A 47,805-nucleotide genomic window follows, 5' to 3' on the forward strand; every position below is an offset into this window, starting at 1 on the left:
GCGATGCCATTCCTTCATTCTTTAATTGATTGACCTGTTCCACCGTGGTGTTCAGCGTCTTCACCAGATGCTGATCTGCTTCTATTAGCTGTCCCAGCTCGTTGATGTTGTTGGCTCCCGCCTCAGTGTCCCGAGCCTGATCAGCTGCACCATTGGCAATTTCTTCAATGGTTCGGGCCACTTCTTCTGAAGCCATTGCCGATTGGGTGCTGGTATCTTTTAATGACTGGGCTGAGTTGGCCACCTGGTTTGTTGCTGCCCCAATTTCAGACATGGTTGTCTGCAACTGGCGGGTAACTGCATCAAATGCACCAGCCAGTTGACCAATTTCATCTTGTCGCTGCAGAATGTCTCTCGGTACTTCTTCTGTCAAATTAAGCTCCCCTACCAGTGCCGCATGTTCTGCCAGACGACGAATGGGAGATGCCAGCCTGCCGGCAAAAAGAAATGTGAGAACTGCCGCCGCCAACAGGATGACAGCCGCTCCCGACAAGAGGATCAGCAGCATTCTGGTAACAAACACATTGATCATGGAAGCAACTTCATCCTCTGAAACTCCCAGAAAGAGAATGCCAATGATTTGTCCGCTGGTATCAGTAATGGGTTCGTAGGCAGTCAGATAGTTTCTTCCCAGAATACCAGCTTCTCCCAGATAGCGCTGACCTGCCGATACAGGCTGATAGGCTGCGCTCTCTTTTCCAAGATATGTGCCTGTTACCCGTTCCCCCTGCTCATTGCGGATGGTGGTGGCAATGCGTTTGTAATCATCATCTTCTCTGACAAATATAGTGGCGGCAAGTCCCAAATCTTTTTCAAGGGTATCCACAAAGCTGTTTCCCTCCAGCTGCATACCCTCTTGAGTCATCAGCTGGTTTCCAGTAAGTGAAAGATTTCCCAGATAGTGCTGTTGATAGACCAACGATGCATTGATGTCTCCTTCAAGTTTTTCCCGCAACAGGGAACGCCCCAGTGCTTCGTTGCTCCCTTTGGATAAAAGATATGATCCTACACTCATTGTGGCTACTGTCATCAACAGAATTACCAATACCAGTGCCACCATTTGACCTTTCATGCTTTTTTTCATATGCCATGTCACTCCCCTTTTATGAACGGTGCCATTTCATCAAAATGAAACATTATCTATTTAACACTTGTATAAGTATTATCGGCCATTCTGCTTCTCATCAACATGATTTGTCAATGGTAACTTTTATTCCAAGTCAAATATTGTCATTTTCTCACCCGGACTGATTTTCCTCTTTTCAAGTTAATTATCTGTTATCCTGAGTGCTTTCATTCATTTGCACTGAATGGTCCTGTTAATGAAAGAAATGTTCTTGGTAGTCATCTTATTACAATACGTAAAAAAATCCGCCTTTTGGGGGCGGATTTGAGGTTCAAGTAAACTTAATCAGGTGATAATGATTTTTTTAACATATGGAGATGTCATCAAACTGAGGCAGCCACCATAAGTTGGTAAAAATGTCAGATAGCTGCCAATCTGTAATAAATCAGAGCAATCTTCCACGTCAAGTATCAAATGGTCACTGCTGGCTCCCAGAATCTGAATGCCCTTTTGCAGGGGGCATATCTCGTCAGGATGAATATCCTGACGACCCAGTGCACAAATGGCCCTCATGCGATTGCCCCGGTCTTCAAATACCGGCCGGTTGCCAAAAGCATCCAGCCCTATGATCCCTTCGGGGATTGAGGGCTTGCGGCGCAGTTCCACAATTTCCGTCAGCAGAAGAAAAGCGTCCTGTTGAAGCCCCGGTATCGGCTCATCATTCAGCCCAATACCCATTGCAAGGGATGACCCTAATCTCAGCTGGTTGATTTCCACCGGTATTTCGCCGGTTTCCAGCAGGCTTAACGTGCCGCCGTTGCCACCGGACAACACAGGCAAGTGTCTTTTCAGCAGCTTTTCCAGTTCTGTTTTGATGTTCACCAGTTGCGTCAGGTTTTTCCGGCTGGGGCGTACACCGCCATAGCAGGTGAGGTTGGTGCCAATACCCGTCAGTTGTACTCCAGGAAGCCCATCCATCATGGATGCCGCTTCCTGGATTTCTTTCATTGCATAGAGCCCCTCACGCAAATCCCCCACATCAACCATCAAAATCAGCTGAATCGATTTATCAAGAGCCTTCGCCTGGTTTGAAAGCGCTTTGGCTGTCTCAGGTTCAGAGATCAACACCATGTCCGCTGTCTGCACAACCGTTGCCGCTTCGCTGATCATGGGAATGCGGAGCAGCATCTTAGGAAGAGAAAAACCGGAAAGGCGCTTCAAATTATCGATGCGGGAATCTGCCAGCAAGTCAACGCCTCCAGCCACATAAGCGGTGGCAATCTCCGGGTTTCCTCCAAAAAGCTTGGTGACCCCCGCCACCTGGATTCCCTGCTGGTGGCACCGTTCCACAGTTGTCCGGGTATTGGTTTCAATTTTATTAAGATCAATTCTGATTTCGGGATATGCCAAGCCATTTCCTCCCTTGTGTTGTGGCGCGCCCATCCCCGCGGCCATGCTCCCTTTTTTCTGACAGTCTGAATGATAAAGGCCGCCATGTTCACCTTTTAAATGATGGTATCCAACACACAGCTGAAAGTAACACAGCTCCCGGTTCCCACCTTGCTGGAAGCCTGAATGCTGCCTCCCATAAGCTCCACCAGTCCTTTGGATATGGCCAGCCCCAATCCGGTACCGCCATAAACCCGGTTATCTGAACTGTCGGACTGCACAAACCGTTCAAAAATGGCTTCCAGTTGATCCGGCGGAATACCAATACCGGTGTCAGAAATGGATACTATCAACTTCACGCTGTGCTGCTTCTCACCAGGTTCCACCGAAGCTTCCAGGCGGACCGATCCACTGGTGGTAAATTTCACAGCATTTCCCACCAGATTGGCAGTGATCTGACGAAGCCTGAAAGCGTCTCCCACCAGATACTCAGGAATCAATGGGTCGATATGACTTTTCAATATCAGGCCTTTTTCTGTTGCTGTTCCCTGGAAGAGTCCCAGCGCATCAGAAAACAGTTGGCGCACGTAGAAAGGTTTATTCGACAATTGGACTTTGTGGGCTTCAATCCGTGAAAAATCAAGGATATCATTCAGAACCGCCAGCAATGCCCCTGAAGATCTTTTGGTAAGCGCCAGCAATTCCTCCTGTTCTTCATTGAGATCTGTTGTTTCAAGTAATTGAAGCATTCCCATAAACCCATTCATGGGCGTTCTGATTTCATGAGACATATTGGCAAGAAACTGACTTTTGGCCACATTGGCGGCTTCTGCTTCTTTTTTTGCCTTTTCCAGTTCGGCCATGGCTCTTTTTTTATCCGTCACATCCTGTATGGTGACAATCACACCTGCCAGCTTCCCTGCTTCATCCATCATGGGACTGAAGGATTGATATGACCAGATATCCTCGCCGGTATGAGGATGTCTGAAATGAAGTTCCACATCACTGATGCGAACCCGTTCCAAAGCCCGGCGAAGATATACCATCACACCATTTTCAAGCGTTTCCGGAAAAACCGTCCAGGGATGCTTTCCCAAAACCTCGTGAGCACTGACCGCGGTTTGTTCCTCCATATAGGGATTATACACCCGGTAGCGCAGTTCGGTATCGTAGACGATAATCCCTTCATTCACATACTGAATAATCTGCCGGTTAAAGGCCAGCGCTTCTTCCAGTGATTTTTCATTCCTTTTAACATCTGTCACATCCTGAAAGAGAGTAATGAATTCCCCCTGAGCAGGTGAATATACGGTCATGTGAAGCCATCGTTCCAAGGCCACAGAGTATTCGGTAAATTCATGGCTTCTCCCTGAAAGCGCCACCTGGCCAAAGGTTTTAATCCAGTCAAACCGTCTGCGAGATTCTCTGGGAAAAACGTCGCTTTCCAGCTTACCAACGACAGCATCGGCCCGAAGCCCTGTCATGGTTTCATAGGCTGGATTGACTTCGAGAAAACGGTAATCCACAGGCTGTCCCTTTTCATCGCAAATAATGTGGTGCCTGGCATACCCCATGGGCAGATGTTCAATGATGGAGTGATTTAAATCGACATACATGCTGCCTCCCCCGCTTTCCCAGAATATTTCCCATATCTGTTGTGTCTGGTGATGACTTTTTCACGATTCATTCGATCTATCGACTCCGGCATTAGCCAGCACACGTCCAACGCCCTGGCTGAACAGCACGACCTGGCGCTCCGAGGCCAGTTCCTGCCCTTTGGGCATGGCCAGCACGAAGTTCCCCATCAGCTGGCCGTTGTGAAGAAAGCTCATGCTGTAAATGTTGCCGATTCCCAGCATTTTTTCAATGGTAAAACCAATGAACTCTGGAATATGATAGGACGAAGCTTCGTGGATAGAATCCAGACGGAGCAGCCGGCCATTTTGAAGTTCTTCATAAACGCCTTCTGCCAGAATCCATTCATGGCCAATCATTGGATGCCCCAGCTGGTGAATCACTGCTTCCACTTTCTGGGGTATGCCTTCGATGCCCCGGGTCACCAGCGACATTTTTGCAGGACTATATTCCGAAAGTACCAGAAACAGGGCCCCTGTCAATCGCTTTAAATCCCGCGCCAAACAGAACCACTGAAAGTTTTCAGGTTCCCAGTTTGTATAGTATTCAAGCACCTGATTCAATTCTGCGTCTGTCGCGGAGGTTGTCAGGTTGATTTGGTGCCACTTGACAGCATCATGATTGGATTCAACGTGTGCCATGGCGAAAACCTTCGCTTTCTCCGGTTTCCATGCTCAAAAAGTGGACAACTATTTTTCTTCAGGAGTCTCCAGTGTTCTAAACAAACGCGATAGATATCGGTGCATGTCAGCCACCAAGTCATACTCACCGTCATGCAGTGCCCAGTGGTAGACCACCCCTCTGGCTGCAATAAAAAGATAATCCACCATTTCCTCCGGCGACAGATCTGCGGCCAGTTCCCCGGTTTGCTGCCCCCGGGTGATGATTTCTGCCAGATACACCTGCAGGTATCGTCCTTTTACCCGAAACAGATTGTTCTGAACCTCATAAAGCTTTTTGACAAATCCCAGCCCCTGATCCACTGTATAGTGAGCGTAAGCATCAAAGTAGGTGAGTATTTGGGCGCGAATCCCAGATGCCGCGAGTTCAGTGATCTGCGGTGTCACCGTTTCCCTGAAATAATCATCAATGTCTGTGAAAATCTTTTCCAGCACTGCATACTTTGTCGGAAAGTAGTAATAGTATGTTCCCACAGAAATACCTGCTTCACGACAAATATCTGTCACTGTGATTTCCTGAAATCCCTTCTGCTCAAATAGACGTGTGGCTGTTTCAAGGATTTTCTTCTTTGTTTCAATCGCTTGCTTTTGCCGGTTTGTCAAATCCTTTCCCATCAAATCTCTCCAGTCTTATGGGTTCTGTTTCCGTTTTTTCTCAGTTATTGCAGCAAGAAACTTTTTTTAACCTTCATTTTCTCGGCTATTATGGTTCATTATATCAATTCATTCAGACAATGAAAAGTAGTGGCAGTCACCCGATTATCAGATCTTTGACACGGTATCTCTCAGTTGCATCCATCTTAGTTCATTAGACAACCTCAATGTGTCGCTTTTGATGACATTTCTTTTAACTCATGTTTAGTCTGTTGACAATGTCTTAACAATATCGTAGAATGGTCTAGGTCATTGAGTACATTCAGTGACTACATTCTAAAAAGTCTGAAAGGGGTAATTTGATGAATCGCTTGACACATTTGAAGAAAGGTTTGGCTTTGTTGCTTGCATTAATCATGGTTTTGGGACTGGCAGCCTGCCAGCCAACTGCCACGGAAGCACCGGAGGCACCAGTGGACGAATCTGCTGATGCATTGTTCCAGGCAGGTACCTACACAGCGACTGTTGACGGACACAACGGTGATCTCACTGTTGAAGTCACTGTCACCGCTGACGAGATTGTCAGCATTGAAACAACCGACCACAAAGAGAGTGCCGGCATCACTGATCTTGTTTTCGAAAGAATTCCTGCTGCGATTCTCTCCCAGCAAAACCTGGCAGTTGACGCTGTTTCCGGCGCAACCGTTACCAGTGACGCTCTGATTGCAGCTATTATCAATGCATTAGAGCAGGCCGGCGCAGATATTGCTGCCCTGCAAAGCGGTGCTGGCAGTGCTGCAGCTGCTGGTGAAGCCATTTCCTACGATGCTGATGTCGTGGTCATTGGTGGTGGTGGTGCTGGTCTGGCCGCGGCTGTCACTGCACATCAAAATGGTGCCAGTGTTATTATCATCGAAAAAATGCCCCGCCTGGGTGGTAACACCATTCTTTCCGGTGGTGCTTTCAACGCTGTTGATCCTGGCAGACAGGTGCCTCAGGGAATCGAAGATTCCATTGACAAGCATTTTCAGCAAACCTTCGACGGCGGCGACCAGGTGGGTAATCCTGAACTGGTTCGTGTGCTGGTGGAAAATGCCTACCCGGCCATCGAATGGCTGGAAAGCCTGGGCATGAAGTTCAATGACGAGGTGTTTACGGTTCTCGGCGGCCTGTGGCCCCGTGCACACAAACCTTCCACACCACTGGGCACCGGCTTCATCGACACTTATTCCAATTACATCAATGCTAACGACGGTATTGAAGTACTGCTGGATACTGAAGCCACCGAACTGATTGTGGAAAACGGTCGTGTCACCGGTGTTATCGCCAAGCATTTCAACGATGATGTGACACTGAACGCCTCCAAAGGTGTTGTCATGGCTTCCGGCGGATTTGGCGTGAACTCAGAAATGCGTGACCGCTTCAACGAAGACTGGCCCGCACTGACCAACCTGAAAAGCACCAATCATCCCGGTGCCACCGGCGATGGGCTTGTTATGGCTGAAGCCATCGGAGCCAGCCTCATCGGCATGCATAACATTCAGCTGCTTCCATTGGGCGACCCCAATAGCGGAAGTCTCAGCGGCAACATTGAACACGGTGTTGAAAACCGTATTTTCGTGAACAAAGAAGGGAATCGTTTTGTTGATGAGGGTGCCCGGCGCGATGTGATGACCCTGGCCCTGATGGAGCAAACAGATGCCTACCTGTATATCGTACTGGATAGCAGTGATTATCCGGATCCCGACACCACCACTAATAACTTCAACGAAACCATTAATGAACTGATTGATCAGGGACGTGCCTTCAAAGGCGACACCCTGGAAGAACTGGCAGCCGCCATTAACGTGGATCCTGCCAACCTGGTTCAGGCAGTTGAATCCTTCAATGAAGCTGTTGAAAACGGCGGTCCCGACGAATTTGGCCGCACCCTTTTTGCCAGAAAAATTGAACAGGCACCTTTCTATGCAGGTCCCCGCGTACCCACCGTTCACCATACCATGGGTGGTATTGAAATCAACACCCTGGCACAGGTACTGGATACCGACGGCAATGTGATTCCCGGTTTCTATGCTGCCGGAGAAGTCACTGGCGGCATTCACGGTGCCAACCGACTTGGCGGCAACGCCCTGGCTGATATTGCCGTCTTTGGCAGAATCGCCGGTGAAAACATTGCCAACGAGCAGTAATCACCATTTTGCTTAGATCCTCCTTTCTTATATTTCGGTAAGATAACAGCACAAAACCGGAAGCCGCCGCAAGGCACTTCCGGTTTTGTGCTGTTGTTGATTATACTGATGGATTCACTGGCCGGATCGGTTCACCGGCATGGCATAATCGTATATTTTCCATGAGTCCTCATTCTCACGGTGCCCCACCAGGAAATTGCGAAGGTATCGCCCGGTGCCCCACTGGGGACCACCGGTATCATCGGAAAGCACCTGTTCATAATCCACATTGATCACTTCAAAGTCGACCAGCTGGTAGTCTTTTACCAGATCCATCACACCGTCATAGTAATAGTCATTGCAGGCTCCATTGGCCAGCAACCCCTCATTGTATTCTTTGGCACTCAGGGTATCCACATGGTACAGTGTGACCGCTTTCATGTAACGGCCTTCATCCAGTGCCAGCTTCCGTTCATTTTCGATACTGATGGCGTGTGGCTCAATATCAGCCAGGAGGGTATATTTTTCGTCAAAGTCAAAGGTGATGGAGCTGATGAAGTCACGCACCACCACTTCTTCTGCAACCGATTTGGGTGGTCGAACCAGTTCCAGTTCCCGGTCTTCTACTTCCACCCGATGTGGCCCTTCGTACTGGTATTCATTTTGGTATTCTTTTGAAATATGAGCCACCGGTGGTGATTTTAAAGCCGTTTCAATGGCTTGAAGAATCACCTTACTGCTGTTGGTGGCTCCCGACACCAGATCCACCTGGGTGGTTTGGAATGCCATGACCTGACCAGGAATCACATTGGCCGCTTCTCCACGATCATGCTGATGACTAAACTCCAAACCAGTAATACGGTGGTTTTCCACCGTTACCCGAGCGGTGGCGGAGATCCATGTGATGGTTTTCTCCCCTTCATAAATACCGTCTTCCAGGGTTTTTAAGTCAACACCCGTCAGCTCAATGGCCGCCACTTCCTGGCGATACTGACGAAGCTGGAACCACCGTTCCCCCCAGATGACACCCGATGCCAGAAGTACCATCAGCAGAATACCAATGATAAGCCCCCTTTTTTTCTTGAGTTTGGAAACATTTATCGTTTTCATTCAACCTACCCTTTCTGCCTGGCAAGCCATTAAGCACCTGCCGTCTGTCGTTGCCGCAGCTTTCGGGAATAAAACAGGAAGATGGGCAGGGGGATTGCGATCCAGCCCAGGCTTTTAACAAGGGAATTTTTGGCCCGCACTACCTGCCGCTCTGTTTCGGCAATGACCATGGCATCGTACTTTTCCCGAATTTCTTCCTCACTCAGCTGAACCACCGCTTCACCGTCTTCTTTCAGTTCCCGTTCGATTCCCCACCGTCGGTAATCTTCATAGCTCTGGTAGTAGGGAGCCGGCGCCACAATGTCTGCCACTGCCATAAACGCCGCCACACTGCCGCCGATGGTCATCATTAATGTTGCAAACAAGACCACATAGATGTACACATTTCGAATCATGTCTTCGCCTCCCTGATGTGAACCGCTTCTCGCACCGGCAATTACCAGTACGACAATCGCCAACAGTGCCAGTGGAATCAGTAAAGAAATTGCCATCTGCTTTCGCCTCCTTTATGTTGACAATGATACAGACGGTTCACCGAAAGATTTGTTTCACGGAAGGAACTCGGCTGCAGCTGCTTTCAGTTTCTTGATTTCTTCCTGATGCGCCGGAAGCTCATTGGGCGTTTCCAGATTAAAGGGCAAATGCCGCAGGCGGGGATGGGTCATCACCTTCACCAGTGCCTCCAGTCCCAGACTCCCTTCACCAATGGTGGCGTGACGGTCTTTTCTGGAGTTAAATGGCACCAGACTGTCGTTGAGATGAAAGGCCTTCAGTCGCTCCAGGCCCATGAGACTGTCTGCATGATCCAGCACCTTATCCAGATCAGTGACAATATCGTACCCGGCTGAGTAGAGGTGACAGCTATCCAGGCAGATGCCCAGCCGCCGGTTGTTTTTCACCCCGTCAATGATCATCTTCAGTTCTTCGAAGGCACTTCCCACTTCAGACCCTTTTCCCGACATGCCTTCCAACAGTATCCAGTTATCTGTTTCTGGCGTCAACAGTTCATTGAGGGCTTCCACGATCAGGGCGATACCAGTTTCTGCCCCCTGCCCCACGTGAGAACCGGGATGAAAAACATACACGCTTTCCGGTAACTGTTTCAGACGTTCCAAATCATCCTGGAAAATCATTCGGGAAAAGGCCCGGGTTTCCGGTTTGTCGGAGCACAGATTCATGGTATAGGCCCCATGGGCAACCAACGGCCCAAACCGGTGGATATTCATGATTTTTTGCAGCTGCTCCACATCTGTTTTATCAATCGCCTTCGCTTTCCCGCCCCGGGGATTTCGGGTGAAGAACTGGAAGGTGCTGGCACCTATGGAAACCGCATCCAACCCGGCCTGGTAAAACCCTTTTGAAATGGAAAGGTGACATCCGATGGTGATCATAGTACTCCTCCTGCCAGTATACTTACTGTCTCCACGTATATTCGATGCTACTCTAAATACGTTCTTTGATGAAGGTGCCTTCGTCCAGATCCTGGAATGCCTGATCCAGTTCTTCTCTGGTATTCATGACGATGGGGCCTCCCCAGGCTATGGGTTCATTGAGCCGCGGGCCCGAAAGAAGAATGAATCGCAACGGTTTCTCACCTGTGGTGACTTTCATCTGTCTGCCGTTCTCAAAAAGCAGGGTATTCCTGGCACCTGTGATTTCGCCGGAATCCGGATCAAAACACCCTTCCCCTGAAAAAATATAGGTGTAAAGGGTGTTATCGGGCTCTGTATCCAACACCCAGGTGCTTTGTGGAGGCATGGTCACATCAATGAACCGGGGCTTGATGTATCTGCCTTCAAAGGCTCCGCTGGTTCCCCGGTAATCACCGGCAATGACACGCACGTCACATCCCTGGTCTTCCAACAGGGGTACGTTTTTTGACAGAATATCCCCATAGGCGGGAGTGGTCATTTTGTCCTTTGCCGGGAGATTCAGCCAGATCTGCACTCCCACCATGCGCCCCGGCGGCTGGGGCATTTCCTGATGAATAATACCACTGCCGGCAGTCATCCACTGACAGTCCCCATCATAAATGTTGCCTTTGTTTCCCAGACTGTCGCCGTGTTCCACGTTTCCTTCCAGCAAATAGGTAATGGTTTCAATCCCCCGGTGGGGATGCCAGGGAAACCCTTTCACATACTCCTCCGGCTTATCATTGTCAAAGGCATCCATCATCAAAAACGGATCAAAGTCAGAAGCATCCCGGTTGCTGAAAACCCGCACCAGCTTCACGCCGGCGCCATCACTGGCATCTCTTCCCCTGACCACTCTTTTAACACTGCGATATGAATTCATTTCAGCGCCTCCCTCAGGCTTTTGTTAATTTTAACTTTCGCACATTCTTTCTGTTTCATACCCGTTGTCCCTAATTTTAACCTGGCTCTCAACAGTGTCATCTGCCATAAAGCATTATTATAAAACAAAACCTCTGTTTCCCGCAGGAACAGAGGCTTAAAAGGCTTTTTCATGGTGAACGTCTACAACATCAGTCAGTTGCCGCGTTCGTCTCTTCCGGTTAATAAAGCTACCCCACAAAAATCATCACCAGTCGGACAAACAGGTTGACGCAGGCAATAATTAAATCTGACAGCCAACCGGCTGCCTCCGACGTCGAATCGGTCGCGGCACTTACCGGGTTCATCGTTAACATCATGCTCACTGTTGTGATCAACATACCGACGGATAGGCGCTTCACCCTATTGCATTTCATCTTCATTCTCCTTTTCTTTCCCGTATATCACCAGACTTCTATTTCATTCTATCATACTTGTGGCAGTCTAAACAAAAACTAAACTCATTTTTCCTGTTTTGCCTGAAAGTGGGCTATTTTATCCCGCAGCGACTTGCTGGGTGTTTCTCCCAAATCCTGGAAGAAAAGCTCTTTCACATACTGGTAATGCGCCCTGACTGCCGGCCAGTTATCTTGCATGATGAATATATCCATGAGTTTTTCATGGTTCTTTTCCTCATAGGGATCTACCTGAAGGAGGCAACGAAGGATTTGTGCCGCTTCCTTCAGTTCTTTCTTTTCAAGCAGATCGTCAATGAGGCCCCGAAGTGCTTCCAGGTATTCCTGTTCGTAACGGGTGCGCTTTTCTTCTGCCCAGGGGTAATCATCTTCCTCGCAATAGGCTCCCTGGTAAATAGCCGCAATTCGTTTGTTGCGATCCAACTGGTTTTCTGTGGTTCCCATCAACTGCTTTTGCTGCTCAAATGCTGCCTCATCACTGTCAACCAGATCCATTCGAAGTCGATAGGCACCATTCAAACGTTCAAAACAGTTGGCCAGATTTCTTTCTTTCAGCGACTCCCGCAGGTAGTAACTGGTGGCGTGAAAGTTTTTCACTGCCCGATCCAAGTCCATTTCCGGCCAAAGAGTGTCCAAAATCACGTCCCGGGACACTGGCTTTCCCTGATGATGGTGTAAAAAAGCCAGCAGTTCTCTGGCCTTCGCCGTTCGCCAATTGAAATATACCGGTGAATCTTCACCGGTATGGCACCGAAACCGACCGAAGCTGCGAATGGATAAAACCGGCGGCGTCTCAGGAGGTTTGTGTGCTTCGCGTCTCAGCCGGATCAGTTCCAGCTGGCGTGCCACTTCATCAAGTGAAACAGGTTTCAGCAGGTATCCAATGGCGTGGGCCCGATAAGCTTCCAGTGCGTAGTGGTCATGGGCTGTCACCATCACCACATCCAGCATCGGATTCACCTCCTGCAATTTTTCTGTCAGTTCCAGCCCGTTCATCCCGGGCATTTCAATATCGATAAACGCTACGGCGGCTCCATCAATGACTGCGTTTTTCAGCGCTGCCTCCGGATTCGTGTATGCCGCCGCCAGCGTGACCATTCCCGTTTTGGCCAATAATCCGCTGAAACGCTTAACAGACATGGGTTCATCATCCACGATAATGACTCTTAGCATCTGCTCACTCCTCACTGTCTTGGAATCAGAAAACGAATGCAGGTGCCTTTTTCTGGTTGACTGCTCACCTGCAGCCCCTGCCCATAAAGACGGTTTAACCGGGTTTGAATGTTGCAGAGCCCTACACTTTTTCCGCAAAGTGACTGATTCATGGCCTGGTGCAAGACTCGGATGTCAGCACCGACACCATTGTCGCTGACTTCCACCAAATAACCCGACTCCTGTGCCATCACCTTGACCGACACTTCTCCTCCTTCCCGCCGGGGACAGATCCCATGCCGAATGGCATTTTCAACCAGCGGCTGAATCACCAGAGGGGGGAGTCGCAGGCAGACCGATTCTTCAATTTGGTATGTCACTGCCACCTGGGGAAACCGGGCCTGTTCAATTTCTGCGTAGGCTTTTGTCAATTGCAGCTCTTGCTCCAGGGTGATGGTTTGCTGTAAATTATCGAAGGCAAGGCTGCCTCTGAGATAGGTGGAGAGGGATAAAATCAGCCTGCCGGCTTTTTCACTTTCCACTTCACAATAGGCGGCGATGGTGTTCAGTGCATTATAAAGGAAGTGAGGCTTGATCTGCGCTTGAAGAAACGCAATTTCTGCCGCCATGGCTTTTTCCACCGATTTTTTCAAGTGCAGCAATGTTTCAACCCGAGCCAGTAATTCCGATTCTTCAAATGGCTTGTGTAAAAAGTCGTTGCCTCCCACTTTAAAACCCTGATTCAACTCTGTCTCGCCATAACGAGCCGTTAAAAAAATCACCGGAAGTTCAAAAGAAGTGAATCTTTCCCGGATTTTCTGGCAAAGCTCATACCCATTCATGAGAGGCATCATAATATCAATAATGCACAGATCTGGTATTTCCGGGCCTTTCAAAAGCTCCAGCGCCCGGTGACCGCTTTCAGCTGCCACAACACTCATTTTTCTCAAAGCCAGTATGTTCATAAGCGACTGCCGGTTCACCGGTTCGTCGTCCACCACCAGCACTGTAAATTCACCCTGTTGGATGAGGTTTGTTTCAGAACCGATCAGGGGTTCCACGTAGAAGTCGGTCATGTTCTCCTGCCCTGTCAAAGCAGCATGATCAACTGCCTGCTCCAACCGTTCCTGCGATCCCTGCAGTCGTGCCAATGGCAGCGTAAAGGTGAAGGTGGTCCCTTGACCTACCGCAGAACGCACCTGAATCGTGCCGCCGTGAAGTTCCACCAGTTGACGGGTAATGGGCAGCCCCAGCCCGGCCCCGGTATATTCTCTCTCCGGTGAGAACCCTGCCTGCTCATAGTATTCAAACAGATTGTCCTGTCGTTCTTCTGGAATTCCAATGCCTGTATCTGCCACCGTAAGCTTTACCATGTCGTCCTGCTGTTCGCCGGAAACGGTGATACTTCCCTTCTCAGTGTAGCGGAGAGCATTGCCTATGAGATTGAAGAAGATCTGGCTCAAACGATTTTCATCTGCCAGTACCATTCGGCTGTGGGGGGATATCTGATTCACCAGCTGAATTCCCCGGTGTTCTGCCTGATGACGAAAAAGGTCCATTACCAGGCGAATACTGCTGTGAAGGTCAACGGGCCGTAAATGGAGCCGAAGATCATGGTGCCGAATGCGTGAAAAATCCAGAATATCATTCACCAGCGCCGCCAGCCGCCGGGCGCTGAGACGTACCAGCATTAAGTTCTGTCTCTGATCAGGTGTCATGGGGCCGCCGATCCCTTTCAAAAGGGATTCCACAATGCTGATGATTCCATTAAGGGGTGTTCGCAGTTCGTGGGATGTGTTGGCCAGAAACTCATCTTTCAACTTGTCCAGTCGACGGTTCTTTTCTTCTGCTTCACGACGTTCAGTGATATCTGTGACAAAACATTCCAGGGCGCTCACCCTGCCAATGTCATCCAAAATTACCCGCCCCTGTTCCCAGACCCACTTTGTCTCACCTTCAGCGGTAACAATGGGGTATTCGCTGCGAAAAGCCTTTTTTTCCCGCATCATCTGAAGCCATTTTTCCCAGAGTTTTTCCCGGTACTCCGGCAGAATAATTCCCCTGGGTAAAATCAGCTCCTTCAACGACTGATTGGTTCCTTTCAGCATATGAGCGGGATAACCCGTCAGATCAAAACATCCTTCTGAAATGTAGGTCATCTGCCACATATCCTGAAGGTATTCGCATCGGTATGCCATTCCCGGCAGGTTGGACAAGAACACTGATTTGCTGTGTTCGCTGATTTTCAGTGCTTCAATGGCTTCTTGCTGGGCCGTGACATCCCGGTGGGTTCCAATGGCTCGCATCGGCTCACCTGTTTCCGACCATTCTACAGGTTTTCCAATGGAAGAAAACCACCGGAAAGTGCCATCCCGGCACCGCATCCGAAAAAGGACACTGAACTGCGGCGCTTTCCCTGTCGAAAAGCACTGAAACTGTTCCACTATTTTCTCCCGGTCATCTGCATGCACAAAGGTGAGAAAGCCGTTGAGGCTGAGGTCTACTTCATGACGCTGGTATCCCAAACGTTCCAGCCAGTTATCGGTGACATCAGTATCATCCGACTTGAGATCCCAATCCCAAACACCGTCGCCGCTGTTTTCCAGGGCAATCTGAAACCGTTCTTCACTGGCCTTCAACTCCCGGGCTGCCTGTTGTTTTTCCGTGATATCCTCCACAATGGCCACCACTTCCCAACTGCCCTTTTGTGGTTCGCCGGTCGGGGCAAAAAGAACCCGCAAGAAGCGTTTCTTTCCACCTGCCACCGAGGTATATTCACCTTCGAAAGAAGCCATATTGCCAGCCAGTGCCTGTCGGACCGCCGACACGTATGCATCATTCTCCAGGGTAAGGGCGTTGATGCCCAACACCTTTTCCCTTGGTGCTCCCACAATGACTCCCAGCTGATCATTGCAGTCTGTCACCACACCCTGGCGGTTTAGATGGAACATCCCCAGAGGTGCATGCTGAAACATCAGCCGGTATTTATTCAGTTCTTCCTTCAACTGATGGATTTGCTGTGATGCATTCACCTGGAAGCTCCTTCCTAACAAGACCACCTATTTTTCCGACTCTTTTGATAGTGATGTCTCCATTATACCAGACGCCGCCAACTGTGAAACCATGAAAAAACAGCCAGAATTAGATTTTGGCTGTTCAGACTTTATCAAACACATTCTTCGATGCTCCCTTGCTTTATAGTGCACTCTCGTCACAGGAATGGTAAAGGGCCTCCAGCGCCACCTTTATTTCTCTTTTTTCTCCCTCAGCAGCTGCGGTTGTTTCATCCACATACTCGCCCACGCCTTCTTTCACATCACCTTCGTAAAGCACCACATTGTTGAGAATAGCCGCTGCTTCAACGCCCCTCAGCCGGGCAACTGTCAGCAGTGCTGCTGTTTCCATATCTGAGCCCAACACGCCCTTCCGGTTCCATTGAGCCATAAGGGCTGCCTCTTCATCAATGTAGAAGGAATCATGGCTGCGTACCAGACCACTGTGCCATGGAACAGACAGCTTACGGCAGGCATCTTCCAAAGCCATTGTCAGCCGGGGAGAGGCCACTGCCGGGTATGCTTCCGGCACGTACATGCGAGAGGCACCGTCTTCCCGCACGGCCCCCTGGGCGATGATCAGATCACCAATGGCAATTCCCGGCTGAACGGCACCTGCGCTGCCGATGCGAATCATGGTACGCACACCGCAAGCCGCCAGCTCTTCTACGGCAATGGCAGCAGAGGCACCACCAATGCCGGTGGAGGTCACTGTCACAGGCATCCCCCGGTAGGTGCCTGTAATAGTGCGAAACTCCCGGTTAAAAGCGATCTCTTTCCATTCATCCAGAAAATCTGCCACCCGCAATACCCGGGCCGGATCTCCCGGCAGAAGCACCTGGGGTGCCACCTGGTCTGGCTGGCAAAGAATATGGGGTTGTTTCATTGAGTTGGCCTCCTTCATTATTAATCTTGTTGCCAGATGGTTTCTCCAAACTAAACATTTCCATAAGTTTTTCGAGTGGTGCTGGTTTGCAAAAATGGTAACCTTGATACAAATCGATCATAAAACCCTCAATCATTTCCAGTTGCTCTTTTTTCTCAACACCTTCAACCACAACCCGGATACCAAAGCTGTTAAACAACTCTGCTGTTTTTTTCATGATGGCATATGTCTTCGGGTTTTGAAAATCATCAATGAATGATTTGTCAAATTTGACTTCATCAATTTCATGTTCAGATATGCGAAACAGTGAAGAGTACCCTGCACCAAAATCATCAATTGATAACTGAAAACCCATTTTTCTGAGGGTGCTCAAAGTAAACTTCACTTTTTCGATATCGTTGAAAAGACTTGTTTCAGTAATTTCGAACACGATTCTTTGAGCCTCTAAAGCATGCAACTTTTTCTTAGCTGTCACATACTCAATAAACGCATCTTCCACCAGTTGATCAGCAGACAGATTAATCGCAACGGTTCGCCCAGAAAAGAAAGCATGTTCTGAAACATCCCTGAAAACAGTATCAATCACCTGCCATGTAATGGGCCCCATGAGCCCTTTTTTCTCAGCCAGTGGAATGAACTCATTGGGAGCAATACATGTTGTCCCATCCTTCCATCGGATAAGGGCTTCAAAAGAGTTGATTTCAAGCTTTTTACTGTCATACTGTGGTTGGTAGAATACCTGGAAACGTTTCTTTTCAATGGCCTCCATCAGCTTTATCTCCAACGAAGTGGCGAATCTTTCTTTCTCATGATCATCTGAATGATAATGGTAGATTGACGTGCTGGTATTTCTGGCCATTGACGATGCCGTTTCCAAAGCTCCATACAAGTCAGTACAGCAGTTTTCTGATGATGAGATCTCCTCCTTGGTTAAATAATACAATCCCATATAGGTTCTGATGGCCACCCCCTGAAATTTCATTGATTCAATGGTTGATTGAGTGGCCATGGCAAGATGGGTTGCTTCTTCAATACAATTCGTTTTGAAAATAATGATAAACTTGTCGGAATAGTATCTATAAACGGTTGTGTTGGTGGTATTAATCTCTATTAAAATCCTTGCCAGTTCCTGTAAAATCTGGTTTCCCCGGGCAAAGCCCAGGAGTTTGTTATAACTCATAAAGTCCCGAATATTTAACAGTCCCACATAACAGTTGTCGCCATTTTCCAAAACGGCCTCTTCAAATGCAATTCTGTTGGGAATTCCCACCACTGCATCTTGATAGATGGCTTCTTTAAGTTTCCTGTTTTTACTTTTAATGGTTTGTTCCTGTTCTGTCAGCACACACATTTTGTGATTCAACTCTTCGTGATAATGCGAGATGTAAAATACAAAAAAACCCAGCATAACAAAGGTAAGCAGCCCCATGTTAAAGGTGTTGAAAAACAGGGGTTCAAAGTAATAGGAAAGTACCACTGCAGCAACAACGGAGGTGCTGGCAATGAAAAGAAAGTACAGGCCCACATTATGCCTCATTCTATACTTAAAGAAGCCCTTATGCAAAAAACTGCCGGCTGCTACCAAAAAAACAACGGTGGATATATAGTACAGCATGTCAAAACGATGCACCGGAATCACCGCAACAAACCCTGCCGCACCTGCAAACAGTTCTTTTCTTCTGCTGTAGAAATAAGAATGTTTTCGGTGATTAATGAGAACAACGGAAGAAACCACAACCGTCACCAGGATGGCCATCGAGATATTCACCTGATATCTTGGCGAACTGTGAAAACCAAGAAAGGCATTAAGAAGAATCCCTTTCATGAGTGCAGCGGCTGAAATCAGAACAGAAAAAGACGCCACCCCTATGATTTTGGGGATGAAATCATTGGCTGATTGACTGTCTTCAAAGATTTGTAAAGATATGTACATATACATACTGATTGAAATAAGGATTGCCGCTATCAATAAGTATTGGAAATGTAACAGCAATTTTCATCCTCCTACCGGCTCACTCCTGCATTCGCCCAGTATTATTCAGATTGTATTTTAAATATGTGTTGAGACAAATGTTAGATTCATTGAGGTCTTTGGAAGAATAAGTCTTTGATCTCAGGAAAAGGAAAATGCCCTGTTGAAGGGTTTGGCAAACACGCTCATTGAAGCATCTCTGATTGCCTCAGAATAGTGATGTTTCTGTTTTTACTAACCTATATTGTAACACAGACTATGGTGTTTTTATCAAAAACTTCAACTTCACCCGCTTCTTTTTTCTCTTCCTGTTTTGCGACAGCTAAACACGTTCATTAACCCTTGCCACAATGAATCAACATACTCAACCCCATCATGGCACCACCAAAAAAGACACCCGATCAACAGCGCTTCATGCAACAGTCGCCGTTGATCGAGTGATTTGGACTACTCATTCAAATTCTACTCATTCAAATTACGCTTTACACTTCTTCATCTGCCGCCCAGGTTTCTTTCCAGGCTCCGGTGGTTTCAGGTTTCTTTTCTTCCTGTTTGACTACCGGAGGTTCAGTCCATTTGGTGAGTAAGTGACTCAGCTCCATGGGGATGGGAAACAGGATGGTGTTGCTTTCCTGGTTGGCTGATTCACTGATGGTACGCAGCATCCGCAGTGTCATGGCACCGTTGACACGGGTGAGGATTTCAGTAGCTTCCGCAATCTTCTTCGCCGCCTGTTTTTCACCATCTGCCTGAATGACCACTGCCCGGCGATCCCGCTCTGCTTCAGCCTGACGGGCAATGGCTCGCTGCATTTCCACGGGAATGATGACATCTCTTATTTCCACTGCAGTGACTTTAATACCCCAGGGATCTGTGGCAGAGTCAACTATTTCCTGGATGCGCCGGTTCAGCCGGTCACGCTCCGAAAGCAGTTCATCCAGATCTGCCTGCCCCACCACGCTGCGCATGGTTGTCTGGGCAAACTGGCTGGTGGCTTCATGATACTTTTCCACATTGATGACAGCTTTATCCGGCTCGGTCACCCGGTAGTAAAGCACTGCGTTCACCTTGCAGGTCACATTATCTTTTGTGATGACTTCCTGGGGCGGTACGTTATCCACCACGATACGAAGGGGCACACGAATCACTTTGTCGATGAAGGGGATAACGAGAATAAGGCCAGGCCCTTTCACCGCCACCAGTCGACCCAGTCGAAAAAGCACACCTCTTTCGTATTCCGGAAAAACTTTCACCGCCATTTTCAACAATGCTGCCAGTGCCACGAAAACACCCGCCAGGGGCACCAGGTTTTCTATCCATCGAAATAACATGGTAACGCCTCCTCTTCACAACCCGTCAATGAATTCCAGTTTCTTCCAAGTGTTCCATTTGTTTCTGAAGGAAAATCTTCATTTTACTTCATTCTCTTCTGTTGCCGTCGCTTCTGCATCCATCTCAGGCGCAACATCCGCCATTTTTGCTATTGAATCATTCGCCAAGACCTCTGCCGGCTCCACCAGGCACACCAGCTGTTGTCGTTCCAGCACCCGTACCCGGGTACCTTCAGGCAACAACTCATTGTTCCGGGTTTTCGCCTTCCACAGCTCGCCTCTGATTTGAATCATTCCTTCCGGCTGCAGTGGCGTAACGGCCACACCCGTTTCCTGGGAAAATTCCTGGTTCCCCATTTTCACCGGCAGCCGCCGCAGGCGCATAAGGCCTCCCAGCAGCACCACAAGGAAGACGGCTCCCACAGCACCAACGCCAATGGCCATTAGCCGGAACTGTGCCAGCCACCGCCGGGCCACCAGCGGTTCCACGGGAAGATACAGAATTCCCAGTACCAGGCTGATGACACCGCCTGTTCCCAGCACACCATAAGTGGGGGTAAGGGCTTCAGCCACCAACAATCCCAGCCCCAGAAAAATAAGCAGCATGGCAAAAAGATTAATCTCAAACATGCCCAACCCGAAAAGGGCCAGTACCAGTGCGATGGCTCCCATCACCTCTGGCACAAAAGTGCCCGGATTGCCGAAACCAATGATAAGGCCATACACTCCCAACAGCAGTAAGATAAAGGTGATCTGAGGGTTGCTGATGAGGTGGGTCATCTTTTCTGTCAGTGATTTTTCAATCGATTCCACCACTGCACCGGCAGTGTTCAGCATCACGGTTTCTCCGGCAATAGTGACTGTCATGCCGTCTGTTTCTTCCAACAGATTGACAAGGCTCACCGCCGTCAGATCAATCACCCCTTCTTCCAGTGCTTCCCGTGTACTCAGGGTCAGGTTTTCTGTGACAAACCGCTCAGCCACATCCCCGGGGCGATCACGGGATTCTGCGATGCTGCGAATATGACCGGCAAGGAACAACACGGTTTTATCGTCGGCAGTTTGCGTGCCTTCCTCCCCGGGACTGAGGGTCACCGGCATGGCTGCACCAGTGGTGGAACCCGGCGTCATGGCGGCCACGTCACCTCCCAGGAGGATAAAGGCTCCTGCTGAGGCAGCAATGGCTCCCTGGGGTGACACATAGGTGATCACCGGCACCCGGGATTCTGCCATGAGGCTGACGATATCCAGCGTGGCATCCACCAGACCACCGGGAGTGTTGAGCAAAATCACAAGTGCATCTGCCTGCCGGTCTTCCGCCTCCTGTATGCCCCGCCTGATTTGTGCCGTGGTGCCGGCGGTAATCATGTCATCCACCTGTATGGTGAGCACCACAGGAACCTCCGACTGGGCCCGAACAGCCTGTACCGGAAACAGGAGCAACAAGGCCAACAGCCACAATGGCAGCCATTGGCGAAACTTCCGCCTTTTTGCTCTGTCAGTCATATTTCTTTTACTCTTGCCTTTATGTTGTTCATGCCTGAGACAATGCATCAGTGGCATGTGCTTCACCTACTTTCTTCAACCAGAAATGTATGGGCATCACTGATTGGTCAATACCCACGCATCTTCAACAACGCCCTTACCGGTATTTCAACAATTTCCAATACTTCTTTCCTGTCGTCCTCTTTTTTCATGCCGTTCTCACTTCTCTTCACTTCTTTTCATGCGCTTATTCTTTTGATACCCTTTCAGGAGCAAGAATCCCTTTTGCGGCAGAAGTCTTTGGATAAGTAATCAGGTACAATACCGGGAGAATCACCAGTGTCAGAAATGTGGAACCAAGCAACCCGGCCATGAGGGCAATGGCCAGTGGTGTGAAGAGATCACTGCCGGAAAGAATCAGGGGCAGCAGACCCATCACAGTGGTGATGGTGGTGAGGAGAATGGGTCTGAGGCGAAGGGCCACTGCCTGACGGCAGGCCGTCGGCGGATCATACCCCTGGCGCACCTCATACTGAATGTAATCCAGCAAAATAATGGCGTTATTCACCACGATGCCAAAGAGGCTCACCATTCCCAGCAGGGCCGTGAAAGAAAGGGGTTGCTGAAAGAGCCACAGTCCCATAAGCGAACCAATGGTGGCAAAGGGGATGGTCAGCAGAATCAACAGCGGCAGCCGCAAATTTCCAAACTGCAGCACCAGGATGACAAAAACGATCATCACTGCAAAAACCCCTGATACTCCCACTTCACCAAAATATTTGGCAATTTCTTCTTTTTCGCCGGCAAAGGTCATGCGCACCCCGGGAGCAGGCTGGTTCTCTGCCATTGCCTGAAGTTGATCCTGAATGTTGACGGCGTTATAGCCCGAAACCACATCACTCATGACGGTGATGGTTTCCTGGCTGTTGTACTTCAGTACACTGGCAGGCTGAGAAACTGCCTCCATGACAGCCACCTGTTTCAGGGGCGTTTTTTCGCCGGTCACAGGTGACAGAATGCCCATATTTTCAATGGCTTCCCGGCTGTTGGCCGTGCTGGTGAGAAAAAGCACCGTTTCCTGCCCATCCAGGGTAACAGTGGCCACTGCCTGTCCCATGATGGCCAGGCTCAGCTCGCGGGCCAGCTGATAGCGGGTGATGCCCAACCTCATGGCCACATCATCAACAGGTTGAATACGGTATTCATAGCGGGCAGGGGCATCATCATCCCGCACATTCAGGGTGCCGGGAATTTCTTCCAGCCATCGCCGCAGTTGCCGGGATGCCTGCTGCCGCTCTTCAAGGGTGCCGCCGCTGATGCGCACCAATACCGGAGCAGCAATGGGATCAGCCTGTTCCAAAAGCTTCACAGTTGCCTGCCCTTCCACCAGCTGTCGGTCCATCTCCCGTTGAAGGTCATCGGTGAACTGGGACAGTCGCCGGTAACGGCCGCTGTCTTTCAGATTCACCCGAAACACGATCTGGGCTGTATCCCGGGCCTGCAGGGGAATGGGGAGAGTGTTGTAAAACTTGGGAAAACCGTCACCCACGGCAACGCTGTACTGGGTGACTTCAGGCCAGGCGGCCAGGAGAGAAGCAGCATCTTCTGCCAGTCGGGAAGTGGCTTCAATTCCCTGATCGTTCTCGGTTTTTATGTCAATGTAAACCAGATCGGTATCTGCCTTGGGAAAAAACTGGAGTCCCAGCTGCAAACCCATGATGGCTGCGGTGATAACCAGCACCCCCAACACCATCAGACTGGCCCGGGGCCGTCGAATACCGGTTTCCACCAACCGGTGGATGCGCTGACGGGCTCTGTTCTTCTCTGGTGATGGAATCCGGGACCTGAAAAAGCGGGCAGCAGCCACAGGAATGAAGAAAACCGACACCAGATAGGAGGCAGCCAGGGCCATGATCACAATTTGAGGCACACTTCGAATGAAGTCACCGGCCAGTGAATCCAGCATCAACAGGGGCAAAAAGGCTCCGATGGTGGTCAGGGTGGAGGTAAACACAGGAACTGCCACATCCCGGGCACCGCCAGCCCCCGCCTCAGTGGCAGACTGACCTTCATCCAGGCGCACCTGAATGGCATCAGACACCACAATGGCATTGTCCACCAACATACCCAGCGCAATAATCAGGGCTGCAATGGAAATCTGATGAACAGGTATTTTCAACAGGTACATGAACAGCAGCGTCATGAAGATGGACAGGGGAATGGCGCAGGAAACCACCAGCGCATTACGAATTCCCATGCCTATAAAAATCACCAGGGACACAAACAGGATTCCCTGAAGCAGATTCAGGGCAAAGCCATTGACTTTTTCGGCAATATCATCGGGTTGGAAGAGAAGAAAAGACAGTGCCGCTCCCTGAGGCAGTCGGTTTTCAAAGGCGGCCAGTTCTTGCTGCACCCGGCGGCCTGTAAACAGAACGTTGCTGCCTTCTGTGAAATAACCGGTGATCAATACTGCCGTTTCATCCTGGTGCCAGATTCTGGGTTCTTCCGGCTTTGTCCGTCGGCGAATGGCTGCCAGCTGGCCCAGACGCAAAGTGGCCCCTGACTGTGAAGAGGCCAGCAAGACCAGCTGCTCCACTTCTGCCTGGCTGGTCATCCCCTGGGCCAGATTCACGCGCACCTGATCTCCCTGAAACTGGGGCTGCATTTCACCCAGGGGAATGGCAGCCGTCTGGGCATGAATCAGGTCATTGATCTGGCTCATGGTTAAGGGCAGTGGCAAAAGCGCTTCGGCATCCACCCGAATTTCCAGATGGGAAGCCTGCTCACCCGTGAGACTGATGCGGGTCAACCCGGCGATGCCTTCCATGGATGTTTTGATTTCTGATGCCAGAGAGCCCAACTCTGCCATGGTCAAGTCAGGGCCGGTGACCGCCAGAATAAAACCGGCGGTTTCATCCAGCTTGGTGTTGATTTCTATGGCGAAAGCTTCATCGGGCAAGTCTTTTTGCAAATCGCTCATCCGATTGCGCAAATCCACCCAGGCATTGTCCACACTGGTACCGTATTCCAGTTCCAGCACCACCACCGACAGGCCATGTACCGATCTGGAATTGGAACGAAGATGGCCGGTAACAGCCTCCACCTCTTCTTCAATTTTTCGGGTGACCAGCCGTTCCACGTCCTCCGGCAGCGCTCCGGGATAGACAGTGGTCACCAAAGCCATGGGCGGGGCAATTTCAGGATATTCCTGTTTGGGAGACATGTAAAAACTGAGAGCTCCCGCCAGCACCACCATGCCCGCCAGCAGGAATACCACCAGCGGATGTCTCAGAACACTTTGGATCAACCGGGTCATGGCCGATCACCCGCCGCTTCCCAAATAACCCTGTCACCGGAAGACAACCGGGACATGCCGGCAATGACCAGCAGCTGGCCCGGTTCCACCCCTGTGATCATTAAACGGGTGCCTGATGACTGTACCACGTTCACCGGCATCTGGACCGCCACTTCACTCTCCACCACATAGACATAATCTTGGTCACCGGCAACAACACTGCTCATGGGTACCCAGATGCCTGTCACCGGGTTGGTTTCCACCGCGACAGACACCACGGTTCCCGGCAGGTGCCCCGCTTCCTGATAACTGATGTCGATGGGATAGGTACGGGTCAGCGGATCGGGAAGGGTGCTGATGAGGCTGATTTCCCCTGCCCATTCCAGGTCACGGGACACCATCACCGCCGGGTTTCCTGGTTGAAGCAGTGCCAGCTCCCCAGCAGTGGCACTCACCTGTACCTTGGGGATATCGCTGCGAAGGGTGAGCAGCGGTGTGCCCGCCACATAGGTTTCTCCTGCCTCATAATGAAGAGCGGTGATAATCCCCCGGGTTTGGGGCTGTAACACCGCGCGCTTCATCTGGGTTTCAAAATGAGTCACCTCTGCGGCGGCCGCATCACGGAGGGCGGCGAGACCATCAATTTCTTCCTTCCGTGCCCCTGAACGCAACCTGGTCAGTTGTTGCTCCACCTGTTGAAATGAAGCAGCTGCAAGAGCCGCCTCCAATCTGGCTGCATCCAGCTCCAGCTGAGAAACAGCGCCTGCTTCAAAGAGAGCCTCGCTGCGCCCCAGTTGAGCCTGGGCAAAGACAGTGGCTTCCTCTGCTTTCAGCACTTCCAGTTCAGCCTGCAGCAGCTCTTCTTCAAGGGCACCTGCCAAAGCCAGGTCCAGTTGGCTTTGCGCTGATCGCAACTGTGCCCTGGCGCCTTCCAGTGCGATGCGGTAGTCTGTATCATCCAGCTTTCCTAAAAGTGTATCGGCTTCCACAGGCATTTCTTTGGCCACATGAAATGCCTCAATGCGTCCCGAAACCGGAAAACTGATTTGTCGAAGTTCCTGCGCCACTACTTCTCCAGTGAAATGGAGGGTCAGTGGGGCAGTTTCCTGGCGGAGTTCCATCACCGTCACCCGGCGATCCACTCTTTCCGGAGGAGATTCCGGCTGGCTGCAGGCACTGGTTGTCAGAAGAGTAAGGATCAGGAGACACAAGCCTATACCCTGGCTCCAATGCTTTTTCATGGTTGGTTGCTTACCAAAGGGTATCCCTTTTCTTCTTTTCCCACTGGTAGTATTGCTGCCTTCACAACGCCAAACGGCTGTGACAACCTTGTTCTGCTCTTGATGATATTCATCTGATTTTTGCTGTTTCAGGCATTTCATCAGCCAGACCTCCTCGGGTTTTCAGACGGGGTGTTCAATGATATCATACCCACTGACTGTCACTGTAAAGATGGAATTGATCAGGAAGAGTAAAAAGAAGGACAAAAAGGAAAATCCCGTGCCTTGAGGCACAGGATTGAAATGATTCATGGATCCATATTAGTGTTGCATAAATGGCTGTCTTGTTTTTATGCCAACCAGGCTCGGAACATCCAAACGGCTTTTTCATACTGGGCCAAAGCGCCCACCATCATATCGACGGAAACCTGATCGTCAGCTTCTTCAGCAACTTTGATACCGGCTCGCAGGTCTTTGATCACTGCCGTAAAATCTGCCATCACTTCTTTGACCAGCTTCTCACCGTCAATTTTCTCGCTGGCGGCTTCTTTCAGTGTTGCCAGTTCCAGATACTCTTTCATGGAAGCTGCCGGACGGTGTCCCAGCATGAGAATACGCTCGGCCACTGCATCAATCTCTTCAGCAACCCCGTCATACAGCTCTTCCAGTTTGGCATGAAGGGCAAAGAACTGTTTGCCTTCAACGTTCCAGTGGTAGTTGTGAAGTTTTGTGTAAAGGACATGCAGGTTGGCCAGATAGGTGTTCATCTCTTTTGTCACTGCTTCTCTGCCTTTTGCTTCCAAACCAATGTTGATTTCTGTCATCTTGTGTTTCCTCCTTTTAAGATCAATGGGTTGATGGGTATGATTTAAGTTGTAATGATTACAACTTTGTTTCTGTTGTTATTATACCACACCCACTTCCCTTTAATCAAGGATTATCCACCTTTTTTTAAAATATTTTTGGTGGGTTCGGGGGGAGAAAGGGTTCTTTATTCGCCTGCTTTTTCGGTTTTCTGACGGAAGTAAGCAACAGCACTGCGTACGTGCATTTCCACCCCCAGAGGGAGCGCGCGCTCATCCAGCTTAAAGGATGGGTGATGGTGCGGCAGGTCTGTCTGTTGCTCTGCATCGGCGATTCCGATGAAATAGAAAGCGCTAGGTACCCGGCGGGCGAAGGACGCAAAATCTTCCCCCAGCATGACTGCCAGATCATGCGTCATCACCATGGGCTCTCCTGCTGCAGCCATGGCCGCCTGTTCCACCAGTGCAGCCATGGCACTGTCATTTTCCAGCAGTTCATTGCCGCATTTAAACGTTACTTTCCCCCGGGTGCCATTCAATGCGCATACCTGGTGCACCAACTGTTCAAACCGCTCCCGCACCTGTTCATCCTCTCCATGGAGGCAACGGATAGACCCGGATAAAGTAACTTCATCGGGAATGATAATGGGGGAAGTGCCGGCATTGATCTGGCAAAAAGTGATGAGGGTGGGTTTCAGCACATTTCTTTCCCGCGTCTGAATAGCCTGAACGGCGTTCATTAACTGGTTGGCGGCATAAATGGGGTCTTTTGACAGATGAGGTGCTCCGCCATGGCCGCCCTTGCCTTCAATGGTAATCCAAAAATAGTAGCTGGATGCCATGAGGGGTCCGGGAATAATTCCCACCGTGCCGGAGGGCAGCGGTGACCAGAGGTGGAGCCCCATGGCAGCGGTAACCCGTGGGTTTTCCATGACTCCCTGTTCAACGAGAATCTCTGCCCCGGCATCTTCCTCGTTGGGCTGAAAGACAAATTTGATGGTTCCCGCCAGCTTTTCCCGGTGCCGGGCCAGTATTTTAGCTGCCACCAGCAGCATAGCCGTGTGACCGTCATGCCCACAGGCATGCATTTTCCCATCAACAACCGATCGAAAGGACACTTCTGCCGTTTCCTGAATGGGCAGGGCGTCCATATCTGCCCGCAGCATCAGCACCGGCTCCGGCTGGGTACCGGCGAGGATACCCACCACTCCCGTTTCAGCCACCCGGTGGGTGTCAATTCCACAGTCTTTCAGGTACTTTTCCACAATACCTGCTGTGCGATGCTCCTCAAAACCCAGTTCCGGATACTGGTGAAAGTCCCGGCGAAGGTGAATGAGTTCCTGTTCAAGTTCGCTGATCTCCGCTTTCATTGTTTCTGTCCATTTCAATGATTCCAACGATTCCAATGATTTCACCCCCTGTTGTCAGTTTGATGACCGGTTGGCGACTCGTGCTGCCAGCTGTTCCGCCAGATGCTGAGCCCGTGCCACCACCTGGCTTTCATCCACTGTCAGCAACTGCCGGTTTTCCATCACCAGCTGCCCGTCAATGATAACCATTTCCACTTCATGACCCCGGGCTGCATAGACCAGGTTGGGCACCAGATTGGACACTGGGGCCGTGATCACAGGAGCAAGCCCCGGTTCTCTGGTATTGATCACAATAAGATCTGCTTTTTTGCCGGGTTCAAGTGATCCGATTTCATCTGCCAGGCCAATGGCTCTGGCTCCTTCGATGGTGGCCATGCGCAGCACTTTTTCCGCCGGCATGACGGTGGGGTCTTTGGCTTTGATTTTATTAAAAACGGCTGCTGCCTTCATTTCATTGAACATATTGTTACAGTTGTTCCCCGGTGCATTGTCGGAACCGAGCCCGGCGATGCCTCCGGCTTCAAGAAAGGCCATCACCGGGGGCACCATGCCGTCGATGATGCCAATACTGCCAGGGCAGTGGATCATGGCTGCGCCCTTTTTTGCCATCAGGGCAGCTTCTTCATCGGTGGCTTCTGTCAGATGAACGGCCACCAGCTGTTCATCCAGGTATCCAATACTGTCCAGCCAGGGAATTGTTCTTTGCCCATACCGACGCTCCATTTGGTTGATCTCCCTGTCTCCCTGGGCCACATGCATGTGAATGCGGGTTTTATAGGTGCGTGCCAGTGATTTTATTTCCAGCAGCAGTGATTCAGTGACCATATCTGGTCCCTGGGGACCCAGCATAACGGTGATGCGCCCGTCTGCCTTGCCGTGCCATTCTTCCAGCATCTGAAGGGTTTCTTCCAGTTTCTGTCGGCCGGTGGATTCATCAAGGGGATACATCTCATTTACCTTCAAACGGTGAAGACCGGGCGGCAGCTGGTTTACTGTTGCCGTCAGCCTTCCCCGGGCACCGGTGGTTCGGTAATTTTCCGCAATCAGTGGCATGGGATTGTCAAAATCAGAGAAGGTGGTGGTGCCGGCCTTCAGTCCCTCCACAATATTCAGCATGGAACCGGCCACTGCCTCTGCTTCATTTATTTCACTGAAATACGGGCCCACACCCTTTTGAAGCCAGTGGTGAGTATCCTGTGCCACGCCCCGGTAAAGGGCCATGCTGGTATGAATGTGGGCATCCACCAGCCCGGGCATCACCGCTTTTCCGGCAACGTCGTGCACCACCCGGGCACTGTAACGTTCCATCAGCTCCTGGGTGGTGCCCACTGCCAGAATACGATTACCCTCGATGGCAACTGCACCATCCGGCAGCAAGCCTCCCTTTTCATCTGTCATGGTGAGCAGTGTGGCGTGAACAATGAGACGGTCAATCATCTGCATTCCTCCTGTTCTTGTGTATGAGGGCTTCTGAGATGAACTAATGATTTCATCATATCATATTGTCGTTTTTCAGACATCAGATTCCCTTTTATAAAAAAAAGCATAAACCCCGGCAATCCGGAATTTATGCTTTTCATGTTCTTGATGCATTCCGTCAGGGTGTGATCCCTTAAACGGTCACTTACCCTGTCTTAATAAGACTTGAATGGCTGGCCTGGTGCCCAGAACAGATTCGTGCTTTGAATCTGATCAGTGACAGGTTCTTTGCCCAGCACGGTGGCATTATAGTGCCGCAGCAGCTCAAAGAATTTGGGGCAAAGAGGAATCAGCGCAATCAGGTTGACGTACACCGGAATGGCCACGGTTATATCGGCAAAGAGCCATACTGTACCTGTGGGCATTCCCACCCAGTTGGCGTAGAAAACAAGCGCCACACCAGGAACAGGATAACCATATTTCAAAACACCCAGAATAAACTTGGCGAAGGCGGACTCTCTTCCAAACCCGTGAAGCAGGATGGTTTCATAGTAGGCGTACCAGCCTGTCAGGGTGGTGAAACCAAAGAGCACAACCCCAATGGTAACCAGTACTACCCCCCAGTAACCAATGCCTTCTTCAAAAGCGTTCAGTGTGAGACTGGCGCCGGCCAGCCCTGTATCATAGGCACCGGTCATGACAATAACCAGTGCTGTGATGGTGCACACCACAATGGTATCCAGAAATACTTCAAAAATCCCCCACATACCCTGTTTGATGGGATGATCAACTTTTGATGTGGCATGGGCCATTGGTGCAGAACCCCAGCCAGCTTCATTACTGTAAACACCCCGGGCAACCCCCATGCGAATGGCCATCATGAAGGTGGCGCCTGCGAAGCCGCCCACTGCTGCCATGGGCTGGAAGGCATGTGCAAAAATAAGGCTAACCGCTGCAGGAAGCTGTCCAATATTGGTAATAATAATGAACAGACCGCCGATAATGTAAAATGCGGCCATAAAAGGCACTATATAGGAGGAGAAACGCCCAATGCGGGAAATACCGCCCAGGATAACCGCATACATGAAAATACCAACACCGGCAGCCGCCATGCTGTGGCTGACGCCGAAGGTGGTGGAAATCGATTCAGATACGGTAAAAGTCTGCATCGTCAGTACCCAGGAGGAAAGGATCCCCACGCCAAAGATCGCTGCCAGGGGCTTCCAGAAGGGAAGTCCCAACTGGCCATGCCAGCCTTTATCCAGGTAGTAGGTGGGTCCACCATAGGTGTCTCCATTTTCAAACTCCTGCCGATAGTGGACTGCTAAAGCAACCTCCACCATTTTAGTCATCAGTCCGACAAGACCGGTCACCCACATCCAGAAAACAGCTCCCACGCCCCCAATGGCGATGGCACTGGCCACGCCGCCGATGTTACCGACACCAATGGCACCGGATGTCGCCACGCAAAAAGCTTCGAACGATGTGAGAATCCCGCTGCCTTCGCCGCGTTTACGGGTCAGGTTGCCCCAGACATACTTAAAGGAATGACCAAAGTACCTGAACTGCCAGAATCCGCTTCGAATGGTGAAGTATGCCCCGAGACCCAGCACCAGCACCAGCATGGCAGGACCCCATAACCAACCGACTAACTTGTCCAGAAATGCATCCATCAACTTTCCTCCTTTATTGTTCTCGTACTTGATTGCCGACTTTGCAGGAGATGGCACTTTTTCCAGAAATGCAGGTGTTCATAAGATTCTAAAATAGCTTGACAACGTTCTGGTCATTCTTAATAGTCGGTTTTCGAAAGCTCATCTCCCAATGAATGTCTTAATTTCACCTCCTTGTGTTGATTTATGGTATGCCACCCCATTCACCGGTAATACCGGGATGGCTTCCCTGCAAATGAATCGATGCGATTGGTGGAACATATCGAATCTTACTACTTATTGATATATTTCATATTTTCAGTTTATTCTATTTATGAATTTTATAGTATGTTGTCCTTCTTGTCAAATGTTTCAGAAGGATTTTCTGATTTTGTCATTATTGTTCAATTGCCCCGCACAACTTTACAGAAACAGGAGACTGATCACCAGAGCAAATGGAGCAAATTTCGATGCACCACTCGTCCACCGCCTACTATCACAAGCTGTTTTCGATCAAAAATAATAAACCTGAAACCGCAGGCACCCATTCTTGATAGAATGATCTGCCCGTGATTTCAGGTTCGGGTGTCGGCTTTCCTTATTAATAGTGGTCAGATCCAGGCAGTACCCCTTACACTTTCGGCAAGATTCCATCTGTTTCCGTTAAGGCAACCACTTCAAAAGGCAGCGTCAGGATAAAAACGGTTCCGTGAGGTTCACGCCTGTTAACCATAATGGTGCCATTCATCAGTTCTGCCAGGCGTTTCACAATAGATAAGCCCAGGCCGGTTCCCCCGTATCTTTTGGATAACGTCATATCAACCTGCATAAAGGGATGAAATATTTGAGGATACTGGTCTTCCTCAATACCTATGCCGCTGTCTTCAATCTCAAAGGTGATCTGATGCGTGGAGGCATTGGTTTTGTCAAGGCAAATTCTCACTGCCACATGTCCCTCTTCCGTAAATTTAACAGCGTTGTTCAGCAAATTTCCCAGTATCTGAGTCAGTTTGTCTTTATCACCAGTGACCCATTCCGGTAGATGCGCATCTGCCGACACTGAGAGCATCAACCCTTTCGTCTCTGCCTGATGCCGGTACAGGCCTGCAATTCTGTCCACTGCCTTCATTAAATGAAACGTGCTTTTCCGAAGGCTCATTTTATCTGACTCGATTTTGGAAATATCCAGCACATCACTGATCACATGGAGAAGCGTTCGTGCCGCTTCATGAACATACGTAATGTACTCTGTCTGCTCTTCGTCCAGGTCAGTCATTTGCAACAGCTGAATGAAGCCGATCATCCCATTCATGGGAGTTCTGATTTCATGGCTCATGTTGGCAAGAAAGATGGTCTTGGCACTATTGGCCGATTCTGCATTTTCTTTGGCCACACGCAGGGCATCCTCCATTTTTTTGCGTTCTGTGATATTGGTCAGGGTTGAAATGCTGTAGCGTTCCTCGTCTCCCGGAAGTACCACCACCTTGTTTCGGCAGTAAAAAACAGCTTTTTCCTCCCCATCCCTTTGATTCACCACTTCGCCTTCCCAGAACCCTTTTTCAAAGGTTTCCTTCATAATTGACCTGCGGTTTTGCTGATCATCACGATCCAGCACCAATCCTTCCTGTTGATAAAAAATAGCGGTGGATTTGCCTACAAAGTCTTCTTTCGACAATCCATAGGTGCGGCACTGAATATCATTCACATAATGAATGATTCCCGCTTCGTCACTGACAGTCACATGGTCTGCCACCTGATCAAGAATTGCCGCCTGAAACTCCAGTTGTTTTTTGATGTTTCGGTTTTCTGTCACATCCCTGATGATGGTCAGCACTCTGTCACCTTCGAGGGGAACAATTCTGGCTTCAAAATGTTCCGGTTCCTCCTTCACGTGCAGGGTATAGTCATACACCACCAGCCGCTGCTCTGCCGATGCTTCTTGGAAGGCGCAAATGGCACCTTCGGCCACCTCTCTGGGAAATGTGCTGATGAGATTTTTTCCAATGAGCTGCCGCAAGGGTACCAACAGCTTGTTTTCATCCTGGGTGTAAGATTCCAGATAATTCCCATTGATATCAAAAACAAACAGCAAATCGGGATGCGCCTGTATAACGGCATTTTCACGGTTTTTTCGATCTGTTTCATCCATCAGGTAGATTAACAGATGTCGCTTGGGGTCATTTTGAGGTTTCATAACAACACGGCACCACCGCTGTGTCAATGGGAACCAGCCTTCTGTCTCCATCTCTTCCCATCGCTGCCAGGCACCTTGCAATAAATGAACCCAGATTTGCTCTTCTCCCAGCGAATCAACAAAAATGCCGATGTTGGTCTGATCGAAAGATTGCCGCCATCCGGTTAAACGGATGAACGCTTCATTATAATCAATCACACCTTCATTCCACACACTCAGTTCATCGGTACTGTCAAGTGATTCACCCAAGGCACAGGCGATGATCCCCATGGGAGAATGATGGAACAGTTGGTGATAATTCAAGACACTCGCTTTCATGGCAGCCTCCTGCTCTCTTTTATCAAGTTTCTTAACTACGATAACTCTACTATTCATCTAAGAATATCAGAAAGGACAACCATCTGTCCATTGTCGTCATAATAATCCCCTTCACTCTGTCGGTTTTGTGAGTCAGCGGCACTAAAAAGCAGCAATCGCAATGATTGCTGCTCTTTTAGTGCTTCGTTTGTTCATATCATTTTACTGGGTTTGAAGCGAGGGCTGTTCTCCACGGAACCAGCCTCCCATTTTACCTGCGCCATTCCTGAAACCGCCAAGTCTCATGCGACCGCCTCCCTGACAAGCGCCACCACCAAAGCCATCAAATCCATTCTCCAGATGAGCGGCTTCCATGGTTTCCAAACGTTCCATCTGCCACGCTGCCTGTTCTTCGGTAATGAGTCCTTCGTTGAGGGCTTCTTCAATACGCTCCTGCCGCCATTCAATCATGTCGAAAAACCACTGGGGGGTCTCCACTGTTTCTGCATAGACCATGGCACCCAGGGCTGCCACCAATAAGAGAGTCATCACCATCAGCCATCTTTTTTTCATCACTGTTTCCTCCTTCATTCATCTTTTAGAACTGTTCGTTGAGATGCATTCATTTTACATCTCAAATGTGATGAAAGTATGATGGAGGGGTTTCTGTTTAAATAATGCCAAATGACCTGAAGGCAAAAACAAAGGCAGTCATGGTGAGTACCGACAGGGCTGTTGTCATCATGATAATGCTGGAGGCCAGTTCTTTATCCCCGCCCATTGCCGCCGTCATAATGTAAGAGGTTGTGGCCGTGGGAACTCCAAAGAGGATATACACCAGAATGACATCGCTCCCTGTGTATCCCAGCATCACCGCCAGAGAAACTGTCACCAGTGGCAATAGTACCAGTTTAACCCCACTGGCCACCAATGCCGGCTGTAAATTTTTAAGAGCAGCACCCATCTGAAAGGAAGCTCCGATGGCGATCAGGGCCAGTGGACTTGTCAGGGCATTAAAGTAGTTCATGGTGCGGGTGGCGACCAGGGGAAGCGGCAACGACAGGGCCGAGGCCACAAAACCCGCACCAATGGCAATGATCAGCGGATTTCGAAGAATGCCTGCCACCAGGTGGCGTACCTGGTGCCGTCGGTTGCCTTTGTCTTGACCGGCATTGGCCAGCGCGAGGATCATCACTGCAAGAGCATTATACAGCGGAATAATAAAGGCGATGGCAATGGGAGCTTTTGGCCCGATACTGCCGGTAATATTTTCCAGCAACGAGAACCCAATATATAGAAAGTTTCCCCGAAAGCCACCATGAACAAAAGCTCCCAACTTTTGCGGCTCACGAATAATGAAACGCCCTATGAGCCAGATGCAGGGAATGCTGATGATGGTGGCCAGCACCAAAAACAGCACCAGCCCTGTATCAAATGCCTCTGTGAAGGTGGTTCCGGCCACATCCTGAAACAGTTTGATGGGAAGTGCCACATAGAACACCAGCGTATTGGCTGTTTGAATGAAAGTGTCATTGAGTATTTGCTTCCTTTTTAATCCCCATCCCATCAGCATCACCAGAAAAATCGGCAATGCGGTATTAATGCTGAAAATCAGATTATCAAGCATGGTTGTCTCCTTTTTGCAAGCGGCGATGCCTGTCAGTGTGATATATTGATGTCTAAAGTTCCTGCCTGAACTCCTGTCCAAACTTTTTACCAGTTTATTATATCAGTTTCTTTTCTTTCCGGCCATCGGTCATCTTACTACAGTCTGTGCATATGTCAGTCTGTATAAATCAATTTCGACATTTGCGTCGTAAACAATATGAACAAAAGAAACAATATTGATAAAACCTTAACAATCTCCTCTTCCTCTGTCATACTAATGAAGCAATATGCTGTTATTGCCAAAGAAAAAACCTAACAAAAGGGGGATTTATTTATGTTGAAGAAACAAAGAAAAGGCATGTCATTTTTATTGGCCATCTTGCTGATGATGACACTCCTGTCAGGATGCGGTGGTTCACAACCTGCGGCGCCAGAGGCCCCGGAAGAGCCAACCGAGGTGGAAGCACCTGCAGAAACTGAAGCAGGTTCAGCAGACCTGACCACTGATGTGGTCATCATTGGTGCTGGCGGCGCGGGCCTGGCAGCTGCCATCGAAGCTCATGACGCCGGCAAAGAAGTCATCGTGGTGGAGCAAATGCCCATTATCGGCGGCAACACCCTGCGAGCCACCGGCGGTTTAAACGCAGCCGGCACTTCTTCCCAGGAAGCCGCAGGCATTGAAGATGATGCCGATACCCATTATGAAGACACCATGAAGGGCGGTTATGAACTGAATGATCCTGCCCTGGTGCGCATTCTGGCTGATGAGGCCGGCCCCGCAGTGGAGTGGCTCATCGAACTTGGTGCCGACTTATCTGATGTTGGACGTTTGGGTGGTTCTTCCAATAACCGCTCTCACCGACCCACCGGTGGTGCCCCTGTTGGCGCCCATCTGGTGGAAGTACTGCGAACATCAGTGGAAAATCGTGGTATCGAAATCAAAATCAACACAAAAGCTGTTGAAATTATGAAAGAAGGCAATGCCGTCACCGGTATTATAGTGGAAGATAACAAAGGTGACACTTATCAGATTTCAGCTAATTCTGTCATTGTTGCCACTGGCGGGTTTGGTGCCAACGGCGACATGTTTGCCGACTATGACGCTGCTCTCACTGGCTTTGGATCCACCAACCACCCCGGCGCAGATGGTGTGGCTATTCTAATGGCTCAGGCTGCCGGTGCTGCCCTGATCGACATGGAGCAAATTCAGACGCACCCAACTGTGGTGCCTGAAAACGGCTACATGATCACAGAAGCAGTACGTGGCAATGGTGCCATTCTTATCAACCGAAACGGTGAACGTTTTACAAATGAGATCGGTACCCGTGATGTGGTTTCTGAGGCCATGCTGGCCCAGGAAGGTGCCACTGGATTCCTCTTCTTTGATGAAGGCATTCGCGAAAGCCTCAGCGCCATCGAGGGCTATATTCGCCAGGGCTTTGTGGTGGAAGCCGAGAGTCTTGAGGAAATGGCTGAACTGATGGATATGGACGCCGCAGTTTTGACCGCCACCTTGGAAACCTACAATGCTGCTGTTGCTTCCGGAAATGACGAAGCTTTCGGTCGTGACGATATGCCACGATCTCTGGAAACAGCCGGCTACTACCTCATTGAAGTAGGCCCTGCTGTTCACCATACCATGGGAGGCATTCATATTTCACCCCAGGCAGAAGTACTTGATGAAAGCGGCAGCCCCATTCCCGGATTCTTTGCAGCTGGTGAAGTCACAGGCGGTGTTCATGGCGGCAACCGTTTGGGCGGTAATGCACTGGCCGACCTGATGGTCTTTGGACGTATCGCAGGGAAATCTGCAGCCAAGTAGATTCTTACTGTTGCCACATTTCTCTCAGCTTTTCACATCATAGTGCAGCTCAAATGAACTTAACTTTATTTAACAGGAAGGGACCTTTCGGCATTCGCCGAAGGTCCCTTCCTGTTTTGTCATCACACCATGATTCGCCGCCATCAGATCTTCTGCCATTTTCCAGAAAGCCGCCTGCCTGCAGGTGATAATCGCCCGGGGCCGCGGTGTTTCTTTAACTTCTTTTTCAACCCACCATGGCGAAAAAAACGCTGCCGTTCACCGCTGGTAATGATCAGGGAAAAAATAATCAACAAGACAGCCATACTGACACCCACCATGTCAATCATCACATCCACGGGGCTGGCCACCCGGTCAGGAACAAATGACTGGCGGTATTCGTCCAGCACCGCCAGCACAAATCCACCCATGAAGGAAAGTACTATTGAAAGCGTGGCACTGGCAATATACTGGTACAGCAGGAAGAACAATGCCAGGGTAATGAGGAAAAAGACACCCACATGGGCCAGCTTCCGCAGAAAAAACTCAATGACCACCGGGTTTTCCCGTACATAAGACAAGAAGTCCTGCGTCACAGTGTCAAGATGCCCCAGTTCCCCGAAATTCAATGGAATTCGTGCCGCCAGCCAGTCTGCAAGCCGGATGAAAGTCATGTCCATTCCTGCTGCCAGCTGATTCAAATGACGAAGCACCGGCAGCACCCGCAGCCCCGGTATTGAAGAGGCCGTGTATAGGAAAGCTATTAATCCCACTACTGCCAGCCAGGCTGTTTTTCGCATCTGACTTCACCTCTGTTCTTTCACTAATCTTCCATCAGTATATCACTTGATTGCCAAAACAAAAAGAAACCAATTTCGCCTTGAGGATACCATGGCAAAATTGGTTCTATATGGTTCTATACGGAAGGTTGTTGATGGTTGAATGAGATTGAGCCGAAGATGTGTTACTGTTCCACTATATGCCTATTCAACGAGCGCGCCACTGAATGCCCTTTGATAGATTGCCTTGATATCTTCCACCGATGGTTTCACCGGATTGGTCAGGGTACAGGGGTCGTTGAGAGCATTCTGGCTCATGCGATCCAGGACATGTTGGAAGTCTTCATCAGAGATGCTCACTTCCGCTACTTCTTTAAAGCTGGTAGGAATACCCACACTTCTGTTTAATTCCTGAAGGGCCTGAGATAGATCGGCAACTCCCAATTGTCTTTCCACCTCTTGATATTTTGTGCTTCCCGCTTTATTAAAGGCAATAATATAAGGCATTAGAATGGCATTGGCCATTCCATGGGTGACACCAAACTCACCACCAACCTTGTGAGCCATACTGTGAACAATTCCCAGAGAGCAATTGGTAAAGGCCATGCCTGCAATGGCAGAGGCATTATGCATGGCTTCCCGGGCTGCCATATTATCCCCATTGTCCACTGCTGTCGGCAGGTGCGCAAACACCAATCGAATGGCTTCCATGGCCAGTGAATCTGTGTAGCTGGTGGCCGCAGTCGATGCGATGGCTTCCACCGCATGGGCCATGACATCCATGCCTGTGTTGGCGGTGATATGAGGTGGCATTTTGGCAGGCAGATTGGCGTCAAGAATGGCAATGTCCGGAGTCATTTGATAGGACACCAGCGGATATTTGATGTGGTTCTCCCGATCTGTGATCACCGAAAATGCAGTAATTTCAGATGCAGTGCCGCTGGTGGAGGGTATGGCAACAAAGCGTGCCTTTGTTCGGAGCTCTGGAAACTTTCCTGCCACAAGATCTTCGAACTTAGTATCAGGGTATTCATAGTACACCCACATAATCTTGGCGGCATCCAATGCTGATCCACCGCCAATGGCAATAATCCAGTCCGGTTGAAAATCAGCCATTGCTTTCCCGCCCCGAATGACGGTTTCAATGGATGGATCAGGCTCAACGCCATCAATCACAGCCACCTCCATCCCTGCCTCCATGAGATACTGCTGTGCCTGGTGAAGAAATCCATGGCGCTTCATCGACTCGCCGCCGGTGACCAGAACTGCTTTTTCCCCCTTCAGTTTTCCCAGATAAGATAAAGATCCTGCGTTAAAAACAATATCTGCTGGAACACGAAACCACTGCATACCCATCAAATCGCCTCCTGTTTGTATATTCATTCATATACGGTGACTTTCAACAGTGCTGATTGATACTGTTATTGTGAAATCATCGTCAATATGATATGATGACATATATTTATTGCTTACTGTGACAAATGCTTATGTTTCAGGATTTAAGTATAACTTGTCACCATTTCCATTACTATCAAATAGCGCTTAAAAAGTGTTCTATTCTTGAAATATTGTTATTTTTTTAACTTGTACGAAGGGAGAGCTTGGTGTGCTTCATTCTTTTCATGAATATCTCGAGACCATTGATGGGCTGGAAACCGAATATGTGAAGCTTCTCAGCTATGACTTACCCTCCTCGTTTTGCGATCACTACCGCTCCCATGCTTACACCCGCCTATGCACCATTCTTTCCGGCGAAAAGAAAGTCACGCTGAACAAATCAGATTCCTTCACCTATGGAACAAGCCAGCACCTGCTTTTACCGCCCCATTCACAGGTGCTCATGGAAATTGACCAACCCACCCAGGCTCTTGTTTTCGAACTCAACCAAGATGTGATTCAACGGGTTCTCCAACGCACTCGCCTGGCGGATACCGTCTGCGAAACTCTTTCCACATCATCATTTAAATCATATGCTTTGGGTTTTAATCGGGTTGAAATCAACGCGGAAATTCAACAGTTGCATTCTATTTCAGTCAGCAGTAATCCCAACAAGGCTTTTTTGATGGATCTATCTGCTCAAAAACTGGTTTATGAGCTGATCAAAGATTGTGCTGCGCGTTCAATCCTTCAAATGCAATACCCTTCACGTTTACAGGAAATCATTCAGTACATTGATGTCCATCTTCATGAACACATGACGTTGGAAGAAATCGCCAAGGACTGTCACATGTCGCCTTCCAACCTGTCCCATCTTTTTAAAAAGCATACCACTCTCCGTCCAATGGCATTTGTCAGAGCACGAAGAATGGCATTGGCAGCTACATACCTTCAACATCACTCTGTGACAGAAGTTTCTTTGATGCTGGGTTATGATAATCTCTCCCATTTTATACGTCTCTTCCGCGAGTGTTACCAGGAAACACCCAAGCAGTTTCAGCTTCGACATCAAAGTGGCACTGATTCGCTGAACAAGTAAAAGAAAAAGCGTTCAGACAACCACCGGAACGCTTTTTCTTTTACTTATCATTCAGCCGATTCTTCCAGTAAACACGTGTCTGACCGAGTATCTTCCAGAATCAGATGCAGAATTCGATGAAGATTTTTGGCATCTTCCTGATCCAGATGCAGGCAGGAAACTACCCGCCGGGGCACCTCTGCCGCTTTATCTTTCATTTTCTTTCCTTCTTCGGTGAGGTGAATCACCACCACCCGTTCATCTTCCAGGCTGCGGACTCGCCGCACCAATCCCTGATTTTCCATCTTTTTCAGCAACGGTGTCAGCGTGCCTGAGTCAAGAAAAAGACGTTCCCCCAGCTCTTTGACACTGATATGATCGGTTTCCCAGAGTACCATGAGAGTGATGTACTGGGTATAAGTCAATCCCAGGGGATCCAGCACCGGCTTGTACAGCCGGATAACCTGCCGGGAGCAGGCATAGAGAGGGAAACACAACTGCTTATCCAGTTTCAGAAAATCATCGTTCATGTTTTTCACCCGCCACTTTCATTCTGTTAGGCCTATACACCCATAGTCCGCTTGTTCTTATTCTCGACAACGTCAAGATTCATCAATGGATTAAGCTTTTTTAAGTAATTCGGATTTCAGTAGCACCTTTCAGTTCCATGACAAGCTTGTCACTGTCAAAACGCTGTTTCCAGTTTTGAACAATTCAATTGTATGCTGCTATTTTAGATTGCTGAGTTGCATTTGTCAACTCTTTTCTGTCATCAACTAAAACCTCTGTGGACACGTTTCTACTTCCCGTTCCGCCAGAGGTTATATTTTTCAGGGAACGCTCCTTGAAGAACGTTCCCTGATTTTACAATTAAATTCAAATGTTTAAAGCTGGCAATGCTCAGACTTAGTTTCCGGCTGCTGCATTTAATCCGGCAATGCGTCCAAATACAAAGATATCGGTAATGGCGTTGCCTCCCAGTCGGTTCCCGCCATGAATACCACCGGTGACTTCTCCTGCTGCCCACAGCCCGGGAATCACCTCTCCATTTCCATTCAACACACGTGTGTCGGTGTCAATGACCACCCCACCCATGGTATGATGCAATGAAGCTTTTCTTGGAGAAATGGTAATACCCACATCGTCGTTGGCATCAACATAATCAAGGTCAATGGCCCCGGCGATGACCGCCTTATCAAAATCATCGTCATGCTGAGCGGCGACATAACTATTGTACTGCTCAATGGTTGCCCGCAGCTGTTCTTCCGTAAATGCGGGTGCAACCCCTGCTGCAGGCGTTTTGGTGGCTTCAGCCAGTTCGGCCAGAGTCTTGCCATACCAGATGTGTCCGCCTTCAACCATACCGGCAACCCGTTCATTGTAGTCGGTTCCCTGCAAAAGTTCATTAGGATTGCCCACATTTCCTCTGCCGGCATAGATGATATAGAAAATCCCATTTTCCAATGCCAGCGATGCTTTCGCCAGCACATCGCGTTCCGCATATTCATCCACAAATCGTTTTCCGCTGCTGTCAATCCAGATCTGTTCGGCTGCATCGGCCCATATTCCGTCTGTCATGGTGCCTTTAACAGGTGAGGAAGAAGGCATCATCTGGGCGATTTCCATGCCCGTTACATCAGCACCGATTGTCTGTGCCATAACAATGCCATCGCCTCTGTTGGTTCCCATATTGGTGGACAATGTTCTGTCTGAAAGATCTTCACCCCAGTACTTATCGTACTCCTTCACCATTACCGGGTTGGCACAATATCCGCCGGTGGCCAATACAACACCCTTCGATGTATTAATGGTGATCTGGGTTCCGTCAACCACGTTTTCCGCTTTGGCACCGATCACCCTGCCGGATGCATCTGTCAAAAGCTCGATGCCGCTGGTTTCGGTGAATACAGTAACCCCGTTATCAATGGCCACCTTTTCAAGTTGAGGAATTCGTTGGGCGCCTGACATAAAGGTATGGGTTCTCGGCCACATGGCTCCCAGCACTGTACCTGTTCCTACAGTTGTTCCATACTGGGCATCAAGGCCGTAAGAAGCCTCCAGTCCCGCTTCTCCCATCCATACGAAGGCATCGAGGGCGTTGGCAGCAAGCTGTCTGGCCAGTACCACATTGGGAGCAATCCAGCTGCCATCAGTCAACTCACGCAGACCGCCTGTGTACATATTCCACATATGTAACGCCACCGAGTCGAATCCGGGCATATCAACACCAGCTGCTTTACCGGCATTCCTTGAATAAAATGCGTTAATTTCACCTTTAAGTTCGGTTAAAACAGCTTCCCATTCAGGATACACATCAAATTTCAACTTTGGATCAGTGGGATTCAGGGCAAGGTAGCCATCCAAAGCATCTTTTTGGGCTCTTGATAATATCATCAGGTTCTCCTGTGCTTCAGGGTCAACTGCATTATAAGCCGCACCGGCCATTAAGGTGTTTCCCCCCAGTACCGATCCTTTTTCAATCAGAATGACCTCTGCGCCCTGTTGAGCCGCATTAATGGCTGCCGACAAGCCGGCACCGCCGCCGCCGATCACCAGTACATCCGTTTCCCAGGTTTCTGGAGCTCCCGGAGTAGCCGCCACCCGATTCTGTCTAAGTGCATCGACATCCAACCCAGCTGTTTTTGCAGCTTCTGTGACAGCACTGATAATACCATAGCTTGTCAATGTGGCGCCTGTGACGACATCAACGGAAAGACTCTGATGTTCGATGATTTGTGCCGGTATCCGTTCGTTGGCAACACTCACAACAGTGATGGTTTCAGAGTTTGCCAGATACTCAATGCCTGTAATTCGGCTGTCTTCCACAGTGATTTCAACGGTGATGGGCCCCTGCATTCCTGCCGCAGTGCCCTCAAAAGTGCCGTTGATCACTTCAGCAACCTCTTCTGAAGGCGCTTCCTCTGCAGGTGCAGCAGGTTGTTCTGCGGTGCATCCAACAAACAGTGTTGCCATCATCAGTAGGCATAGTAAAATCGCAATCGTTTTCTTCATTATGTTGCCTCCTTGACTCATTTTGTCCGGCGAAAACCTGGTCGATGATATTTCACTCCCAAGGCTTCACCTTCTTCTCTCTGGCCTTTCATTAAGTCGGTCATCCTCTCCGGAACACCTTTGCCATGGTATCTGCCAGGCATTCCTTAACCCATTCAGCATTTAACAAGCCTGAAAGAAAGCGGCATTCATTGATGGTATTAACACCCCCCTTTGCATGACAATTTTTTTGGTGCATGATGATAGCCACTACCTGTTGGCAAACATGTATCCCGTTTTTCGAACTGTGATAATGTACTCCGGCTTTGACGGATCTGTTTCAATCTTTTTTCGCAGATTTCTGATATGCACAAACACGGTTCTCACGTCTCCATTGCTGGGTTTATACCAAATATGCTGATACAGCTCTTCAGCATTGAGCGCGTTGCCTTTATTCATCATCATATGTTTTAACAGCTCGTATTCCGTTGGTGACAGATAGATCTTCTCATCTTTCTTCAACGCCGTATGATCTGCAAAATCCAGCGTTAATTCTCCGATGGTGATGCAACTCATTTCCTGTGTGTGGGGCTGTTGCATGCGGCGCAGATTGGCTTCAATGTGAGCCAGCAGGACCGGGCTTCGAAAAGGCTTTGTCAGGTAGCTGTCTCCTCCCATATTCAAGGCTTCCATAATGGATTCATCATCATCCCGACAGCTGATAAAAATGATGGGGCAGTAGACATGGCGCCGCAACTGCGCACAGAGTGAAATGCCATCTGTGTCCGGCAGCATAATATCCAGCAAAATGATGTCGAAGCTTTCCGTTCTGGTTTTCTCCAGTGCATCTTTCGCAGTGTGCACTTTTTCAACCAAATAATTGCCTTTTTGAGTCAGATAAAAGTTTAGAATGTCACAGATTTCCAGGTCATCTTCCACAATCAGAATCTTATAGATGGCTTCTCCCTCCCATCTTAGGTATAATTGAATCAGTTTTTATTCTTTATTTGCTTTCTCAGGAGGACACGACATGAAATTAAAAAGGCGGGTATCACTTCTATTGACTCTGGCCTTCAGCCTGTTGCTTCTTGTATCAATGATACGCATCAATCAACATTCTTCCCTGCTGAAAGCCACTGCAGGCCAGCTTCACGTGGAACTCGGCCAATTTGCAAAAGGAACCCATCAATTGGCCGGTGAGTGGCTGATGTATGACGGCCTTCACGCACCAGATGAACTGGCTGCTTTGGATTACACCGTTACCGGTGATATGCGCTATAACTCTAGCATGGCCGGGAATACGTACGCCTTTTACATGCAGGTGAACGACCCGGAGTCGCTTCATTTCATCATCTCTTCCACCTACTATTTTCATTTGTGGATTAATCATCAGCCGGTATTATCTGAAGATGGCAGCAATCGTTTGAAGACCCACGATGCTTTTTCGCTGGAAGACTATGCGGGAAACACCCCAGGGTATTCCTTTGTCTTGCAGGTATATTCACCTTCTGACCTGCGGGGCAGTTATTTCAGTTTGTTGCTGGGTACGAAAGATCAAATCAGATTTGTCCACGATCGATGGATTGTTCTCGAATCTTTTGCTCTGGGTATCTATGCCATGATCATCTTGAATTCATTTGTTCTATACGCCCTTAAAAGAAGTGAACACTACCTGCTGTTGCTGCCCCTGTCTTCATTACTGGCCTTTTGGGGTTCGTTAACGGTGCTGCAGTATCCTGTTTTCCACCAGCTGATCCCCCAGGGTGTCTTCATGTATATCTTTTTCACGCTGTTAATGCACCCCAGTATTCTCAATTTCGAACTCACTCGCCAGCTGATCCCTGATGCGCTGCCGCCTAAAACTCAATGGTTCTTTTACGCCCTCTATGCAGTGTCTCTCAGTGTTTTCTTTTTTGTTGGCAACATCCCTGTGATACTGCAAAACTATGCGTCTGTTCTCAATTGGTTTTTGATTCTTGTTCAAGGCTGGATGATTTTACACAGCTATAGGCGCAATCGCCCGGAAGCTCCCATCCTGTTTGTGGGTCTTTGTATCCTCATTGTCAGTCGATTGTTTTTTTTCGGTATTCAGGAGGGTCTGATTCCCCACGGAATGGTGGATATCGAGCTGCAACCCAGAAGATATGCCTACATCATCTACATTGTTTGTTTTTCCATTGCCATCAACGGTATTTTTGCACGAAAGTTCAGCAAAGCCGACTCACTGGCCATCCAATTGGAGAAAACCAACCAAAACCTGAAACGGCTTGTTGACGAGAAAACCGCCGATCTGACGAAATCATACAATCAAATTGTCAATCTTCAGGATACCAGGAAGGTGTTTCTTTCTGAAGTGGCCCACAATCTCCGCAGCCCTCTGTTTGCCTTGATTGGATACGTTGACATGCTCCAGGCTGATCTGGCAGACCCTTCGCCTAAAACTGAGCAATACCTTCGGCAAATCAATGAACGCATCGATTATATTCAGAAGATGGCTGAAGAACTGTTCCTTGTTGCCCGATTAGAGGAAGATCAGGTTCCCTTTAATATGATTTTTTTTGATCTGTCATTGTTACTGCAGCGTGTATTGGAAAACCACGGCGGCCCTGCAAAACAAAGGCAAATTGCCCTTTCAGTTGAAAATCTTCCCGAAAAAACACTCTGTTATGGTGATCAGTTCCGTCTTCAACAGGCCATCGAAAATATCGTGAGTAATGCACTGCAGCATACTGACGAAGGTGGCCGCGTCACCATCTCACTCTTTCAGCGAGACAACGGTACGTTGCATCTGAAAATATGTGACACGGGATCAGGCATTACCCCTGAAGCATTGCCCCATATTTTTAACCGGTACTATACCCATACTGCTTCTCCCGCTACGTCTAAAAAGTCAACGGGTCTGGGCCTGACCATTGCTCAAAAAATCATTCAAATGCATCAGGGAAGCATTGAAGTTGACAGCCGCGTCGGTGAAGGCTCTGAATTTATCATCATTTTACCTGATGTGAAGTAGATGGAACGGTCCCTTGCTAATCTGACGGTTCATTACTTATAATCATGTACTTTCATGTTAATTCTATCACATGCGACAACTTCCCAAGTTAAAGATTTGTTTAATATTTCACGAACTAATGAACGAGTGCCTCTGTTTCTGAATAAAAAAAGGCGCTATAGACAAGATAATAATGGGTATCATACGCATGTATTAAACCTAAAACAATGTATGCAAATGAAGGGGGTTATCAGCATTATGAGTGAAATTCTCAAGTATGTGATTATAGGTAACGGCATAGCAGGATTATCTGCTGCAGAGGAAATTCGAAAAAGAGATGAAAAAGGTACCATCACGATGGTTACTTCAGAGAATATTTTGACTTACTATCGGGTTAAGTTATCTCATTATATTGGCACAGCCTTCGATGATAAACAAATGTTGGTACATGATGAAAAGTGGTATCAAGACCGAAACATTGATGTCATTTTAAATCAGATCGCAGAAGAAATAAAGGTAAAAGAAAACCGCATAAGATTGGATAACGGAACAGAATTAACCTATGATCGATTATTATTGGCAAACGGAAGCAGGCCCTTTGTGCCTCCGGTTAATGGCAGGTACAAGGGCGGTATCTTTGCATTAAGAACAATAAAAGATTTGAAATATATGCAACAATATTTTTCCATTTGTAATGACATCACCATCATTGGAGGAGGATTATTAGGGCTGGAAGCAGCTTGGGCTATAAAATCATCAGGTAAAAATGTCAATGTTATTGAATTTTTTCCTTATTTGCTACCAAAACAACTGGATGAACCATTATCTGCTAAACTTCTTCAAAAATTAGAAGGTAAGGGGTTGAACTTTTACCTTGGGTCGGCTGTCGAAGAAATTACTGGAGATACAGAAGCAGATGGAATTAAAATGAAAGATGGATCTGAGTTTAAAACGGATGCTGTCATATTTTCTTCTGGGGTTAGATCCAGCTTGGATTTAGTGCAGGATACAGGAATCGCATTTGATATAGGCGTTAAAGTGAATAAATATTTAAGAACCAACATTGACAACATTTATGCAGCAGGCGATATTGCAGAAGTTGATGGTGTCGTGTTGGGGTTATGGAGTACTGCCATGGCCCAAGGAAAAGCTGCAGGCCAAAACATGGCAGGAGACCTTGTAGAATACAAACTTGCACAACCTTTTACCATGCTGACGATTGCAGGAATTAATGTGTTTTCTGCTGGCAACATTCAAGAATATGATATGACATTGGAACATACAGAGGAAAAAAAGGAGCATTATTATAAAATATATCTGACAAATCATAAAATAACAGGCGGCATTCTCATGGGAGATACCTCTCATGCGCCTAAATTCAAAAAGGCTATTAATGATAATATCAATGTCGAACAGCTTATGGAAAAGGGGATGGGTTGTTGGGAGATCATCAACAGCTTTTAGATTGCGATTAGAAATGTACCTCGATCGTAAAACTTGAGATACAGACCAATCATTGTGGGAATTAAAATAGCCCCAGGGATATCCTGAGAAGGATGTGCTGTAGATTTACACAAAAGTTCTACACTGGCCATTCCTCCAACATCTTCCAATTACTTGCTCCATTTTTTTGTGTGACACAATAGTTTTACACGG

At 48.8% G+C, this 47,805-nt stretch carries 35 protein-coding genes (1 of these 35 running past the window's edge); 5 read left to right on the forward strand and 30 right to left on the reverse strand.

The annotated features are described in order from the left end of the window. The 5 genes from QOL74_RS12145 to QOL74_RS12165 all read right to left on the reverse strand — a co-directional run. Window positions 1-1,084, reverse strand: partial view of a methyl-accepting chemotaxis protein gene (locus QOL74_RS12145; protein ID WP_283409756.1) — the 5' portion only. The gene continues 653 nt to the left of window position 1, outside the view; only the first 1,084 of its 1,737 coding nucleotides appear in the window; the start codon lies at window positions 1,082-1,084; its stop codon lies off the left edge, out of view. A gap of 327 nt (window positions 1,085-1,411) precedes the next feature. Next, window positions 1,412-2,476 (reverse strand): alanine/ornithine racemase family PLP-dependent enzyme, encoded by a 1,065-nt coding sequence (locus QOL74_RS12150; RefSeq protein WP_283409757.1) that lies wholly within the window; start codon window positions 2,474-2,476, stop codon window positions 1,412-1,414. A 95-nt stretch (window positions 2,477-2,571) separates the two neighbouring features. Further along, complete coding sequence (locus tag QOL74_RS12155; RefSeq protein ID WP_283409758.1) at window positions 2,572-4,071, reverse strand: PAS domain-containing sensor histidine kinase; 1,500 nt, start codon at window positions 4,069-4,071, stop codon at window positions 2,572-2,574. Window positions 4,072-4,131: 60 nt separating this feature from the next. Further along, a complete protein-coding gene (locus tag QOL74_RS12160) occupies window positions 4,132-4,731 on the reverse strand; it encodes a hypothetical protein (RefSeq protein ID WP_283409759.1) in 600 nt (199 codons plus the stop codon). A gap of 48 nt (window positions 4,732-4,779) precedes the next feature. Next, a complete protein-coding gene (locus QOL74_RS12165; protein ID WP_283409760.1) occupies window positions 4,780-5,385 on the reverse strand; it encodes a TetR/AcrR family transcriptional regulator in 606 nt (201 codons plus the stop codon). 341 nt (window positions 5,386-5,726) lie between these two features. Between QOL74_RS12165 and QOL74_RS12170 the strand changes: the two genes are divergently transcribed. Continuing rightward, window positions 5,727-7,553 (forward strand): flavocytochrome c, encoded by a 1,827-nt coding sequence (locus QOL74_RS12170; RefSeq protein ID WP_283409761.1) that lies wholly within the window; start codon window positions 5,727-5,729, stop codon window positions 7,551-7,553. Window positions 7,554-7,667: 114 nt separating this feature from the next. On the opposite strand, the gene QOL74_RS12175 is transcribed toward QOL74_RS12170, so the two are convergent. The 20 genes from QOL74_RS12175 to QOL74_RS12270 form a co-directional block, all read right to left on the reverse strand. Then, a complete protein-coding gene (locus QOL74_RS12175; RefSeq protein ID WP_283409762.1) occupies window positions 7,668-8,642 on the reverse strand; it encodes an FMN-binding protein in 975 nt (324 codons plus the stop codon). Between the two features lie 29 nt (window positions 8,643-8,671). Next, window positions 8,672-9,133: a hypothetical protein gene (locus tag QOL74_RS12180; RefSeq protein ID WP_283409763.1), complete on the reverse strand. Its 462-nt coding sequence runs from the start codon at window positions 9,131-9,133 to the stop codon at window positions 8,672-8,674. A gap of 57 nt (window positions 9,134-9,190) precedes the next feature. Continuing rightward, window positions 9,191-10,033 carry a deoxyribonuclease IV gene (locus tag QOL74_RS12185; protein ID WP_283409764.1) on the reverse strand — a complete coding sequence of 281 codons (843 nt, stop codon included), beginning with the start codon at window positions 10,031-10,033 and terminating at the stop codon, window positions 9,191-9,193. A gap of 52 nt (window positions 10,034-10,085) precedes the next feature. Continuing rightward, window positions 10,086-10,937, reverse strand: coding sequence for a pirin family protein (locus QOL74_RS12190; RefSeq protein WP_283409765.1), 852 nt, complete (start codon window positions 10,935-10,937; stop codon window positions 10,086-10,088). Between the two features lie 229 nt (window positions 10,938-11,166). Next, window positions 11,167-11,352 (reverse strand): hypothetical protein, encoded by a 186-nt coding sequence (locus QOL74_RS12195; protein ID WP_283409766.1) that lies wholly within the window; start codon window positions 11,350-11,352, stop codon window positions 11,167-11,169. A gap of 84 nt (window positions 11,353-11,436) precedes the next feature. Beyond that, complete coding sequence (locus QOL74_RS12200) at window positions 11,437-12,564, reverse strand: response regulator (protein ID WP_283409767.1); 1,128 nt, start codon at window positions 12,562-12,564, stop codon at window positions 11,437-11,439. Window positions 12,565-12,575: 11 nt separating this feature from the next. Continuing rightward, window positions 12,576-15,575 carry an ATP-binding protein gene (locus tag QOL74_RS12205; protein ID WP_283409768.1) on the reverse strand — a complete coding sequence of 1,000 codons (3,000 nt, stop codon included), beginning with the start codon at window positions 15,573-15,575 and terminating at the stop codon, window positions 12,576-12,578. 163 nt (window positions 15,576-15,738) lie between these two features. Then, complete coding sequence (locus QOL74_RS12210; protein ID WP_283409769.1) at window positions 15,739-16,482, reverse strand: nucleoside phosphorylase; 744 nt, start codon at window positions 16,480-16,482, stop codon at window positions 15,739-15,741. Next, window positions 16,379-18,475 (reverse strand): bifunctional diguanylate cyclase/phosphodiesterase, encoded by a 2,097-nt coding sequence (locus QOL74_RS12215; RefSeq protein ID WP_283409770.1) that lies wholly within the window; start codon window positions 18,473-18,475, stop codon window positions 16,379-16,381. The genes QOL74_RS12210 and QOL74_RS12215 overlap by 104 nt, the downstream gene beginning before the upstream one ends. Window positions 18,476-18,936: 461 nt before the next feature. Continuing rightward, window positions 18,937-19,785 (reverse strand): slipin family protein, encoded by an 849-nt coding sequence (locus QOL74_RS12220; protein ID WP_283409771.1) that lies wholly within the window; start codon window positions 19,783-19,785, stop codon window positions 18,937-18,939. 78 nt (window positions 19,786-19,863) lie between these two features. Continuing rightward, a complete protein-coding gene (locus QOL74_RS12225; protein ID WP_283409772.1) occupies window positions 19,864-21,291 on the reverse strand; it encodes an NfeD family protein in 1,428 nt (475 codons plus the stop codon). Window positions 21,292-21,517: 226 nt separating this feature from the next. After that, window positions 21,518-24,589: an efflux RND transporter permease subunit gene (locus QOL74_RS12230; RefSeq protein WP_283409773.1), complete on the reverse strand. Its 3,072-nt coding sequence runs from the start codon at window positions 24,587-24,589 to the stop codon at window positions 21,518-21,520. After that, the gene (locus tag QOL74_RS12235; RefSeq protein ID WP_283409774.1) at window positions 24,586-25,950 is read right to left on the reverse strand and encodes an efflux RND transporter periplasmic adaptor subunit; all 1,365 of its coding nucleotides are present in this window, start codon (window positions 25,948-25,950) and stop codon (window positions 24,586-24,588) included. Before QOL74_RS12235 ends, QOL74_RS12230 begins: the two co-directional genes overlap by 4 nt. A 188-nt stretch (window positions 25,951-26,138) precedes the next feature. After that, a complete protein-coding gene (locus QOL74_RS12240; protein ID WP_283409775.1) occupies window positions 26,139-26,612 on the reverse strand; it encodes a Dps family protein in 474 nt (157 codons plus the stop codon). A gap of 167 nt (window positions 26,613-26,779) precedes the next feature. Then, window positions 26,780-27,997 (reverse strand): M20 metallopeptidase family protein, encoded by a 1,218-nt coding sequence (locus QOL74_RS12245; RefSeq protein WP_283409776.1) that lies wholly within the window; start codon window positions 27,995-27,997, stop codon window positions 26,780-26,782. A gap of 18 nt (window positions 27,998-28,015) precedes the next feature. Beyond that, complete coding sequence (locus tag QOL74_RS12250; RefSeq protein ID WP_283409777.1) at window positions 28,016-29,398, reverse strand: amidohydrolase family protein; 1,383 nt, start codon at window positions 29,396-29,398, stop codon at window positions 28,016-28,018. A 197-nt stretch (window positions 29,399-29,595) separates the two neighbouring features. Further along, window positions 29,596-31,053 carry an alanine/glycine:cation symporter family protein gene (locus tag QOL74_RS12255; RefSeq protein ID WP_283409778.1) on the reverse strand — a complete coding sequence of 486 codons (1,458 nt, stop codon included), beginning with the start codon at window positions 31,051-31,053 and terminating at the stop codon, window positions 29,596-29,598. Window positions 31,054-31,663: 610 nt separating this feature from the next. Further along, the gene (locus tag QOL74_RS12260; protein WP_283409779.1) at window positions 31,664-33,544 is read right to left on the reverse strand and encodes a PAS domain-containing sensor histidine kinase; all 1,881 of its coding nucleotides are present in this window, start codon (window positions 33,542-33,544) and stop codon (window positions 31,664-31,666) included. A 201-nt stretch (window positions 33,545-33,745) separates the two neighbouring features. Then, on the reverse strand, window positions 33,746-34,096 hold the full coding sequence (locus QOL74_RS12265; RefSeq protein ID WP_283409780.1) for a hypothetical protein: 351 nt from the start codon (window positions 34,094-34,096) through the stop codon (window positions 33,746-33,748). Between the two features lie 97 nt (window positions 34,097-34,193). Then, the gene (locus QOL74_RS12270; protein WP_283409781.1) at window positions 34,194-35,150 is read right to left on the reverse strand and encodes an AEC family transporter; all 957 of its coding nucleotides are present in this window, start codon (window positions 35,148-35,150) and stop codon (window positions 34,194-34,196) included. A gap of 315 nt (window positions 35,151-35,465) precedes the next feature. On the opposite strand from QOL74_RS12270, the gene QOL74_RS12275 reads away from it, so the two are divergent. Continuing rightward, the gene (locus tag QOL74_RS12275; RefSeq protein WP_283409782.1) at window positions 35,466-36,953 is read left to right on the forward strand and encodes a flavocytochrome c; all 1,488 of its coding nucleotides are present in this window, start codon (window positions 35,466-35,468) and stop codon (window positions 36,951-36,953) included. A 143-nt stretch (window positions 36,954-37,096) separates the two neighbouring features. On the opposite strand, the gene QOL74_RS12280 is transcribed toward QOL74_RS12275, so the two are convergent. Continuing rightward, a complete protein-coding gene (locus tag QOL74_RS12280; RefSeq protein WP_283409783.1) occupies window positions 37,097-37,732 on the reverse strand; it encodes a VanZ family protein in 636 nt (211 codons plus the stop codon). 183 nt (window positions 37,733-37,915) lie between these two features. After that, entirely contained in the window at window positions 37,916-39,067 is a 1,152-nt protein-coding gene (locus QOL74_RS12285) for an iron-containing alcohol dehydrogenase (protein ID WP_283409784.1), read from the reverse strand. A gap of 250 nt (window positions 39,068-39,317) precedes the next feature. Between QOL74_RS12285 and QOL74_RS12290 the strand changes: the two genes are divergently transcribed. After that, window positions 39,318-40,187, forward strand: a complete 870-nt coding sequence (locus QOL74_RS12290) for a helix-turn-helix domain-containing protein (protein WP_283409785.1) — start codon at window positions 39,318-39,320, stop codon at window positions 40,185-40,187. 47 nt (window positions 40,188-40,234) lie between these two features. Here the strand turns inward: QOL74_RS12290 and QOL74_RS12295 are convergent, their stop codons facing one another. The 3 genes from QOL74_RS12295 to QOL74_RS12305 all read right to left on the reverse strand — a co-directional run bounded on the left by QOL74_RS12295 (window position 40,235) and on the right by QOL74_RS12305 (window position 44,096). Further along, window positions 40,235-40,696 (reverse strand): MarR family winged helix-turn-helix transcriptional regulator, encoded by a 462-nt coding sequence (locus QOL74_RS12295; RefSeq protein ID WP_283409786.1) that lies wholly within the window; start codon window positions 40,694-40,696, stop codon window positions 40,235-40,237. Window positions 40,697-41,072: 376 nt separating this feature from the next. Then, on the reverse strand, window positions 41,073-43,178 hold the full coding sequence (locus QOL74_RS12300; RefSeq protein WP_283409787.1) for an FAD-dependent oxidoreductase: 2,106 nt from the start codon (window positions 43,176-43,178) through the stop codon (window positions 41,073-41,075). 249 nt (window positions 43,179-43,427) lie between these two features. Then, complete coding sequence (locus QOL74_RS12305; RefSeq protein ID WP_283409788.1) at window positions 43,428-44,096, reverse strand: response regulator transcription factor; 669 nt, start codon at window positions 44,094-44,096, stop codon at window positions 43,428-43,430. Window positions 44,097-44,187: 91 nt separating this feature from the next. Here QOL74_RS12305 and QOL74_RS12310 point away from each other — a divergent pair, with 91 nt between their 5' ends. Continuing rightward, window positions 44,188-46,170, forward strand: a complete 1,983-nt coding sequence (locus QOL74_RS12310) for a sensor histidine kinase (RefSeq protein ID WP_283409789.1) — start codon at window positions 44,188-44,190, stop codon at window positions 46,168-46,170. Window positions 46,171-46,407: 237 nt separating this feature from the next. Continuing rightward, window positions 46,408-47,613: an NAD(P)/FAD-dependent oxidoreductase gene (locus tag QOL74_RS12315; protein ID WP_283409790.1), complete on the forward strand. Its 1,206-nt coding sequence runs from the start codon at window positions 46,408-46,410 to the stop codon at window positions 47,611-47,613. Window positions 47,614-47,805 lie beyond the last annotated feature (192 nt).

Origin of the sequence: Anoxynatronum buryatiense (assembly GCF_900182905.1) — a bacterium.
Classification (GTDB): domain Bacteria; phylum Bacillota; class Clostridia; order Peptostreptococcales; family Tindalliaceae; genus Anoxynatronum; species Anoxynatronum buryatiense.

Bases quoted from the DNA above. Each gene is read 5' to 3' on its own strand.
- QOL74_RS12155 (WP_283409758.1), bottom strand. From the start codon at position 4,071: ATGTATGTCGATTTAAATCACTCCATCATTGAACATCTGCCCATGGGG.
- QOL74_RS12160 (WP_283409759.1), bottom strand. From the start codon at position 4,731: ATGGCACACGTTGAATCCAATCATGATGCTGTCAAGTGGCACCAAATC.
- QOL74_RS12165 (WP_283409760.1), bottom strand. From the start codon at position 5,385: ATGGGAAAGGATTTGACAAACCGGCAAAAGCAAGCGATTGAAACAAAG.
- QOL74_RS12170 (WP_283409761.1), top strand. From the start codon at position 5,727: ATGAATCGCTTGACACATTTGAAGAAAGGTTTGGCTTTGTTGCTTGCA.
- QOL74_RS12175 (WP_283409762.1), bottom strand. From the start codon at position 8,642: ATGAAAACGATAAATGTTTCCAAACTCAAGAAAAAAAGGGGGCTTATC.
- QOL74_RS12180 (WP_283409763.1), bottom strand. From the start codon at position 9,133: ATGGCAATTTCTTTACTGATTCCACTGGCACTGTTGGCGATTGTCGTA.
- QOL74_RS12185 (WP_283409764.1), bottom strand. From the start codon at position 10,033: ATGATCACCATCGGATGTCACCTTTCCATTTCAAAAGGGTTTTACCAG.
- QOL74_RS12190 (WP_283409765.1), bottom strand. From the start codon at position 10,937: ATGAATTCATATCGCAGTGTTAAAAGAGTGGTCAGGGGAAGAGATGCC.
- QOL74_RS12195 (WP_283409766.1), bottom strand. From the start codon at position 11,352: ATGAAATGCAATAGGGTGAAGCGCCTATCCGTCGGTATGTTGATCACA.
- QOL74_RS12200 (WP_283409767.1), bottom strand. From the start codon at position 12,564: ATGCTAAGAGTCATTATCGTGGATGATGAACCCATGTCTGTTAAGCGT.
- QOL74_RS12210 (WP_283409769.1), bottom strand. From the start codon at position 16,482: ATGAAACAACCCCATATTCTTTGCCAGCCAGACCAGGTGGCACCCCAG.
- QOL74_RS12220 (WP_283409771.1), bottom strand. From the start codon at position 19,785: ATGTTATTTCGATGGATAGAAAACCTGGTGCCCCTGGCGGGTGTTTTC.
- QOL74_RS12225 (WP_283409772.1), bottom strand. From the start codon at position 21,291: ATGACTGACAGAGCAAAAAGGCGGAAGTTTCGCCAATGGCTGCCATTG.
- QOL74_RS12230 (WP_283409773.1), bottom strand. From the start codon at position 24,589: ATGACCCGGTTGATCCAAAGTGTTCTGAGACATCCGCTGGTGGTATTC.
- QOL74_RS12235 (WP_283409774.1), bottom strand. From the start codon at position 25,950: ATGAAATGCCTGAAACAGCAAAAATCAGATGAATATCATCAAGAGCAG.
- QOL74_RS12240 (WP_283409775.1), bottom strand. From the start codon at position 26,612: ATGACAGAAATCAACATTGGTTTGGAAGCAAAAGGCAGAGAAGCAGTG.
- QOL74_RS12250 (WP_283409777.1), bottom strand. From the start codon at position 29,398: ATGATTGACCGTCTCATTGTTCACGCCACACTGCTCACCATGACAGAT.
- QOL74_RS12255 (WP_283409778.1), bottom strand. From the start codon at position 31,053: ATGGATGCATTTCTGGACAAGTTAGTCGGTTGGTTATGGGGTCCTGCC.
- QOL74_RS12260 (WP_283409779.1), bottom strand. From the start codon at position 33,544: ATGAAAGCGAGTGTCTTGAATTATCACCAACTGTTCCATCATTCTCCC.
- QOL74_RS12265 (WP_283409780.1), bottom strand. From the start codon at position 34,096: ATGAAAAAAAGATGGCTGATGGTGATGACTCTCTTATTGGTGGCAGCC.
- QOL74_RS12270 (WP_283409781.1), bottom strand. From the start codon at position 35,150: ATGCTTGATAATCTGATTTTCAGCATTAATACCGCATTGCCGATTTTT.
- QOL74_RS12275 (WP_283409782.1), top strand. From the start codon at position 35,466: ATGTTGAAGAAACAAAGAAAAGGCATGTCATTTTTATTGGCCATCTTG.
- QOL74_RS12280 (WP_283409783.1), bottom strand. From the start codon at position 37,732: ATGCGAAAAACAGCCTGGCTGGCAGTAGTGGGATTAATAGCTTTCCTA.
- QOL74_RS12285 (WP_283409784.1), bottom strand. From the start codon at position 39,067: ATGGGTATGCAGTGGTTTCGTGTTCCAGCAGATATTGTTTTTAACGCA.
- QOL74_RS12295 (WP_283409786.1), bottom strand. From the start codon at position 40,696: ATGAACGATGATTTTCTGAAACTGGATAAGCAGTTGTGTTTCCCTCTC.
- QOL74_RS12300 (WP_283409787.1), bottom strand. From the start codon at position 43,178: ATGAAGAAAACGATTGCGATTTTACTATGCCTACTGATGATGGCAACA.
- QOL74_RS12310 (WP_283409789.1), top strand. From the start codon at position 44,188: ATGAAATTAAAAAGGCGGGTATCACTTCTATTGACTCTGGCCTTCAGC.
- QOL74_RS12315 (WP_283409790.1), top strand. From the start codon at position 46,408: ATGAGTGAAATTCTCAAGTATGTGATTATAGGTAACGGCATAGCAGGA.